The 57286-nt window shown below is 64.8% G+C and carries 47 protein-coding genes, 1 tRNA gene and 6 pseudogenes (2 of these 54 cut by a window edge); 22 read left to right on the top strand and 32 right to left on the bottom strand.

Annotation, left to right across the window (positions count from 1 at the left end; translation table 11 throughout):
• The 3 genes from ACVBEQ_RS16225 to ACVBEQ_RS16215 all read right to left on the bottom strand — a co-directional run.
• A protein-coding gene (locus tag ACVBEQ_RS16225; protein ID WP_447154341.1) for a type I restriction endonuclease subunit R crosses the window boundary here: on the bottom strand, positions 1–1354 show its beginning. Its footprint begins 1775 nt before the window's first position; the window shows 1354 of its 3129 coding nt (coding positions 1–1354); it begins with the start codon at positions 1352–1354; the stop codon falls past the left edge of the window.
• Between the two features lie 51 nt (positions 1355–1405).
• Positions 1406–4618 carry a type I restriction-modification system subunit M gene (locus tag ACVBEQ_RS16220; protein ID WP_447154340.1) on the bottom strand — a complete coding sequence of 1071 codons (3213 nt, stop codon included), beginning with the start codon at positions 4616–4618 and terminating at the stop codon, positions 1406–1408.
• 1654 nt (positions 4619–6272) lie between these two features.
• Positions 6273–8114: a type IV secretory system conjugative DNA transfer family protein gene (locus tag ACVBEQ_RS16215; RefSeq protein ID WP_447154339.1), complete on the bottom strand. Its 1842-nt coding sequence runs from the start codon at positions 8112–8114 to the stop codon at positions 6273–6275.
• A gap of 706 nt (positions 8115–8820) precedes the next feature.
• Here ACVBEQ_RS16215 and ACVBEQ_RS16210 point away from each other — a divergent pair.
• The 5 genes from ACVBEQ_RS16210 to ACVBEQ_RS16190 all read left to right on the top strand — a co-directional run bounded on the left by ACVBEQ_RS16210 (position 8821) and on the right by ACVBEQ_RS16190 (position 10676).
• Positions 8821–9060, top strand: a complete 240-nt coding sequence (locus tag ACVBEQ_RS16210) for a hypothetical protein (protein WP_447154338.1) — start codon at positions 8821–8823, stop codon at positions 9058–9060.
• Positions 9060–9539, top strand: coding sequence for a hypothetical protein (locus ACVBEQ_RS16205; RefSeq protein ID WP_447154337.1), 480 nt, complete (start codon positions 9060–9062; stop codon positions 9537–9539). The genes ACVBEQ_RS16210 and ACVBEQ_RS16205 overlap by 1 nt, the downstream gene beginning before the upstream one ends.
• Positions 9540–9637: 98 nt before the next feature.
• Positions 9638–10132: a hypothetical protein gene (locus ACVBEQ_RS16200; protein WP_447154336.1), complete on the top strand. Its 495-nt coding sequence runs from the start codon at positions 9638–9640 to the stop codon at positions 10130–10132.
• Between the two features lie 90 nt (positions 10133–10222).
• Positions 10223–10504: a hypothetical protein gene (locus tag ACVBEQ_RS16195; protein ID WP_447154335.1), complete on the top strand. Its 282-nt coding sequence runs from the start codon at positions 10223–10225 to the stop codon at positions 10502–10504.
• Positions 10485–10676: a hypothetical protein gene (locus ACVBEQ_RS16190; protein WP_447154334.1), complete on the top strand. Its 192-nt coding sequence runs from the start codon at positions 10485–10487 to the stop codon at positions 10674–10676. Before ACVBEQ_RS16195 ends, ACVBEQ_RS16190 begins: the two co-directional genes overlap by 20 nt.
• On the opposite strand, the gene ACVBEQ_RS16185 is transcribed toward ACVBEQ_RS16190, so the two are convergent.
• The 8 genes from ACVBEQ_RS16185 to ACVBEQ_RS16150 are packed head-to-tail and all read right to left on the bottom strand — an operon-like array spanning position 10677 to position 18937.
• Entirely contained in the window at positions 10677–11459 is a 783-nt protein-coding gene (locus ACVBEQ_RS16185; RefSeq protein WP_447154333.1) for a hypothetical protein, read from the bottom strand.
• The gene (locus tag ACVBEQ_RS16180; RefSeq protein ID WP_447154332.1) at positions 11456–12988 is read right to left on the bottom strand and encodes an ATP-binding protein; all 1533 of its coding nucleotides are present in this window, start codon (positions 12986–12988) and stop codon (positions 11456–11458) included. The genes ACVBEQ_RS16185 and ACVBEQ_RS16180 overlap by 4 nt, the downstream gene beginning before the upstream one ends.
• A 1-nt stretch (position 12989) precedes the next feature.
• Complete coding sequence (locus ACVBEQ_RS16175; protein ID WP_447154331.1) at positions 12990–14450, bottom strand: PrgI family protein; 1461 nt, start codon at positions 14448–14450, stop codon at positions 12990–12992.
• A complete protein-coding gene (locus ACVBEQ_RS16170; protein ID WP_447154330.1) occupies positions 14447–15877 on the bottom strand; it encodes a hypothetical protein in 1431 nt (476 codons plus the stop codon). The genes ACVBEQ_RS16175 and ACVBEQ_RS16170 overlap by 4 nt, the downstream gene beginning before the upstream one ends.
• A 25-nt stretch (positions 15878–15902) precedes the next feature.
• Entirely contained in the window at positions 15903–16649 is a 747-nt protein-coding gene (locus tag ACVBEQ_RS16165; protein ID WP_447154329.1) for a DUF6112 family protein, read from the bottom strand.
• Positions 16646–17833 carry a M15 family metallopeptidase gene (locus tag ACVBEQ_RS16160; RefSeq protein ID WP_447154328.1) on the bottom strand — a complete coding sequence of 396 codons (1188 nt, stop codon included), beginning with the start codon at positions 17831–17833 and terminating at the stop codon, positions 16646–16648. The genes ACVBEQ_RS16165 and ACVBEQ_RS16160 overlap by 4 nt, the downstream gene beginning before the upstream one ends.
• Entirely contained in the window at positions 17833–18549 is a 717-nt protein-coding gene (locus ACVBEQ_RS16155; RefSeq protein ID WP_447154327.1) for a hypothetical protein, read from the bottom strand. Before ACVBEQ_RS16155 ends, ACVBEQ_RS16160 begins: the two co-directional genes overlap by 1 nt.
• A gap of 4 nt (positions 18550–18553) precedes the next feature.
• Positions 18554–18937: a DUF6112 family protein gene (locus ACVBEQ_RS16150; RefSeq protein WP_447154326.1), complete on the bottom strand. Its 384-nt coding sequence runs from the start codon at positions 18935–18937 to the stop codon at positions 18554–18556.
• A 221-nt stretch (positions 18938–19158) separates the two neighbouring features.
• Between ACVBEQ_RS16150 and ACVBEQ_RS16145 the strand changes: the two genes are divergently transcribed.
• Genes ACVBEQ_RS16145 through ACVBEQ_RS16130 form a run of 4 tightly spaced genes read left to right on the top strand, consistent with a single transcriptional unit; the run spans position 19159 to position 22022 of the window.
• Complete coding sequence (locus tag ACVBEQ_RS16145) at positions 19159–19629, top strand: helix-turn-helix domain-containing protein (RefSeq protein ID WP_447154325.1); 471 nt, start codon at positions 19159–19161, stop codon at positions 19627–19629.
• Entirely contained in the window at positions 19592–20095 is a 504-nt protein-coding gene (locus ACVBEQ_RS16140; protein WP_447154324.1) for a hypothetical protein, read from the top strand. The genes ACVBEQ_RS16145 and ACVBEQ_RS16140 overlap by 38 nt, the downstream gene beginning before the upstream one ends.
• Positions 20095–21177, top strand: coding sequence for an MAB_1171c family putative transporter (locus tag ACVBEQ_RS16135; RefSeq protein ID WP_447154323.1), 1083 nt, complete (start codon positions 20095–20097; stop codon positions 21175–21177). The genes ACVBEQ_RS16140 and ACVBEQ_RS16135 overlap by 1 nt, the downstream gene beginning before the upstream one ends.
• On the top strand, positions 21174–22022 hold the full coding sequence (locus ACVBEQ_RS16130; RefSeq protein WP_447154322.1) for an oxygenase MpaB family protein: 849 nt from the start codon (positions 21174–21176) through the stop codon (positions 22020–22022). Before ACVBEQ_RS16135 ends, ACVBEQ_RS16130 begins: the two co-directional genes overlap by 4 nt.
• 64 nt (positions 22023–22086) lie before the next feature.
• On the opposite strand, the gene ACVBEQ_RS16125 is transcribed toward ACVBEQ_RS16130, so the two are convergent.
• The 3 genes from ACVBEQ_RS16125 to ACVBEQ_RS16115 all read right to left on the bottom strand — a co-directional run bounded on the left by ACVBEQ_RS16125 (position 22087) and on the right by ACVBEQ_RS16115 (position 24157).
• Positions 22087–23037, bottom strand: coding sequence for a helix-turn-helix domain-containing protein (locus ACVBEQ_RS16125; RefSeq protein ID WP_447154321.1), 951 nt, complete (start codon positions 23035–23037; stop codon positions 22087–22089).
• Positions 23037–23852, bottom strand: coding sequence for a hypothetical protein (locus ACVBEQ_RS16120; RefSeq protein ID WP_447154320.1), 816 nt, complete (start codon positions 23850–23852; stop codon positions 23037–23039). The genes ACVBEQ_RS16125 and ACVBEQ_RS16120 overlap by 1 nt, the downstream gene beginning before the upstream one ends.
• Positions 23853–23965: 113 nt before the next feature.
• On the bottom strand, positions 23966–24157 hold the full coding sequence (locus ACVBEQ_RS16115) for a DNA-binding protein (protein ID WP_447154319.1): 192 nt from the start codon (positions 24155–24157) through the stop codon (positions 23966–23968).
• 227 nt (positions 24158–24384) lie between these two features.
• Here ACVBEQ_RS16115 and ACVBEQ_RS16110 point away from each other — a divergent pair, with 227 nt between their 5' ends.
• On the top strand, positions 24385–25728 hold the full coding sequence (locus tag ACVBEQ_RS16110) for a helix-turn-helix domain-containing protein (protein ID WP_447154318.1): 1344 nt from the start codon (positions 24385–24387) through the stop codon (positions 25726–25728).
• Positions 25725–26444, top strand: a complete 720-nt coding sequence (locus ACVBEQ_RS16105) for an HAD family hydrolase (RefSeq protein ID WP_447154317.1) — start codon at positions 25725–25727, stop codon at positions 26442–26444. The genes ACVBEQ_RS16110 and ACVBEQ_RS16105 overlap by 4 nt, the downstream gene beginning before the upstream one ends.
• 99 nt (positions 26445–26543) lie before the next feature.
• Here ACVBEQ_RS16105 and ACVBEQ_RS16100 read toward each other — a convergent pair whose 3' ends face one another.
• The 4 genes and pseudogenes from ACVBEQ_RS16100 to ACVBEQ_RS16085 form a co-directional block, all read right to left on the bottom strand.
• Positions 26544–26846 (bottom strand): hypothetical protein, encoded by a 303-nt coding sequence (locus ACVBEQ_RS16100; RefSeq protein ID WP_447154316.1) that lies wholly within the window; start codon positions 26844–26846, stop codon positions 26544–26546.
• Positions 26847–27826: 980 nt separating this feature from the next.
• Positions 27827–27955 (bottom strand): hypothetical protein, encoded by a 129-nt coding sequence (locus ACVBEQ_RS16095; protein ID WP_447154373.1) that lies wholly within the window; start codon positions 27953–27955, stop codon positions 27827–27829.
• 15 nt (positions 27956–27970) lie between these two features.
• Positions 27971–28324 (bottom strand): annotated as a pseudogene (locus ACVBEQ_RS16090) (integrase core domain-containing protein); the annotation flags it as partial.
• 46 nt (positions 28325–28370) lie between these two features.
• On the bottom strand, positions 28371–29828 hold the full coding sequence (locus ACVBEQ_RS16085; RefSeq protein WP_447154315.1) for a type I glutamate--ammonia ligase: 1458 nt from the start codon (positions 29826–29828) through the stop codon (positions 28371–28373).
• A 218-nt stretch (positions 29829–30046) separates the two neighbouring features.
• Between ACVBEQ_RS16085 and ACVBEQ_RS16080 the strand changes: the two genes are divergently transcribed.
• Both ACVBEQ_RS16080 and ACVBEQ_RS16075 read left to right on the top strand, forming a co-directional pair.
• Positions 30047–30988 (top strand): hypothetical protein, encoded by a 942-nt coding sequence (locus ACVBEQ_RS16080; RefSeq protein ID WP_447154314.1) that lies wholly within the window; start codon positions 30047–30049, stop codon positions 30986–30988.
• A gap of 64 nt (positions 30989–31052) precedes the next feature.
• Positions 31053–31565 (top strand): GNAT family N-acetyltransferase, encoded by a 513-nt coding sequence (locus ACVBEQ_RS16075; RefSeq protein WP_447154370.1) that lies wholly within the window; start codon positions 31053–31055, stop codon positions 31563–31565.
• On the opposite strand, the gene ACVBEQ_RS16070 is transcribed toward ACVBEQ_RS16075, so the two are convergent.
• The 3 genes from ACVBEQ_RS16070 to ACVBEQ_RS16060 form a co-directional block, all read right to left on the bottom strand.
• Positions 31562–32719: a hypothetical protein gene (locus ACVBEQ_RS16070; RefSeq protein ID WP_447154313.1), complete on the bottom strand. Its 1158-nt coding sequence runs from the start codon at positions 32717–32719 to the stop codon at positions 31562–31564. The genes ACVBEQ_RS16075 and ACVBEQ_RS16070 overlap by 4 nt on opposite strands.
• A 20-nt stretch (positions 32720–32739) precedes the next feature.
• Positions 32740–33330 (bottom strand): hypothetical protein, encoded by a 591-nt coding sequence (locus tag ACVBEQ_RS16065; protein WP_447154312.1) that lies wholly within the window; start codon positions 33328–33330, stop codon positions 32740–32742.
• A 173-nt stretch (positions 33331–33503) separates the two neighbouring features.
• Positions 33504–34073: a hypothetical protein gene (locus tag ACVBEQ_RS16060; protein ID WP_447154311.1), complete on the bottom strand. Its 570-nt coding sequence runs from the start codon at positions 34071–34073 to the stop codon at positions 33504–33506.
• A 456-nt stretch (positions 34074–34529) separates the two neighbouring features.
• Between ACVBEQ_RS16060 and ACVBEQ_RS16055 the strand changes: the two are divergent.
• Together ACVBEQ_RS16055 and ACVBEQ_RS16050 are read left to right on the top strand one after the other, a co-directional pair.
• Positions 34530–34787, top strand: a pseudogene (locus ACVBEQ_RS16055) (ATP-binding protein); the annotation flags it as partial.
• 12 nt (positions 34788–34799) lie between these two features.
• A pseudogene (locus ACVBEQ_RS16050) lies at positions 34800–34979 on the top strand (transposase); the annotation flags it as partial.
• Between the two features lie 41 nt (positions 34980–35020).
• On the opposite strand, the pseudogene ACVBEQ_RS16045 reads toward ACVBEQ_RS16050, so the two are convergent.
• Positions 35021–35493 (bottom strand): annotated as a pseudogene (locus ACVBEQ_RS16045) (IS30 family transposase); the annotation flags it as partial.
• A 280-nt stretch (positions 35494–35773) separates the two neighbouring features.
• On the opposite strand from ACVBEQ_RS16045, the pseudogene ACVBEQ_RS16040 reads away from it, so the two are divergent.
• From ACVBEQ_RS16040 to ACVBEQ_RS16030, 3 genes and pseudogenes are all read left to right on the top strand, one after another.
• Positions 35774–36505: pseudogene (locus ACVBEQ_RS16040) on the top strand (IS110 family transposase).
• Positions 36506–36579: 74 nt separating this feature from the next.
• Entirely contained in the window at positions 36580–37146 is a 567-nt protein-coding gene (locus tag ACVBEQ_RS16035) for a helix-turn-helix domain-containing protein (RefSeq protein WP_447154310.1), read from the top strand.
• A gap of 274 nt (positions 37147–37420) precedes the next feature.
• A complete protein-coding gene (locus tag ACVBEQ_RS16030) occupies positions 37421–38491 on the top strand; it encodes an IS110 family RNA-guided transposase (RefSeq protein WP_447154309.1) in 1071 nt (356 codons plus the stop codon).
• Positions 38492–38717: 226 nt separating this feature from the next.
• Here ACVBEQ_RS16030 and ACVBEQ_RS16025 read toward each other — a convergent pair whose 3' ends face one another.
• Entirely contained in the window at positions 38718–39737 is a 1020-nt protein-coding gene (locus tag ACVBEQ_RS16025) for a serine hydrolase domain-containing protein (RefSeq protein ID WP_447154369.1), read from the bottom strand.
• Positions 39738–41050: 1313 nt separating this feature from the next.
• Here ACVBEQ_RS16025 and ACVBEQ_RS16020 point away from each other — a divergent pair.
• Positions 41051–41529, top strand: a pseudogene (locus ACVBEQ_RS16020) (ATP-binding protein); the annotation flags it as partial.
• A 1188-nt stretch (positions 41530–42717) separates the two neighbouring features.
• Here ACVBEQ_RS16020 and ACVBEQ_RS16015 read toward each other — a convergent pair.
• The 3 genes from ACVBEQ_RS16015 to ACVBEQ_RS16005 all read right to left on the bottom strand — a co-directional run bounded on the left by ACVBEQ_RS16015 (position 42718) and on the right by ACVBEQ_RS16005 (position 45896).
• Positions 42718–44040: a tyrosine-type recombinase/integrase gene (locus tag ACVBEQ_RS16015; RefSeq protein ID WP_447154308.1), complete on the bottom strand. Its 1323-nt coding sequence runs from the start codon at positions 44038–44040 to the stop codon at positions 42718–42720.
• A gap of 210 nt (positions 44041–44250) precedes the next feature.
• A tRNA-Thr gene (locus ACVBEQ_RS16010) sits at positions 44251–44323 on the bottom strand.
• 235 nt (positions 44324–44558) lie between these two features.
• Positions 44559–45896, bottom strand: a complete 1338-nt coding sequence (locus ACVBEQ_RS16005; RefSeq protein WP_447154307.1) for a L,D-transpeptidase — start codon at positions 45894–45896, stop codon at positions 44559–44561.
• Positions 45897–46301: 405 nt separating this feature from the next.
• Here ACVBEQ_RS16005 and ACVBEQ_RS16000 point away from each other — a divergent pair, with 405 nt between their 5' ends.
• A complete protein-coding gene (locus ACVBEQ_RS16000; RefSeq protein WP_447154306.1) occupies positions 46302–46871 on the top strand; it encodes a DUF6529 family protein in 570 nt (189 codons plus the stop codon).
• Between the two features lie 835 nt (positions 46872–47706).
• Positions 47707–48105: a Rieske (2Fe-2S) protein gene (locus ACVBEQ_RS15995; protein WP_447154305.1), complete on the top strand. Its 399-nt coding sequence runs from the start codon at positions 47707–47709 to the stop codon at positions 48103–48105.
• Between the two features lie 137 nt (positions 48106–48242).
• Here ACVBEQ_RS15995 and ACVBEQ_RS15990 read toward each other — a convergent pair whose 3' ends face one another.
• The 3 genes from ACVBEQ_RS15990 to ACVBEQ_RS15980 all read right to left on the bottom strand — a co-directional run bounded on the left by ACVBEQ_RS15990 (position 48243) and on the right by ACVBEQ_RS15980 (position 51259).
• Positions 48243–49070 (bottom strand): PSP1 domain-containing protein, encoded by an 828-nt coding sequence (locus tag ACVBEQ_RS15990; protein ID WP_447154304.1) that lies wholly within the window; start codon positions 49068–49070, stop codon positions 48243–48245.
• A gap of 61 nt (positions 49071–49131) precedes the next feature.
• On the bottom strand, positions 49132–50403 hold the full coding sequence (locus tag ACVBEQ_RS15985; protein ID WP_447154303.1) for a DNA polymerase III subunit delta': 1272 nt from the start codon (positions 50401–50403) through the stop codon (positions 49132–49134).
• A gap of 7 nt (positions 50404–50410) precedes the next feature.
• A complete protein-coding gene (locus ACVBEQ_RS15980) occupies positions 50411–51259 on the bottom strand; it encodes a class I SAM-dependent methyltransferase (protein WP_447154302.1) in 849 nt (282 codons plus the stop codon).
• Positions 51260–51406: 147 nt separating this feature from the next.
• Between ACVBEQ_RS15980 and ACVBEQ_RS15975 the strand changes: the two genes are divergently transcribed.
• Positions 51407–52669 (top strand): NAD(P)/FAD-dependent oxidoreductase, encoded by a 1263-nt coding sequence (locus ACVBEQ_RS15975; protein WP_447154301.1) that lies wholly within the window; start codon positions 51407–51409, stop codon positions 52667–52669.
• 15 nt (positions 52670–52684) lie between these two features.
• Here ACVBEQ_RS15975 and ACVBEQ_RS15970 read toward each other — a convergent pair whose 3' ends face one another.
• The 3 genes in view from ACVBEQ_RS15970 to topA are tightly spaced (at most 40 nt apart) and all read right to left on the bottom strand, a layout consistent with a single transcriptional unit that may run on beyond the window.
• Positions 52685–54859 (bottom strand): bifunctional MFS transporter/dTMP kinase, encoded by a 2175-nt coding sequence (locus tag ACVBEQ_RS15970; RefSeq protein WP_447154300.1) that lies wholly within the window; start codon positions 54857–54859, stop codon positions 52685–52687.
• Positions 54856–55665, bottom strand: a complete 810-nt coding sequence (locus tag ACVBEQ_RS15965; protein WP_447154299.1) for a hypothetical protein — start codon at positions 55663–55665, stop codon at positions 54856–54858. Before ACVBEQ_RS15965 ends, ACVBEQ_RS15970 begins: the two co-directional genes overlap by 4 nt.
• Before the next feature lie 40 nt (positions 55666–55705).
• Positions 55706–57286: the 3' portion of a type I DNA topoisomerase gene (gene topA / locus ACVBEQ_RS15960; protein WP_447154298.1), read on the bottom strand. 1299 nt of this gene lie beyond the right edge of the window; the window shows 1581 of its 2880 coding nt (coding positions 1300–2880); the start codon falls outside the window, past its right edge — the gene reads right to left on this strand; it ends in the stop codon at positions 55706–55708.

Genomic DNA, 57286 nt, shown 5'->3' with positions numbered 1-57286 from the left:
TGCCCGTGTAGCCGATCTTTGCGGCGTTCGGCAAGCCCCTATCAAAATTTGCGCCGAGCAAGTTATACTGCGATCGATGCGCCTCGTCCGTCATTACTAGAATATTGGCGCTTGAGTTCAACTCCGGGAAGGTCTCTTTCAATTCGACCTCTCGAAACTTGTGAATCATCGCCATCACCAGGTCCGAGGTGTCGGAACGAAGGAGTTCCTTTAGCCGATTGATGCTATCGGCGACCTTGATCGTGAAGCCTAAACTCCTGCTAGTATCGGAGAGCTGCTCTTCCAATTGAGTTCTGTCCGTGACGAAGACCACTTTCCAGTTTGACAGCTTCGCATGCTGGTACATTTCCCGAACCATAAACATCATGGTTAGGGACTTGCCAGAACCCTGCGTGTGCCAAATGATGCCGCTGCGCTCGCGGGGATTGCCACCCTCAACTAGTCGCTTTACGGCCAGCTTAACCGCCCTGAACTGCTGATATCGACCGACAATCTTTATGCTTTTACCGTCATCACTTGTGGAGAACAAGATGAATGTTCGAATAAGATCAAGCAAGTTCTGGCGGTCGAGCATCCCTGCAACTAGGCGTTGCTGGTCGTTTGGACCGCTTGCGCCGTGCGCTAGTTCATTGATCGTTCTCGGGTATGGGTCAGCCCACCGGTAAAAGTGCTTCTCCGTGTGGGTCGTGATGGTCCCGAATTTCGCGACCTGTCGAGACGTCACAACCAGGAATTGGTTGAAGTAGAAGAGCGGAGCGCTACCCTCACCCTTTGCACCGCGTTGCTCGCTATAACGCAGAAGCTGGTCGATCGCTTCAGGAATCGCATCCTTAACTTTCGGCGACTTACACTCAACAATGACGATGGGTAATCCGTTAAGGAACAGCACCACGTCCGGAATAATGTGGTGCTCGGTTCCAAGTACACGAACCTTAAACTGGCACACGGCAATGAAGCTGTTTGACGCTAGCCGAGCAAAATCAACGATCTTGACCGTTGGACTTCTTTCTCCTGTCTGGCGGTTCACGCCAACGCTAATGTTTTCCGTGAGAAGCTGGAAGACGTGACGGTTGTTGTCTATCAATGTCGAACTCGAAAAGTCTGCCGTTAGCTGTCTTACCACATCCTCGACCTGATCGTCCTCCAGCCACGGGTTGATCAGCTTGATCTGCTGTCGTACGACTGGAAGCATGACCACCTGCGCGAAGCTTTCGCGTTGGCTGTCGGCAGGACGTTGAGATGCACTGAGGTCGATTACCTCCCAGCCGAGCTCAGCAAGCTGCTCGAGCATTGGCTTCTCGACGTGATTTCGCTCGTCCAGCCTAATGTTGACGCTGGTTTCCTTAACGCTCATAGCCGGCTACTCCCCAATGTTCGGACTAGCTTGGATTCTCGCACAGCACCGTCAAGACGCTCTATCAGCGAGCAGGTGTTGCATTAGGCCGACTGTGATGCATTGTTGCTTAGCGACCAACGCCTCCGTTCCTCCAACGCCTGATTCGGCGGCGGACAGTATTTCGACGATCTTTTTCTGCTCGGGAATCGAGGGCGTTGGAATATCGATCATGTATAGGAGGTCGCGGGATAGACTGGGCACGCCCGTTGCCTCATTGAGGCGATGGAAGTTGATCGTGCTCAGGAAGTAGTAGAGCCATCGCGGTATAGCCTCACGAAAGTCACTCAAGTAGTAGGCGGTGTCAATAACCCAGAACTTGCCTGTTGCGAACTGCACACGACCGATGCTTCCCTTTCTCCCTAGAATAATGGACTCGCCGTCGTAAAGGTAGTCTCTTCCGAGACGTTCAGTTCCGGACGTGCCGTAGACAGGGTACCGGCCGTCAGGAGCGAGAATATTTGCGGGGTTCCGACCATAATTGATGGTCGCTATGTCGTGGAGACGCTTATTCTTCCAAGGACCGGATCCGGCTAACGGAGAGGTGCCGTCGGTGAGCCAGCGCTGTGAGAAGATCTCGGCCAGCCCGCCCATGGTCGTCGCTCTTATCTGTTCGAGCTCTCGGCTCGAGACTGCATACTTGTCCCACAGCCTCTCGAAGACGTGGTTAAGGCCGCGCCGTTCTGTATTCACATAACGATTCAATTCGGCGTCCGCAACATCGTAGATCTTCTTTAGGATGAGTTGCCGTGCTTGATCTTCTGTAAGACAGCCGCCTATCTCGACCAGAATCGCTTGCGTTGTTGATATTCGTTTTTCAAGGGCCGCTTTATCGTTCAGTAGGCGCGCGATGGATCGCTTGTTTGATCCCTCACGCGAGCCGAGGGCTGCCACGCGCGACTCTATTTGCTCCATAAGCTCAAGAGTCTCCGAGTTTAGTTCTTCGGCGCCCAGTCGTTTAAGTTGCAGGCGAAATGCAAGGGCGATTCGCCGTTCCTTTAGGTCTGCCTTGGACTGTTTGATCGCATTTTCGATCGATTTGATCGCGTTAAGGTGTTCGAGCAGATGCTCGCTCTCTTTCGCCGCTGATTGTCCAGTGGCACCCTTCAGGTCATAAATCAGCGCCGCCAGTTCGCGCTTTATCAAAGCAGGGCTGGTCCGCTCGTCACCGTCGTTATCGTATCCCATGAATTCTTCGGCCTGCTCGACCGCTCCTATGAGCGCTGCGTCAGCATCGGCAACTGCAATCCGCAATGATGCGATCGCATCGGCCTCTGCTTGAAAGAACTCGTCAATTAGGTAGTCGTCTGGGATTAGACTGTGGTGCCACCCAATCGAGACTATCGTCTTCAAATCGTAGCGGATTTGCTGCCACCAGTTGACGAAAACTCCAGCACTTTTGAATTCATCGAGGACGAGCAATGGGATTAACTTGTCCTTCAACGTGTCCAGCAATTCCTGTCTGACATCGGGCATCTTCTTGCTATGCTGCAGCCCGGCGAAGTCGTCACGGGCGACCGACCACCATTCCTTCAGTGCCGTGTGGTGGGCGCTTATGGCCTTGCGTACCGCGGGATCATCCTCGAGCGCCGACCCTAACGCAGGCTTTGAGGCGATTCGTGCCTGGAAGGCGAAATAGTCGCTACGCAGCGGGCGAAAGAAATCGTCCGAGTTAACACCGAACCTAGTAAAGTTGCTGAGCTGAGCTGTGACTTCTTGGATGGGAACGCCACCAACTAGGTGGGCTAGGACGTCATGCGCTTCAGGGTCGGGAGTGTTGTCCACATAGCGGCTGACGTTAAGATTGTAGTCCTGAGCGTCGGCGATCTCCGCTCTATCGACAAGTCGCGAATACCGCGGGATTTCTCGCTTGGTCGTGAATGCGAAATCAATCTTCTCGATGTCTTCAGGTCGGAGCTTGTTTTGGTTCTTACCTTCCGCATACTCGCGGTCTGCGTTGACGAAGAAGACCTTGTTGCGCAACTCGTCAGGTTTGTTCTTATTGCAGACCAGGACGCACGCCGTTATGCCGGTGCCATAGAAAAGTGCCTGCGGTAGGCTAATTACAGCTTCCAATACATCGTCTTCGATCAATCGCTCGCGGACTACTTTTTCTTTGCCACCTCTAAACAGCACACCGTGGGGCATCACGGTAGCCATGTGGCCCGTCGTCTTGAGGCTGGCGAGCATATGCTGGACGAACATCAGGTCAGCCTTCTTTCCCGTCTCCGGGCACCATTCGAAGAATCTTTCGGGAAACGTTAGGTTACTCCGGCTATAATTTTGCGAGAAAGGTGGATTAGCGAGAACTGTGTCGAATTTTCGGATCTCCCCTTTGTCTAATATAAGCGGATCCTCCAGAGTATCCCCGTTCTCTATCGTGAACCGTGTGATGTTGTGCAGGATCATATTCATGTTGCAAATCGACCAGACGGTGCCATTCGAGTCTTGTCCATACAAGGCAAGGTTATCGGCGTCTTGGCCCTGCTCTTCGACATACTGGTGCGCCTGGATTAGAAAGCCGCCGGATCCCGCTGTGGGATCGTAGATTTCGTGGCCGCTTTGGGGCTTTGTTATTTGTACTAGGAGCCTAACAACCTCGGCCGGCGTGTAGAACTCGCCACCCTTCTTTCCGGCACTGTCGGCAAAGTACTTAATTAGATACTCGTATGCCGCACCTAACAAGTCGGGGAACTCGAAGTTATCATTGATCAAGACAAACTTGGGTTGGTTAAAATGATCTAGTAGGTCTTTCCACTTCTGATCTGCGATCCTGGTCTTTCCCTTGACTGCGTTAAAGTCAATATTGTTCTTAAGAACACCGGACAGCGAATCATTCTCATCTTCGATGGCGGCAATCGCCTTATTCAACATGCTACCGATGTCGTGCTTCAGGTCCTTAAGTGCGGGGACTGCCTCGCCGTTCTCGTCGGTCCAGCTCTGATGCCAACGGGCCCGGACCGGGACGAAGAAAGTCTCGCCGTAGGAGGTTCGATCTTCCAGCAACTCGTCTACGAGTTCACGCCTCCCCTTTAGGTGAGCGAACTCTCGTGTTCGCAATTGCTCTCGTTTGCGGTCAAACTCATCGGACAGCCTTTTTAGAAAGAGCATCCCGAAGATAAATTCCTTAAACTCTGACGCATCCATCTTTCCACGTAGCATGTCTGCGGCCTTGAACAAGAAGGCCTCAAGCTCGCTCAGTGTGATCTTTCGAGTGTCGTTCATCTACACCCTTCGTGGGTTCCCGTCGCTAGGTCGCCGTGACAGCCTTGCCGTCCGTACAGAAGTCGTAAGCTGACGGCGCGACCTCGTTCGCTGCCAACCGGTCGAGTCTGTCCAGCGTACGTTGTTGATGGTTCAGCTCCAGGACGAGGATGGTGGTTTGACCTGTCCACTAGTCTCCCAAAACGATCCCGGGGTCGGTGTGAGGCATGCCAATAGGTTAAGCAGGACTCAGCAGGTACGAGGGGTGTCCTGCGACCCGGGCCTGTCGGAGCCCTTTCGATACCTGTCGTCATTTCGGTTCTGTCCGTGAGGTGCACGCTGAACTGTGTCAGAAGGACGATGCTTGTCACCTGGCTGAGCACAGCATCCGGTCGCTAACCGCAGGCGGTTGACCCCCGGAAGTACTAGCGGCCGCCTGCGCCGGCCTGGCGCTGTCAGGAGTGGCCGGATCCGACGGTGTGGGCGGGATGCGCGTCTCGTGGTCGGGGCACGGTGCGGGTGAACGGAGCGGTTTGGACGTGACACCCCTGCATAGACCGAGATGCGCCGGAGCCCGCCGCGTGGTGATCGCCAGTAGTAGCCGGTCGGTCGGGCGACACCCAAGCGGCGACAGGCCTCACCGGTCCGACCCCATCTGCGATCAACGCCCAGTAGCCGTCCTCAAGGACCAGTCGCCGCTTCCGCCCAGGTCTACCCGTGTCCACGCACCCTTCTACCAGGAGCGTTGCGACAAATACTCGAACCCAAGGCCGCGCGGTGGTCAGTATTCAGTTGCCGTCGACAACCGCCATGCGTCCGGCGATCGCATCGTGAGAAGGGCGCGAGCGGCGTGGTCACTGCCGCAGTTTGCTGAACGGACCGTCCTTGACCAGTACGGAGGCAACGGTGACTCCTCGTCACACCGAAAAGGTCAGCCGTCCCGAGGGCGAATCCGCTACAACGGCGGACAAATGACCCGGCTTGGCGTCGAGTCTCAGTTCCAGTCTCAGTTGCCTGTGTTCGCCAATGCTCGCGGGCGTTCACCGCTTGATATTTTGCCTGGTGAGACGCCATGGCGGCCGTAGGCGAACACGCATTGGCCGACTTGGAAAGTGTGGTGGTCTTCCTTGAGCCGGTCCAGGTCGTCAGGCCCACAAAGGCGACCAAGGACGCGGATCGATAGGGCACTCGGGAGGTTCGACCAGGTGGCGCTCCATGACTGCAGTCAGCTACGACGCGCAGCTGAGACCTCAAGGTGTTCCGAAATGGAACACCTGAACGCTCGCGGATCACGGTTCAAAGGTTCCCGAGTCAGCGGCCCAGTTGCTTCTGCATTTCAGCGATGATGGCCAGCGTCGCAGTCCGACGACCAAGTCGACGGACATGCTCTGTCGCCTCCCACGCCTCATGGATCCGATCGTGATGGCGCCTGCATACCGGTAGGAGCTGGTCGTAATCCTCGTCGCCCAGGTTGCCGTAGTCCGTGTGATGAAGGTCGACCGGCCGCCTTCCGCAGACGACGCAGATGGCTGGCTCGTGGTTGCGTTCCCAATGTTCCTGGAACCACCGCCGCCTGCGCTCGGCCCAGGCCTTGCTGTTGACGTAGTCCGCGTACCGGCCACGCCGCGCCCAGCGACTGGGCGTCCATGCCGATCCTGGGCGAGGCGAGCGCACCTCAACCTTCCTCGGCGGTTTCGACGACGCACGACGGGGCGGCTGACGATCGCGTGATGGTGGACTCGACGTTCTCACGGCCAGCAAGCAGCGCCCTCCGATCCTTGCGCCGGTAGTAGGCGGTCATCCGGACCAGCATCGGGTCGACCCCCTTGTAGAACATCAGCATCGTGCCCTCGGGCAGCCCGCGAATCTCCCCGGTGGTCAACACTGCCCGGGTGCGCGTCTGCTCCGAGTAGGACCGGCCCGATCCAAGGCCGAGAAGTCCCTCGCCTTTGCCGGTTGATGCCTGCCAGGATGTCTCGTCGCGGTCGCCGGCGATGGCGGCGAAGTCGCGGAGGTTCTCGGCATCGGTGACGCCGCCGAGGATGCCGGTGATAGTCGCGGAGTCCCAGATCGCCTTCGCCGCATCATTCCCCCAGGATCGGGCCATCTGCGCCCTGGACTGGATCACCGCGATTGTCACCACCCCGGAGCCGCCGTACGCCGATACATAGGTGGGTAGCGCCGGCAAGGGCGCCCAGTTGGCGATCTCGTCCAACACAAGGGTCAGCGGCGGATCCAGCCGAGAGCGGGCAGAGTGGTCGGCCAGGTCCTTCGCGGTACGGGTGATGTCCGCGACCAGGCACTGCAGAAGCCGGGAGGCAGGGTCGTCGGCCTCGGCGAGCAGGTAAAGGGTGCCGTTGGTGGCCAGGAACCTGCGGGGGTCGAAATTCTCCCTCGGGCGGGGATCGAAGCGGCGGCGCACCGAGTACAGGTCGAGCCCGGCGAGGGCCTTGCCGACGCCGGCCCAGACGTTGCCGCGGAACTTGTCATCCCCGTCGACGACTTGGGCCAGGGTGTCGGCCCAACCCGGTTCGATCCGTCCCCCGCCCCCGGTGTCGCGGCCTTCCAGGTCGTACAGGACCGCCAGGGCGGAGCGGGCGGCCACCGCGGATTGGGACCACCGCCACAGGTCGTCGATGCCCGTGTTGGACCAAGCCGCAGCATGCAGCAGGGTCTTGATGACCTTCTCGGTCCAGCCCTGCCAGAACGACACATCCTCTACACCGGACGACGACCCGGCCGCGAGGACCTGCGCGCGAGCGGCGGCGATCCGGCCGTCCCGACAGCCGTGGATCGGAGACCAGCGAACGACCTCCGGCAGGCCGTCCACCGACCCGTCGGTCGCCATCACGGCAACGGGCCCAATCGCTCGACGCTGGGTGATCGTCACGCTCAGGACGTCGGGGCGGGTGGAGGTCGCGACCACGGCGCCCGGGGCGTCCAAGATTCGGTTGTTGACGACGTACACACCCTTGCCGGCGCCGGAAGGGCCGAGCAGCACGACCGAGTCGCGGACGCTGGTCCACACCGCGACGCCGCGTGCGGTGCCCCAGCACCAACCCAGATCCCCAGGCACGACTCGGCCCGTCAGAGTGGGCCGCAGCTCAGAAGCGCCGCGTCGCAACCGCCCGGCACCGACGGCCGCTCTGATCTCCCGCGGTGCCGCCATCCCCGGCCGACTCCCCAACTCGGCCAACAACCCTCTTCGCCGGGCTCGTCCGCGCACCTTGACCACCACGACGACCGTCACCGAGACGACACTCCCGATCGCAACAAGGGTGATCCACCAGTACGCCGGCGCGGCCGGCATCACCGAATCCCAGGCCGCTTCGGGGTTCTCACGGTGGGCCAGCATGGCCAGGGCGCCGGCGGTCACCGGGCCAGAGGCAAAACCGTTGCCCGTCAGCAAGCTAGCGGCCTGCCCGCCCAACCAGAGCAACAAACCGCCGGCGCCCACGACCAGGACAGCACCGATCACCGCCCAGTCGAGATCTGCGGAACGCTTCTGAGTCTTCATCTTCGGAGTCACCACAACCCTCTGTGGCGACAGGTGATTTGACGAATCGGCAGGCGAGTCCGTCGTCCGCGGTGTGGGTCTTGGGCAGAACCGCGATCCACCACAACACGGCCGGGGCCGAGGTTGACCGAGAGACGAATTCGAAGGGAGCGAATCGGCCACGCACTCAGGCGACGACAAACCGTCCGAGAGGCGTGATTTCCGAACCCCTTTGATGGACAGGCCGCACAGCGGCCTGGCTGCCAGGGTCGCTCAAGGGCTCCCCGCCCTTCCGGCGGGCCGACCCAGCGGTCGATCGTACGGGGCCGACTCAAGGGCTGCGGCGACGCCGTTCACCACCGATCCGCCCGGGTGAATCCACTCCCCCGCTTCGCTCCTCCGCGCATTCACCCCGGCCGGACCAGTCGCGCCCCTCGTCGCGCCTTCGGCCCCTTGCCTCGACCCCCGATCACATCCGTGATCGGCCCGCCGGAAGAACGGCTGGCCCCGACAATCCGATGCGTGCAGACCAAGTCAGGCAGGACGCAAGCATGAGCAACTCCGCACGCGACGACCGCCGCGACGAGGCCCGCACTGTCCAAGTCGCAGCTGCCCCAACGCCAACCGGAGGCCCAGCGCGGCCGCGACACACCCACGACCGCAACAGCTCCTAGGAACCGGCGGCACAACTGAGCGGCCAACTCCAACGACCTGAAAGGACCGCATGATGGGCTACGAAGTCCGCACCATCGCCGCCATGCAGCTGCAACTGGGGGACGTCGTCATCCCTGACAAGGGACCGCGGCAGCACGTGACCCTCCACCGCATCCAGGGCGCCCACCCTGTCGTCGCCGTTCAGTACGCAGAGACACCCGGCGCCACGACCTACTATCCGCCGACGATGCCGTTGCTCATCGAGATCCCGGACACCCCGACCAGCGTGTCCGCCACCGGGCGGAGCCTGTGATGGACCGCGGCGCCGTACAGGAGCACCACGACCGGCTGCGGTCCTGGGCCAAGGGCATCAATGGGCTCGAAGCCGCCACCGAATTGCTGATCCGCGGCTTCGACGGCCGCTTCACCAATCCCAGCTGCCCGTGGGTCCATCCGACCGCGTCCGGTCACTGGATCGACTTTCACTCAATCCCCGCGCAGATCAATGCGCTTTCCGGTGGCGAACAGCGGTTCCTGCAGATCGCCGCCGCCCTCGACGACGGCAACGTTGAGGTCAACCTCGGCCGCTGCCTCGCCGGCATGGACCGCAAGCACGTCCACCTCGTGCTGGCCGCGGTCTCCCACGCTGCAGGCACCCACCAGCACTCTCAACTCATTTCAGGACCCGACGGAATCATCAGCATCGACCGACTGGGATCCATCTACGGGTGGGAGCAGACGTCCGAATCAGCGCCCGAGGTACCTGTCCGGGGAGCCGGTATCAGCCGATGAGCCATCATTCGGGTCGGAACCCCATGGCCGAAGCAGTCCGTCGAGCCGTCCACACCACAGCCGAAAAGCCGCCCAGCGCAGGGCAACACATTCAGGCGATGGTGAGCATCGCCGGCGAGCAGGAGCTGCGCCTGGACACGCACGGCTCGGGTAACCGCCGCGACTGGGGTGGACACATCGCCCTGTCCAGCGACAACCTGCTGATCTATCTCCACGACCAGACTGCGGCACGGATGTACGCTGCCGCCTGGATTGACCCCTGGTATATCGCGTCCAAGCTGCCAGAAACCGTCGAAACAGGACCTACGGCACGGGGTCCGGTCACGATGGTTCGCGCCCACGGCTCCGACTCCGTCGACCAAGTGCACGATGTGGCCCGCAACATCGCACTGATCCGGATTGGCGGCCTGACTTGGCGCATCCATGACCAGGCCGCCTGGGCCAGCACCGAACACAAATGGCGGGAGATCTCGGCTCTCGCGCCGATGGTGTTACCGATCCGCAGGTACCAGCCAACCCGTAGGCCATCGTCGAAGGCCGATAGCGACGTGCCGGCCTGGCCCGGGATCCAAGGCCCAACGCCGAGTCTGTGACCCCGTTCCTTTGCGCACTTGTCCGAATTAAATCCCCAATCTGACGCCACCCGTTGGCGGCTCGTCGAGATGGAGCCAACAGTGACTTGCATGTACGCCATCACCGTCAGAGTCCTCGGCACCGAGGCGGAGACCTCGCTCCGGCCGGACCTGGAGTCGACGCTGCAGTCAGTGGAGAAGGGGCTGGTCGACTGGGTGGAGCCGGGCCGTGCGGTTGGGTGGGAGGTCCGCTGCCCGAGCGGCCGCACGGCCGTCGGCAGCATCACTGTCAATGGGTTCGACCGCAACAGGCAGCACGAGATTGCCGAGCACATCGAGCTTGTCCGCGACGTCTTGACCGAGGAAGCGCGAGATGAATGGCCTCGAGCCTGATACCTGGGATGAACCGTCAACCGCACGGTGCCTGCTCAACATGGGAATGGTCGTCGTCGGCGCAGTCCTTCTCGCTGTCGTCATCTACGTTCTGCTGGTTCTGGGCGCAATCATTCTGGGCATAGCCGCGTTCATCGTTCTCGGCCGGATCACCGCGCGGATGATGCTGTGATCAGTCGTCGGCCAACGATGCGGGGCCAGTGCTCCAGAGTTCCATCAGCTCGCTCACACGGGCGCTGAGCCGGGTGTCCGGCAGATGGGTTCGTCCGAGAGTGACGGGGCCGTGCATCTTGTCGTTGCGACCGATGCCGACGCGACCGTCGTCGCAGCGGTAGAGCGTGACGGTCTCACCCCAGCTGAGTTTGTGTGTCTCATAGTCGGCGGCGCAGGTGATCTCGGCGCCGTCGCCGATCACGGTCGGCCCCCCGATGCGTAGCGATCCGGTGATCGCCGCCGAACCACAGACGATGGCGTGGCCGCCGACCTGTGCTCGTCCACTCACCCAGGCCTCGTCGGTCACCTGCGCGCTGCCGTGGATCCAGGCATTGCCGTCGATGACGGCGCCCCCCGAAACGGTCGCATCGCCGAATACCTGGGCACGGCCGACGATCGAAGCCTGGCCGCGGATGACAGCCCGGCCGAACACCCAGGCGTCCCCATCGACGGTGGCCTGTTCGATGACGGCGCACCAGCCGGACAGGACGGCGCGGCCACGGACGATCGCCGTGCCGCCGAGCATGGCATGCTCGGTCAGAACCGCATGGTCGCCTACGGTCACAGCGCCGAGGGCCACAGCCTCCCGGCCCACAGTCGCCTCGTCGCGGACCTGGGCCCCGACCATAATCCTTGCGGCAGAGGAGATGCGCGTCCGGTCGGGAGCAATGTCGTCGCGAACCGTCGTCGTGGGCCGGCGAATGGTGAGCGGCCGGCTCAGCCGATGCTTCCTGCCTGTCATCTCGTCTTCCTGTTCGGGGTGACCATCCGCTGGTCGGTGTCGAACATGGCCCTCTCGCGTGGGGACAGAACCGTCTGGACCCGGAACGACTTGGTCGGCAGTTTCCACAGGGCCTCGCCGACGCCTGCGCCGGCGATGACTTCTCGTTCGGCCTCGGTCAGGGCGAGATCTCTGGAGGCACGGTCGAGTTCGCCAGGTGCCTGACGGAAGACCACCCGGGTGTCGCACAGCGAGAGCAGACCCTGGGCCTTCTTGACGGCGGCCGAGTCGGCGTTGCCGATCTTGTCCGGGTCCGATAATGCATGCATGGCCAGGATGTTGGCAATGCCGTAGAAACGGGACAGTCGCAGGTCTGCGTTCATGCGGTCGAGTTGGGCTTCGCCGCTGATGATGCGCCAGGCCTCGTCGTAGACGAAGATCCGCTGCCCGTAGCTGGGATCCGCCATGGTGGAGCCGACCCACGCCGACGCACACAGCATGACCAGCGACTGCAGGAGGTCGTCCTCGCCCAAGGCGGCGGAGCCGAGGGCGATCATCGGTGCCTGCGGGTCGAAGCGGATGGTGGATGGGCCGTCGAACAGGCCGCCGAGGTGTCCGTTGATCAGCGACGAGAGCACCGCGTACACGGGTTGGCCGTTGTGGCGCAGGAGTTCGACGTCGTAGCCGGCCGCACGCGCCCCTTTCTGGTCGGGGTTCGCCAAATGATGCGCAACGTGCGGAAGGGTCGGGGTGCCGACCGCGGTGACCGCGGCAGCGAGAGCGACGTCGAGCGCGGCGACGGCGAGCGGGTTCAGCGGCGCGATGGCCGGCGACGCGGTAGCCACCAGGGCGAGAAGCAGCTTCTGCCGGCGGGACCAGACCTCGGTGTCCCACAACTGCTGGTCCTTGGCTGGCGGCTTGACGCCGCCGTCGAGCGGGTTGAGTCGAGCCGAGAGGCCGCGGCCCAGCCGGATCCCCTGCCCGCCGAGCGCCAGAGCCAACCGCAGCCAGTCGTCCTTCGGATCGCCAGGGACGATGACCCGCCGGCCGAACGGCAAGTTCCGGACCGCGAGAGCCATCGCCGTATTCGTCTTCCCCCAGCCGATCCCGCCGACCATCATGATGTTGGTGTTCGACACCAGCCGGGGCCGACGGTTGTAGAGGTCAAATCCGCAGTAGCAAAAGGATGCGCCGGAGTACGAGTCGCGGCCGATGTAGATGCCGGATGCGCCCAGGCCGCCGTCTGCCAGAAACGGGTAGACGTGGGAGAGGTTGGCGGTGGTAGCGCGGTGCTGACGCAGCTTCAGCCCGCGGCCGTTCCGGCCTGCCCACGGCCGCCTCTCCCCCGATTTCGGCGTACGGGAACGGTATTCGGCCTTGCGGGCTTTGATCTCTGCCTCACGTGCGGCGGCCGCGGCGGCGACGTCTGCGGCGACAAGCTGGTCGGCCGCCTCCCGCCACTTCCTTCGGTTGGCGCGTAGGTCGCGTCGGCCGGTGCCGTCTGCGAGATAGCCGCCGCTGTAAGCAGTCCGGTTCGAGTTCTCGGCCATCTCAGAACCCCCGGGTGAGCGGCAACGCGCCGGCCGCGAACGCCTGCATCTGTTGACCGGCGAGCACACGGGCTTCGCAGCCGGCTTGAATCGCCGCCTGCCGCACGGCACCCACCGCCAGGGTCAGATCGTCCACAGTCGGACCGCTCACGACAAGGATTCCGGCGTAACCGATGTCACCGTGGCCAGCGTTGATCTCCGCCTCGCGCTGCAGAGTGTCGGCCAGCTCGTCGGCGTCAGCGAGGTTCTCCACCTGACCCATGCGGTGCCGGTCATGAGCGTTCGAGATCAGTTCGGTCTTGTCGTGCTGGACCTGCTTCATGGCCTTGGCCGTGGGCACGGGTTCGTACAGCAGGCTCAACCTGCGGTCGATGCCCGGGGTCAGCACCAGCGGGGCGAGGAAGGTCGGGTAAACCAGGCTGCGGGGCCACTCGATCAGCCAGAGCACGCAGTGGAACGCGGTGTCGGTTCGTAGGTAGTCCCAATGCTCCTGGACGGCGATGGGACCGGCGCTGGCCAGGTCCCGGCCGGCGGTGGGCCGGTAGTCAAGGATCGGCCGGATGGCGGGATCGTACGCGCAGCGCAGATCGTAGGCCAGTTCCTCCGCGGACAGCCATCCTTCGACGGCAAGGCTCGAGGCAGCCAGGGCGGCCTCGACGACTCTGCGTTGCCCGGTGAGCACCTTGAGCGCACCGACGTGTCCGCCACCGGACTTGCGGACCAGCGAGCGGCACCGCTTGACGTCCAGAGTCAGGGCAATCAAGACCTCGCTACGCGACGACGCGGGGCCGGCGACATCCGTCAGGTCCCGGTAGTTTTCGCTGGCCCAGGTCGAGAGATCCTGCCCGCCGGCGTGCATCGCGTAATAGTCACGCAGGCCATCACCGGAGTCCGGGACACACTGTTCGAGCACCTGGACGCGGCTGATCAGGTTGGACTGGCAGATGCCGGCCAGCACACGCCCCCACCCCCCGACCTGCGCATCTTGGGTCTCGGGATCCAGCAGGAGGAAGGCGGGCGCCCGTACGCGCAGCACAGCGGTATACCCGGCGGTCCAGGGATCGTGCACTGCGACCGATCCATCGGCCGCGGTCAGCGTGACGAGCCGAGCCTCCTCACCGGGAAGGGCCAGCCGGCCACTGGGCCGGCGGGCCGCCGTTACCCGAAACCCGTTCTGCCGGGTGCGCTGTCGCCGCCAGAAGTGCCAGAGGATTGGCACCCACTCGATCAGTGGGAAACCGTCGTATCGGACCAGGGCCACCGCGGTCAGCGGACCGCCGACGAGCAGCGCCACCCAGAACGCCGCGCCGAGGCCGAACAGCGGGACACACGAGGCGACCATAACGATGACGGCGAAAACCATGATGGCCTGCGGTGCCGACAGGTTCATGATGAGACCGCGACGTGACCGCCGGGCCAGCCGGGCGGTGCGTGGAACGGTCGCCCGTTCGGTGCTCGTCATACGCGGGTACCTCCGGAGGTCGGTGCGGGCAGTCGGTCATTGATCAGAATTCGCCGGGACCCGTCCACCTGCTGAGGCCCGAGACGTCCCTGCGTCTCGGCGTACAGGAACATGCGGTCCGCCTGGGATCGGGGAATCGACAGCGCGGTGGCGGCGGCTGCGGGATGGACGGTGGGGTGCCGCGACTCCTGCGCCTCCTGGCTGAAGAGTTCGTTCATCCGCGGCCACTGAGCCGCGTCGGGCGATTCACCCGACGCCGGGGTACCGATGGCCGCTGCGGGTGTCACTGAGCCGCTGTCGGGGCTCGGCGCCGATTCGACAGCCGGAACGGCATCCCCGGCCGCCGCGCCGGCGGTGGTGGACCTTCCGTCCGCTGGGCCAGGCGCCTTCCCGCCTGCAGGCGTCGTGGAGCTCGCGGGACCGGTTCGCCCGCCGACCGCCGCTGCCGGACCAGTCGGTGCTTGCTTGGACGCGGCGCCGGCCCGGCCGGCGATCCAGCCGCCGACCGCACCCGCGGCGCCGCCGGCAAGGGCGGCACCCCGGCGTCCCACGGTGATGCCGCGGCTCGCAGTGCCGAGGGCGGCGGCCGCGCCTGTCGTGTTGGCGGCCGTGATCTGCTCTGAGGCGAAGTGCACGAACCGCAGCACCGCCAGCGGGGACAGGGCGGCGAGGATCACCCACACGGAACCCAATAGGGCGTCGCTGATGTCACCGGTGATCGAGGAGGCGACCGCGCTGTAGGCGAGGGTCAGGATTGCGCAGATCACGAACTTCGAGAGTGCGAGAGCGAAGACGACCTCGAACCATTTGACCGCCCAGACTGTTGTTTTCCCGGACGTGAGGCCGGCCATCGCGAACGGTGCGAACACCAGCGTCCCGATGATCATCGCCTTGCGGAGGAACAGAACGATGATGATCGCTCCCCATGCCAGGATCCCCAGAGCCGCAATCACGGTGACCACCAGCCATCCGGAGCCCTCGATCGCGCCCTGCATGGCGAACGCCTTCTTGATGCCGTCCTGTGCGGCTTCCTGGGCACCGCCGAGCAGGTAGTTGGAGAACTGGTCGACGATCAGCAGCAGGCCGGCGGTCAGCACCGCGCAGCCCGAGCCGAGGACCAATCCCAGCGCGCTGCCCCAGACGGCCCGCCACATCTGCGACGGTGATCGGGCCAGCATCGCCGTCACGACCTGGAACACGAACAGCAGCCCGACGACCGGCAGCACCAGATACCGCATCATGACCAGGACGTCCTGCAGCCATGTCGCACCCAGGTTGATCCGCAGGCCCGAGTTGATCTGGTCAATGGCCTTGAGCATCATCCACTGGTTCGCCTCGACGGCGCCGGCCGCGATGCGCTTGAGGACGTCGTCGGACGTGTCCGACAGCCAGTCGCCGATCCCGTCGGCGCGCAGCATCGTTGTCATCGGGTCTCCGTTCGTCCTTTCTTGCTCATGCCAGCTGTCCGCAGCCGTTCCAGACGGCCAGGCCCGCAGCGTTTTCCAGCAGCGCAACCACGACGGCGCGTTTGTTGGAGTTGTCCCGGAACGCGACCCAGGCCGAGCGCATGTCGGCTGATCGGTCCAGGGTGACCGGCGTGCTGAACCCGCCCCAGGGGTTCGGGTTGCGGATGAATTCGGCGGTCAGGTCGCCGTCGAGCTTGTCCAGGTCGGCTGGCCCGTATTCCCAGGCACCGAACACCATGCCTGAGCCCTCCTGGCAGGACAGCTCGTTCGTCGGGCAGTCGCCGCCCAATCCCGCTCGGCTGCTTGCACAGGACTTGGCCCTGCTGGCCAAGGAAGCATCGGTGGTGAACGGCGGCAGTCCGTCGCCGGCCCGTACGTCGTTGATGTCCGTGGTCCACCGTTCTGAGACGTCGATGTATTCCCAGGCACCGGGCAGCTGGGGTGCGTCGTTGATTCCGTACTCCTTGGGGTCGCCGGCGAACGCGACCGCTTGCGTGGTGGACGTCCGTCGCAGATAGGTGACGCCCGCACCCAGGAGTAGTGCGGCGGCCAGCCCGACCGCGATGCCGGTGCGGGCCCGGCTCACGATCGACCCGTTGGCCGACATCGACCCGATGGCCCACAGGACCGCGCAGCCGACGACCATGGCAACGGCCAGCACGAGTGCGAACAGGACACCCTGGTTGATCCAGCCGCTGATCGCCTCGGTACCCGGTTGCGGTTCCCAGTTCATGAGATCGCCCCGTATTCCCAGTGCCAGGGCTCGGGTTTCGACCCGCCGGGTCGCGCCCACGCGGGGTGCACCCAACCGAACCGACCCGCGTTCGCAGTGAGCCAGTGGAAGGCGGGACCGGTGCCGGAGTTGACGCCGCAACAGGCGCCGATGTCGACGGCCTTGGCCCAGCCGTGGTTGCTGGTACCGGGGACCGCACACAGGCTGCCCTTCTCAGCCCGGCAGGCGACCTGCCCGGCGTAGTCCCGGTACCCGTCGGTGATCCCGATGTCCTGCCCGACAGCAGCACGGAACGCCCTGTTCATCTGGTCGAAGGCGGCGGCCGCATGGCATTCCAGGAGCAACCGCGGCGCGGTCGGGACCGGGCAGAGCGCCGACGCGGGGATCTGTCCGTTGGAGTAGCCGCCCCACGCGGCGGACCCACCGCCTTCCGGAGCGACGGCGCCGGCCGCTCCCAGACACCACTCGTCGTCCGCGCTGGCCTCGGGAACGGCCCGCACAGCCGTCGGGCTATCCACGGTGGTGGTGTCGGCAGTCAGCTCGTTGACGATGGTGACGGCCTGCTCGTACATCTCGCGGTAGATTCCGCCGTTCGACGACGGCGATCCCTGCACCGCTTGCGCGGCGTTCCAAGGCGGGAGCGCCTGCCAGGCAGGCACCTTTGCGAGGCGGTCGTAGAAGAGGCCGGCGGAGGTGGTCGGGTCGATCAGCTGCTCCGGGGAGCCCCACCCCGTCATCGGCCGCTGTTGGAACAGTCCGATCGAGTCCAGGTTGTTCCCGACGCGATCATGGGGGTACTGCAGGGATTCCCGAGCGACGGCCCGCTCGGCGTCATTCAGCTGGCGACCCTCGGCCAACCCGATCAGGTTGGAGCTCCCGTCGTTGGCGTAGTTGTAGAGCGTCGATTCGGCCTGGGCGACGGCGACACCAATTGCGGCGCCGGTGTTGCCGAAATTTCGACCCAGGGCGACCGCGACGATCAACTTGGCGTTGCGTTCCTGCGTCGTGTCGAGGTTGCCGTGCGTGGTGCCAGTGACGGCGCCGCAGTCGAGCGCGCCCGGCAGGACCCGCGGCTGGCGTTTGCCATTGGTACCGACGGCGGCGACGGTGACGACGACAGTGATGCCGATCAGCAGGCCGACGGCCGTCGGGCCTGCGAGGTGAAGTGTTCGGAGGGGTCGCATCAGCCAGGTCCCAGTGCGTCCCGCAAGTGTTGCGGCAAGACGCGGTCGAGCGTGCAGTATGTCGTGGCCGGCGGGCACGCGACGGTGATGCCCAGCAGCACATTGACCTGAGTGGGGCTTCCGGAATCCGTGACGATCATCTGGTTGCCGGTCACGTCGATTCCGTAGACGCCCGGCGAGACGCCAATACCCTTCAATCGGTCAGCTGCCCATTCGGACACTGCGACGTCGGTGAGGTCGACGGTGACGATCGTTTCGTTTTCCCGCAGCAGGTCCAGCGCCGGGCCCGCCGGTGTGAAGGCGGTCAGGTCCTGGGCCAGCTGTTCGGGATCGCCGTACGGCGAGGGGGCGGCCGCGCGGAGCAGATCGCCGTTGCGAGCCTGGAAGTCCGTGTCGGAGTCATAGGCGAGGACGGCCCGGGCGACAAGGCGGCCGAATTCGAGGTGATCGGTTTGCCCGCCGACCAACCTGGAATCGGCCGGGCTGCTCCCGGGCAGGATCACCGCAGCGCTCGGGCCGGCCTTTGCCGACGCGATGGTCGTGGGTGCATCGGTACTGACCGAACGTGAGTCGGCCGGCGCGGTTGCACTTCCCGGTTCCTCGCCGGGCTGGACGAGGGCGAGCACCACGACCGACATCAGTGCCACGACAACGATTGCGGCGCCGATGACGATGACCCGACGGCGGCCGACGGGAGAACTGGAACCGGTCCGCATCGGCTCACACTGACCGCTCGGATTCGGCCGACACAACGATCTCGATGAACGACGCCGGAGCGGACACCGTCCTGCCGACGGAGTTGAACCAGCCCACCAGATACCCGGCGCCGCCGACCAGCAGTGCGGCGGCCAAAGCCACGATCAGGGTGGTCTTCCCCCGGGACGAGTGCTGCGGATTGTTGCCGAAGGCCCCGACCGCCCAGAGGATCGCGCCAATCAGGAACGCCGCAACACAGGCGACCAGCGCGTACGGAATCAGGCCCAGCACCAGGCCCTTGAAGGTGGCAAGACCTGGCAGGGCGGTCTCGGTTGCCCCGGTCAACGGGTTGCCCCCGGCCGGCGCCGGTGCGGGCGTGACGTCCGGGGCGGCCAGCGCTTGAATCATGGATCTTCTCCCAACGGTTGTGCCGGGCGGGCCGGCGGTGGAGGTGGTCGACACCCAGTGCGGGTCGCCCACGCGAGCTAGGGTCCTTGCTACAGTTACGGTCAGATTGGAGAAGGTAGCGAGCTAGTTATGGGCGGTCAAGAGGCGCGGACCCCTGCCAACCGTTCGGACGCACCCCAGTAGGCTGCCTACAGAACGTGACAGGGCAGAGAGGGACCGACGTGGCCGACAGCGACGCCGGAATGCCCGACCTCGCAGAACGGCTGGACTACTTGTTCAGGACCGTCCCGCGGCCCGGTGGTCGCGGCCTTTGGTCGAACGAGCAGGCGTCGATGGAACTCGCCCGACAGGGAACGTCAATGTCAGCGGCGTACCTGAGTCAGCTGCGCAACGGCAAGCGCGACAACCCCTCGGCCCGTCATCTCAACGCGCTGGCCGGGCTCTTCGCGGTCCCGATCAGCTACTTCTTCGATGCCGACACCGCGGAAAAGATCAACAACGATCTCCGGCTGCTCTCGGCCATTCGAGACAGCGACGTCGAGGCGATTGCTCTGCGTGCGCACGGACTCTCGCCTGAGGGACTTGCCAGCGTCAAGGGGATAATCGACCACATCAGAAAGGTCGAACAGCTACCCGACGAGGAGAATCCCGCCGATGACATGGAGCAGGGCCCGACCTCGCGACCCGAATGAGCGCGCGTATCAGGCACTGGTTGCACTGCTGCCCGACCCATGGTCCGTCGACGAGTTCGTCGACCTGGTGGCCGCCGACAGGCGTCGATCCATCCGTCTTCTGCCCCATGATCTGAGCACCGGTGACGCCACCGGGTACGCGCTGCGCCGGCGCAACGAAGACGTCATCGTAGTGCCGGCCAAGGCGACCGGCGCCCGTCGGGACGCCATCGTGTGCCACGAACTGGCACACATCATTCTCGATCACGCGCCCCACGTCACCGATGACCTCGAGTTCCTTTCCATGCTCGCCCCGCACTGCCCACCCGAACTGCTTGAACGATTCTTGGCCCGAGACGGATACGACACCGACGACGAACGCGCCGCAGAGACACTGGCCACCCGACTCATCTCCCGAGCGCAGACCCGCAGCCATCAGCGCACCGCCAGCGGTGAACTCGACCGCCTGACCACCCGGTTGCGCTGATGGGCCTGGTGATCGCGGCGGCGGTGCTGTGGGTGGCAACCATCATTCGGCTCGTCGTCACCATTCGGCGACCGGATCCGGCACGCGTCACCATGACTACCGCGGCCGTCTGCGTCTCGCTGGCGTTCACCCTCAGCGCCCTCGCACCGACGTTTGACTCCGTTTTCGGCTGGCCGAACGGCGCAGAACTCGTCTCGCATCTGCTCTTCGCCGCCGGCGCCTATTTCGCCCTGCTGTTCCTGTACGCCGTCCGTCATGGGCGGCTCACCGGCGCCGTCGTGGTATGGCAAGCGGTGCTGTTCGCGGCGGTTGCACTCGCGATGATCCTCCTGTTCATCGCGGCCGAGGTTCACGACCAATCGGCCGGGAGCCGCTTCACCACGGTGTATGCCAGCGACGGACCGGCTGTTCTTTGTCGGATCACCTTCTCGACCTACTTTGTGTACTGCCTTATCAGCGTCGCCCGCACCTGCCGGCGCTACGCCTTCACCGACGGTGATCGGGCAAGGTCGCTGAGCCTGATCGGCATCGGCGTCGGTGCCGGACTGGCCGCGGTCGCGGCTATAGCGTCCGCCCTGCAGATGGCCGTCAGCTACCTCACCGGGCAACCGGCGCCCGTCCTAGCCGCCATCAATGTCGTCGGTGTCGCGGCCGCCGGGATCATCGCGGGCATCGGTGTGCTGGTCCCGATCCCGCTCGATACCTGGCTGCGCTGGCGGAAGGCTCGTCGGATCAGCGATCACCTCGAGCCGCTCTGGGCCGACCTCACCGGGGCCAGGCCGGAAGTCGTACTACCCGTCCCGCCAGGACCCAACCCGGTCGAGCACGCGGAGTTGGTCAGCACGCGGCGACGGATCGAGATCGCTGACGCGCTCTACCGCATTCACATCGTCGAGCCGGCAGCGTCGGATATCCGACGAAGCCCGAACCCTCCGGAGGCACTGGGCCTGGCACTGCGTGACGGGAAGGTATGGCACGCCAACGATTGCACGGGTGTGCCCGCCGCTGAACTGCTGCCGTCTGCCGACGACGACCTGGGCCAGCTCCTGGCCCTCGCCGGCGCCTACGGAGCGGCCCGATGAAGCGCGCCTACCGCAACCGCGACCTGATCATGACCCTCGACACGGAAATGGATTACCTGCGGATCTATCAGCTGACCACGCTCTATGACTTCCCCACCGACATGCGCGTGGGCTTGAACCTCGCGTTCTACCGGATCTTCGCCATCCCGCACATGGCTCGGCTGCTAGTCGAGTCCGGCGAGATCCTCAACCGGCCGAAGAAGCGGGCCTACGACACTGGCCTGATCATGTACGAGATCATCGCGAACGGCTTCGACCATCCCCGCGGCCGCGAAATGGTTCGGCTGCTGAATCGCGTTCATAAATCCTGGTCGATCAGCAACGACGACTACCGCTTCGTACTAGCAGCTCTGATGGTGGTGCCCCTCCGCTGGCTCGACCGGCGGGGCTGGCGGCCTGTCCTCAACAAGGAGCGCGATGCGAGTGTGAACTTCTACCTGCGCCTCGCCGAGTTGATGGCCATCAACGACCCGCCGACCAGCTATTCGCAGGCAGAGAGCATGTTCGACGCGTTCGAGGAACAGCACCTACAGACCAGTGACGCAGGCCGCCAACTGATGGCATCAACCCAGCAGATCATCGTCCGGCACCTGCCCAAGCCTTTGAAACGATTCGGACCCTCGATCACCAGCGCGCTGTTCGACCAACCCGACCTGACTGGCGCGTTGGACCTGCCCTCGCCGAATCGCACACTGGTGCGCACGATCGACGCTGCCTATTCCGTTCGCAACCTCGCCACCAGACAGAAAGCAGCGCGCACCAACTCGTGGTTCGTACCTGGAAGGCCGGCAGGCTCGGTCTATGCGCATGGCTATAGCCTGGATGAGCTGGGACCCGCAAGCTGAGTCGCCACGCTCGAGCCACAATGAAAGGGGTTGGTGGAGGGTGCATCTCGCTATCATTTGCTCACTACGCGCTCCGCTTCACGGCGATGCGTTCAAGCCTGTTAGCGAGTTCAGCTATCGCGCCGGCCTGAATCCTCAACAGCTCGATAAGCTCGCGGACTCTCACCGCCAGCTCCGATTCGAACCCGATCGTCCCTCGCGGTCGACCAGCGAACTCGATCTCCTCGATCAACTCCGGCAGGCCGCCCAGCTCGTCGACCATACAAACAGCACGGGTTACGGCCTCCGCGATCGTCTCAACAGCCGGCGATTCGACGGGGCCCTCCCCCGTAACGTCGTCCGAAGGCACATCCGAGGCGGAAGGAATGCTCACCTCCTCCTGTAGCTCCCCCCTTTCGGACCGTGACCCGACCGGACTCGAAACGGCACCTCCAACAGCCGGTGTTGGTCGCGACCCGAGCCCCTGTGCGAACAAGTCCCACGGACACTCGTCGCACCCAGCCGGATGCGACTCGCCGCAGATCGAGCACGCCGCTGACAATGGCTTCCGCCGCCGATAGTGCTTACCGTCGCGGCCCTCCACTTCGCTTGGAATGACATCGTCCGCACCCGAGCCTTTCTCGCCAATTCCGGCCGATAGGTCGCGGTGGATCGTGCCCAGGCCAACCCCTAGGACCTTCGCGATCGCCCGGAGCGACATCCGCGAATTCGTCAAAGCGGCTACCGCATGGGGACGCTGCTGCCGCGGCACAGTCAGCCGGAGATCACCAAGTCGGTCATCGACATACTCGTCCCAGGACCGGTAACCGAGAGCCGCATAGGCGCGACCCTGATAAGCGATCGCGATGTACTCCCAGGTGCGATCGACCATCATGCGGATCTGCTGTGTGACCTGCTCGGCACTGGCCGGCGACAGCTCGAAAACCGCGGAATCCTCGTCCACATTCGTGTCCGATGGTGCGGTTACCTTCCTGGTGGCGCCGACAAGCCCTTCGACCGAGAGAGACTCGCCCATCACGCTGCCCTCGTGCGACCAGTGCGGACAGAGCGACCCTTGACCGCCGCCAGGACGATCCGCATCAACTCCGGATTGGACCGAATGCCAGCGGGACCGAACATGTCGATCTGTACCGCTGACCCCGTGGTCCTTGACTCAGGACGACACCCCGGCCCCGATCCAAGGGTGAGCAGGTCCAGCGCCGACCAGGTCGCGGCCGGCACCCCGGTCTCATGGGCGGCCATTGCTGACCGGCAACGCCTTGACGAACTCGCGGCGCCCGCAGCCGACGCCATCACCGCATGCAGCGCCGGCACCGGCCAGGACCAACCCTCCATCGCCAAAACGGTAGCCAGGGTTCGCATCCAAGCCGGAGCGCCTATCCGCCCGGCATGCGGGTCAGGTTCCGTAGCCACAGCGTCGTCGGCAAGTTCGCTGACCGGGCCGACGACCGCATCGCGAACGGCACCGATGAGGCCTCGGGTGGATGCCGAGCCCATGCAGGTCTGCGCGGCGGCAGCCTCAGCGGCGTAGGCGCGACGAACTGCGACCTTCAACAGGCCGGGAGCGTCGGCGAACCGTCCCAATCGCACCAGCCGGTCGATCTGCTCCCAGACGACAGCCAGGCCCTCGTCGGTCAGCCAGCCGGCGCGACGGGTCCACTGGGCTGCCTCTCGCCGGCACGCCGATTGCATAATGCCGACGGCCTGGCGCCCCGCGTCGCTCCCCCACCCTTCATCCGCCACGACGGCGAGCAGCGAGATGAGCCGATCGTTGACCCCGGCCCCGATGGGCGACAATGACTCTGCGGGCTGCCGTTCCTCCGTGGCCACGACAGCTCCGGCCGCCGCTTCGGATCTCGGCGCCGGCCGAACGGAGCAAGCCAGCTGATCTACGTCCTCAAGGCCAGGTTCGGGTTCGGGTTCGGGTTCGGTGTATCTGGTCATCATGATGCATCCAAGGTGCTGATGCGGCAGCTGGATTCGAAGACCTCAACGTCGCGAAGGCGGTACCGCACGGCACCGCCGATCTTGACGTAAGGAACGCCCCGGCCGGCGGATCGATCGTTGGCCAGACTTCCAGCGTTGACCTGCCAACGCTGCGCCAGATCTCTGGTTGTCAAGAGGGTCTCGCTCACCGTCACCGCTCCTTCCTCCGATTTCACACCCGCGATCAGCAGAACTCCAGCCTCTGGACCGGCGCACGCAATTTGGGGCTGCGTTCCAGCGAACCCGTTTTCGCCACCCGCGGGTACTAGCCACGGCTAGTCCCGACGTAGTCTTTAGGGCTCATTCGTTGCTACAGTTAGGCAGCAAGGTTGACGCTCGATAGGCTCCGCTCAGCAGGAGTCATGGGAGGTTGCCGGTGACCACGAGCGCGTGCGAGATCCGGTCGCAACGCATGCGCCGGGGCTGGACGCAGCATGACGTCGCACAGAACATCGACCGGCTCGCGTGGACCCAGACTGCCAAGCACGTCGGGATCAACGCGGACATGGTTGCGAAGTGGGAGCGAGGGGTCAAAGTACCCAGCCGTCGGTATCAGGAACTACTCGACTGCTTGTTCGGTGGCGATCGAGGTAGCGCGCTCGTCACCGGGGCCGCCCGTCACGCCGACGACCGGAGCACCGATCCGATCGATGCGCTGATTGCCCAGACCGGGTTGCTGCTAGACCAACTCGGGAGGGATGCTCTCATCCTCAGGCCTCGAGTGCTTGAGGTCTGGGAGGCGGAGACATTGCGGCGGAGATCGTTGCTGAAACTGGTGACCTTGGCTCCTGCCCTGGCCGCCGTCAGCCAGCAGGATCAAGGCGTCCGCGTAGGCACCGAGATAACCGGTTCTCTCGCGAACCTCGCCGATGGCTATCAACGCCTGTATCACGTCACCGGCCCGACAGTGCTGATCACACCGGTTGTGGCGCACCTGGACGTGACCCGTGAACTCCTGCGCGACACCACCTCCGCCTGCCTCCGACGATCTCTACTGAGAAACCAAGCGCAGGTGGCCCTCCTGGCCGGACGCATCTCCTTCTTCGACCTCAGCGACTCAATTGCCGCCCGCGGTTACTACAGTCTCGCAATCGAATCCTCGTTCGAGTCCGGCGCCCACCACCTCGCTACCTCGGCTCTCGGTCACACTGCTTTCATCTCAGCGGCCGAACGACGCTTCGGGACTGCGGTCCACTACCTGGACCAGGCCAGTAGGTTGCTGGACTCGGAGCCGCACCACCGGCTGTCGTCGTGGCTCTCGGCGGTCGGCTCGGAAATCACCGCCAATGCCGGTGCCGCCGACGACAGTCTTCGCTACATCGACCAAGCCCGGGATTCACTCGCCCGACCAAATCTTGCTCCTGAGCTTCCCTGGTTCGACTTCTTCGACCAAACGCGTCTCGATGGCTTCGCTGGCTACGCATATCTTCGCGCCCGTCGCTACAACCAGGCAATGACGTCCCTGTGTCAGACATTGACCGGGCTGCCCGACAACGCGGTCAAGCAAAGAGCAGTCGTGCTCGTTGATCTCGCGGCGGCGCACCTTGCCAATGGAGACCTCGACCAGTCGTGTGCGATCGCGTCGGACGCGGTGGATCGGCTGCGCCAAGCCGGCTACGCCACCGGCCTTGATCGATTGCGCGCACTCCGCTCCAGCATGACGCCATGGGCAACCAGCGCCCCGGTCCGGAACCTCGATCAGCACCTGGCAGCCGCATGACGGCGGTCCACGAGCGCCTGCGGGGCATCAAGGCCGTCTGGTTCGACGTCGGCGAAGTGCTCATCGACGAGTCCCGCGAATACGGCACCTGGGCGGACTGGCTCGGTGTACCGCGGCACACGTTCTCTGCAGTGTTCGGAGCCGTCATTGCCTCCGGCCGCGACTACCGCGAGGTCTTCCAGCACTTCCGCCCCGGCTTCGACTTGGAGACCGAGCGACAGGCGCGCATCGACGCCGGCTTGGGCGAATATTTGAACGCCGACGACCTCTACTCCGACGTCCGGCCGTGCCTGGGCGAGCTTCGCGAGCGCGGCTACTTCGTCGGCATCGCCGGCAACCAGACAGCTCGGGCCGGCCGGTTCATCCACGAACTGAACCTCCCGGCAGACGTCATTGCCACCTCTGACGACTGGGGCGTCAGCAAGCCTTCGGTCGGCTTCTTCCACCGGCTCGTCGAGGTGTCTGGGCATACGCCGAGCGAAATCCTCTACGTCGGTGATCGTCTCGACAACGACATCTCGCCGGCCATCGACGCTGGTCTCTCCACTGCTTGGCTACGCCGTGGTCCCTGGGGGTTCATTCTTGACCAGCTCCTCCTCCAGGCAAACACGGGAGCGGAGGTGGAACCCAGCCTCGAGATCAACAGGCTCTCACTCTTGCCCGCCGAACTCCCCCCGCGTGTCGACGGCGACGTTCGATACGGCGTTGTGAGATAGACAGGTGTTCATCCCTCTCGCCGCATCACATAGAGACCGCTGCACCGGCCAAAAACCGTCATATCCGCCGGACCTCCTTTCCCTCGACCAGCATCAACTTCAAGCCATTTCCTTGACCGTCTCCGAGAGTCGAGCGATTTCCGCTTTCGCCGCGCCCAATTCCACATCCCGCGCGCCGGGCTTGATGCCCGGCCGGGACTCGGCCAGCGCCGACAACGCTCCGTCCTTCGCGACCTGCCGGATCCGCAGCACTGTCGACCGATCGACCTGAGCGGCGGCCGCCGCCCCGGCCATCGTGACCTCGCGGACCAGCTGGAGATAGATCTCGTACTGCTGCATCGGCGCCAAGAACCGCTTCCCACGCCGCCCGGCCCGGTCCCTTGCCCCAGCCTTCCTGTCCATCAACAGATCCTCCTCGATCGGTCAACGACCCCACGAGGTACTGCCTGATACCAAGATCAATCTGTATCGCTAACTCAGACACAAACCAGAGATGGTTCAGGAGTTGCTCCAACTGACTCGGGTCGGGGTCGCGACGGCGCGGGTTGTGCGCCGCCGTCGCGGAGTTGTTGCCGGTCGACGGTGCGGCGTTGTCGATTGCCAGCAAGGGGAAGGCCGTCCGGTTTGTGGGTGCCGCCGGCGTGCTGACCGACGAAGTCGGTGAGCTGCAGCTCACCGGGGGTGAGGGTCCGTGTGCGGACGTGGTGCGTTCGGCCGCACCTTTGCTGGCCCTGGATCGAACGGTCCGGGCAGCGGTGGCCCGTGCTCGCCGACCCTGCGCTGCGGTTGGGGTTGCGGGCGGTGTTCGCGTTCGGGGTTCTGGTGGCAGGACCCGGCGGGTGTGCCGGGTCCTGTCGGCCGGTGATTTGGGTGAACGCGTCATTGCTGCAGATCAGGGGCAGCTTGGGGGCGTAGGTGGCGATGGTCAAACGTGCTGCGGTGAGCAACGGCCACCGGGGTAAAGTTGCGGGGGCTTGCCGAAGTGCTTGCCCGTCCTAAGCGTTGGGACGCAAATAAGACAGGTGGTGCAAAACAAATGCGGTATGATGCAGAAAGCTACCAAGACTTGCACACATTTACGGCGATGCGAGCAGAGGTGGCCAAGGAGCTGAATCGAGGCGGAATAGATGCGCTGGAAGCCATCGATCTCCAAGAGGCAATTACGACTATCGATGCCGCAATTACGCGTATTCGTCAGCGGAGCACTACCGCAGCGCCGTTGTAAAGCCTTTACGACCCTCTCGGAGCTAGGTTTGAGACCTTCGGGTGATGGGTGACGGTTCTACTCGGGGTGAGTGGTGACACTCGTTCTGTCAATGTAACGACCGCCGGGGTGCTTACTCTTTCTTGCGGAGCTCTGTGGGTTGTCCTTCCCGATGCTGTCATTGCTGGGTGCGTAGGAGCTGGTCGCCGTCGTACAACCGCAAAAGGTCCTCGGTCAGCCACACGTCGTTGTTGCGGCTGGCGGCGGCCGCGCCGATGCAGACCTGCTGCCAGTTGACGCAGACCACGCCGACGGCGGTTGCCCGGCGGGCGACCCAGCACCCGTCGCCCCGCCGGCCTTTCGGGCGAGAACCGGACGCCGACGGCGAGCAGCCGGGCGACAGTGGCTGGCCGGTCGCGCCAGAACCGCTCGGCTGGGGTGGCCATGTTCAGCGCCTGATGCAGCCGTTGCCTGGTTGTAAGCGCTGACCCACTCGTCGAGCGCGACCTGCGCTGCAGCCAGCGACGCGAACACCCGATCAGTGCGGAAATCGGTCCGGCAGATCCGATCGAACAACACCTCCACCGGCGGGGTGTTGAACCGCCCGGTGAACACCTTTGCCGTTATCGGTCAGGCTCTGGCCCGGCACCCCGGGTCGATGATCGCCAGCGCGAAGTATTAGTCGACACGCCCTCGCCGCCACATAACACGACACACGATCGCTACATCGACCAAGACAGACTGAACTTTGCAGCAATTTCTGCGTAGTCCGCTTTCGCGTGGTGCGTCTGTTCGTGCCTTCGAACAGCCACAACAAGATCCACTATTTCATCCCCCACAAGAGCCCGAGCTAGCGAGGAACTGGACAGCTTTTCAATAATAAGCGGAATCGAATTCGGTAGTGTGTCCACTCCGGCGTCACGGAGGTCATTGGCAGACAGCTGATTGGGATCTCCAAGCATTTCCGCTGGCAATGGCGCTCCAGACAACACGCCCCACAACGCGGCCGAAAGAATCGCCGCCGACGCAATATAGACGTTCGCCGACGGGTCAATCGTCTTGACCTCGAGATTTGCACGATTTGCGCAGTTCACCTCTTCTTCGATAAACCGAAGTGCCATCTCCCTGTTCTGCAGTCCCCAGCCAACGTAAAGGCCAGAACACATTCCTGGGCGGAGTCGTTCACCGGAAAGAATAGACCCAGTCAACAAACCCTGGATATCACGCAGTGACCGCAAGACGCCGGCTATAGCCGACTGACCCTCGTCTGAGATTCCATGCGGGCCCTGCCCGCCACTAAACAATGGTATTCCGCCACGGGTTATGGAAACATGCTGATGCGCACCGTTACCCGCACTCCCTAAGAAGGGCATGGGAGAAAAAGAGGCGCGGAGTCCGTAGCGCCGCGCGACGCGTCCGATGATCAACCGAGCAAGAACCAAGCCATCCGCCGCCGCGACAGGATCACGTGGTTCCAAGGAGACCTCGTACTGCGAGTGAGTGTATTCCGAGTGAATCTGCTGAAACTCAACGCCCGCATAGCGGGCATTGTCAAGTAACTCCAACAAGAAACCTTCTTGATCCAGGAGGCCAGTTGCCCCGAACGGAATCCAGGACGCTCCGTCACACAGCGCTTCGCCCTTAGGCCCGACCAGCACGAACTCAAGCTCGTGACCTATTCGGGCTTCAAGTCCCGCCTTTGCAAGTTCACGTTGTACAGTGCCAAGGAGTCCTCGCCCGCAGGCCGGGCTTGGATCGCCAGGCTCCAATTCGATACTTATTGGCGCCCATGCCAACCCTCCACCCAAAATATGTGCCGCGTCCCAGTCCAAATCGAGCCGTAATTCACCAACTGGTCCAACCTGCTCTGACGTGGCCACACACGCATCAACGCAGAAGCCATTCCAGACCGTCGACGCGCGAATACCCGATCTCTTCACCGCTTCTATCATCCCCACCGGAATCGTTTTAGATAGTGCGATCCCAGCCGGATTGATCAGCGTGGCCAGGACGGCTTTTACGCCGTACCGAGCCAATGCATCAGCTGTCGTTACAGGAACCGGGCCGTCATTGCCGTGAGGAGTCTGTGAGTCGGATGCGCAACAGATGTGCATAACGCCGTCTGCATTCCCTCCATGTGTCGCAAGATCACTTCCGTCCTTGGCGGCACCAGAATCCATCACTGTCGCTAGGCACCGTCAAGCGACTCGAGCTTCATCTTTGTGAACGACCGTCGGTTGGGCTGAGAGGTAACCTAGAGTCGGTGTGACCTAAGGGTACCGCTCCGGCTACTGGCCTGTAGTGTAAGAGCATGCCAGGTGTGTTCATAAGTCATGCGTGGGCGGACCGGCCGCTAACGGATCCCTTCGTTGACATAGTGATTCGATTGGGTTGTGAGGTGCCGACCAACTTGATCTTCTACTCGTCAGGCGAAGACACGGGTGTGCCATCCGGTGCCACGCTAAATTCGTACGTTCGGGACCAAGCCAGCCAGACCAAGATGGTAGTGGCCATTATAACGCCGATGTTTCAATCCAGGCCCTTCTGTGTCGCCGAATTGGGTGCCGCTTGGGCGCGTGTCGGCACCCTATTACCCTTGGCAACGCCCGGGTTCAATCGCAATGACTTAGACGGTGTGTTGGACGGACTGCTGGTGCGTCATCTTGACGATCCCGCGGCACTTGATGAGTTGCATGATCGTGTATGCGACGCTACACAAACGCGGCCAAAAGCCAGTACGTGGGGCCGTTACAAGAACCAATGGATCAGCAGCGTCTCTGAATACGCCTCAAGGTTGAAGAATCCAAATGTGGTGGATCGAGCGGACCATGAGCGCCTATTAGTGGAACTGGCGTCAGTTAAGCAGAGGCTCGACGAGACCACTCAGCTGCTTGACACGGTCAATTCTCATCTTTTGCATCGGCCGACCTCGCCCATTACCCCGGTAAATGAATCGGTGACCACCTGGCCCCTGACAGCAGTATTAACTCATGCAAGGGCTGCGATCCGAAAAGTACCCCCGGTCGGGCAAGAGCTGCTCTGGAGCGAACTTTTTGGGCATGGATCGGTACCTGTGGTCGAAGCAGTCGAAAGGTTCGGCATCGACGAAGTTCGAGCACTCATCGCAAGCGGCTTCGCGGAGCTTAGCAATGGGCAACTGCTGCTCACCGGCCACCCCATTATTATTGCTGCCCGACAGGCGAGCGTGACACTACAGGCGTCACTAACTGATTTGTCAGAGGATCGGTCCTTTAAAGCCTGGTTTCAAACGAAATACCAAACTAACCCGACTCTTTCAAACCAGGATACCTGGCATGCTGTGTTATCAGACGACGCCTGACTAGCACAGTTCCGGCAGTTGTTCTCTACGGAGGTAGGCATTGGCGCTCTCTCAGCCAGCGGTGATGATCCAAGTCGCGCGACCGGACCAGCTTGACGAGCTCTACGAGGTAGAACTGGACGCCGACCGTCGCTACCTGGATGTCGGCCACGCCGAAATCAGTAACGGTTCAGTTGTCGCGGCGAGCACTATGCTGTCGGCAATTCAAAGGAGGGAGCTGTTAGTGGCTTCAACGGCCGGTGAAGTCGCCGGATGGGTACTACTCGGCCAAATAGGCGGTGAACGAACTATCGAGCAACTGTGCGTCGCTAGGAGACATCAATCGAAGGGTATAGGAGGAATGCTCCTCGATGCCGCGATAGAACTAGCACGTGCAAACGGTATAGCATCACTGTTGCTGAACACACAGTCCGACGTCAGTTGGAATCGACCATGGTACGAGCGGCATGGCTTCCGGGTGGTGCCAGAGAACGAATGGTCGCCAGGCATGCGTGAAGTGGCGGATTCCCAGGAGGCGCACGGATTTAATTGGTCCAGTCGCGTGCATATGAGGCTCTCGCTCGGCAGGCACATCTAGATAGAGTGTGAAGTGGAATAGTCCTTTCGATCTCGCCAAGTTAACACCGCTCCTTGACCCGCCACTAACCAGGTATTAACATCAATCTCGATGCGTGACGCCGTCTCCTGGACTCTGGGTGATCGGCCCCTGTTCGTGTAAAACGCACTTACGTTGAACAACAGATTCGCTCGATCCGACACTCCACTCCAATCGAAGGTTACCTGGCGGATGTAAGCTGGGCGATCCTCCTGGTAGGAGCATCGCCCAGCCCTACGATCCAAAACGCCTACAGTTCGAAGTATTACACGCCTGCGGGTGTTCTGGGGTGTGGGCCTTAGTCGAGCAGACATTAGAGTGAGAAGAGCCGGCTCAATAACGGCGGCGACCAGGCCATAATCGGGGTGGCGCGCCGGGTCTACTGTCCGCAGTTGGAGGAACTCGGGGGCGGCAAATTCACCAGTCTGGTTGGCGGTAGCCACCTGTACGCCATCAGGTGTTACCAAGAATTCCGCTGCAGCCGCTCGCATACCGGCGACTGTATCGAAATGCTGAACATGAAGAACGGACGGGATAGTGTTATAAACCGCATGCGTGTTCTCCTGACCAATGCACAGTGCGATGAGAATCTCGTCGATACCAGTCACTTCAAATTGGTACTTATTCTCAATGAGCCAGTCGTTGGGAAACTCCGGTTTCGAATCAGAAAATCGGAATATACAGTAGACGTTTTCGAAGACGGGCCTGTCGGGTAGTGTGAGAGCGATAAGTTCGCTCATCTGTATACGTGGTCCCAGAGCGGAGGTGAGACCCTGTCGTACCTGTTCCCCAGGGCTTAGTTCTGACTGCTGCTGTTTTATCCTGGCATTGAGGGCGTCCAAATCATTCAGTAGGACCACATTTCTGGAAGCGATCGCTTCCAGCGCAGTCACGACATCCTCGATACGCTTGCCGAGAACTATGTCGCGAACGCGCTCATATGTCAGGCTTATAATGAGGGCTACAACAATTGCGGGTACTGTATCGCGCAAGCTCTTGAAAAAGGTCTGACTGTTATCAATGCCGAATAACGCACTGGCGAGGTACTCAGGTAGTGGACTGACGAGTAAAGCAATTAATACGACGATAGCTGCAACAAAGAGCACAGTTGGAACCCAGTGGCGCTTCGAGCTCATTTGCCTGGCCCTTCAAGAGGTTACGAATGAATAGTCAGATTGAGGTAGTATATCGGTGCGTAACATGCGACGTAGCTCCATTGGAAGACATTCAAGCCCATAATCATCGCTATGCTGATATGCATCAGGCCACCCAATGCGAGAATTATCAGACCAAAAGACGGAGGTAGAGCGATGGCGAGAAAAAACGTGCATTCAAGGGTGGTGACAATCCATTCGATGGGCTTAGCCGCACGAGCGAAGGCTCGGGTTAGCGCGATCCGCGGCATTCCGAAAGTGTCAGCACCAAGGATAGACTTCAAGGCTTTGCCACTGCCCCACACCGGTGAGAATGCTTTTGCGAGGCCTGCAATCTCGTAACTCATCAACGCGCCTATGGCAATAAGAATGGTGGTACGACGTAAATCGAACAGAGCGGGGGCAAGTGTTCCTAGACTAAGAGCACTGATGGTGAACAATTGGAGGAAGTCGCTGGCTTCGTATGCAGCACGGACCACCGTGTAGTGAAAGATCGAGGAGAGGAACCAGATCGCAATGGCGGTCTTGGCCAGTGGGCCACTCAGTACTGTGTCAAACGATAGGGTTCCGGCGAGCGCCAGTGCTGCCGCCAAAAACCTCGTTACAGACAGGGACACGGCTAATCGCCGTTTTGTGCCGACAGTTGCGCGAAGGTAGGCTCCGCCGCGTGTGCGTCTGCTAGTCAGTAAGTAGATCCATTCAGCTGCCGCAAGCATGCTAGCGACAGCGGTCAGAATTACACACCAGCGAAGGGCAGAAGCGGATGTCACTGAGCGAGCGTCCGGTTGCCGCGTGTATTCATAGTACTTGTGACAACAACTTCAAATTGTGCGGCCGCTTGTTCGGCATATAGGCGGGTTTCAGCGGGGAAATGGGAATGGTCCAGGACCGCGAATTGGTAGGCCATGACCGCGGGTGAGCATTGGCTCTGCGCGAATCGGTCCAGCGCCTTGAAAAATTCGCTTCCCGCTGGAGGGGCGCCTTGTATGTTTAACTTTACTAGTTCATTCTCGCCTTGAAACAGCGCGGTTGCTGCACGTCGCTCCGGATTCCAAAGAAAATGCAGCGGAATTCGTTCAGCAGGGGCGAGGATGGTCGACCATCGTTCAGGGCCCTTGCCGAAGTCTTTGCGCAAAAGCACTATTCTGTCACCATGTACAGGATAGGGCGCAAAGAGGCGCCAATCCGGTGCCAATGCAATGGGCCAGCTAGGCTTGAGCTTGTGGTTGACGCAGCAAAGTACAGAGTAGAGCTGCGCATAGAGCAGTATCGTCAGTACGAGGGCGGCGAGCGCAGCGACGCCGTATTCGAGCCAGAGTACATATTTCTCATCCACCGCCCAGGCCCACATTGGAGCTAGAGCCGCTGCAGCAGTTCGTCTGCATGGTTATGCGTTTGCCGATGTAAGGCTCGTCCAGATCATCGGTAACGAGGGCATCACACGCGGCTTCAGCGGTGTCCCACGATTCGTGTGTTTCCGATGGGTTCGGCGTTAGGCCGTCACTAGGACGCGAATCGTGCTCACTCAACCACTTGAACATTACAACCCCCTGTTTCAACTTAGAGTGTAGATGGGCACCATTGCTGCGGCTGGTTGATCGGTCGGTCCGTCAGGACTGACAGGATATCGCGCCGCTAGCGCGGAGGCGACAGGGACTCCTTGGGGTGCCCAGGTGAACGCTCTTTCCGCTTCCAAACGGCTGAGACGGTCGAGGGCGGCGGCGGTGTTGTGTCCTATACGGGCGGTTCCGGGCAGGCGTTTGCTTGGTCGCGAACTCCTGTGGGCTCGACCTTTCCCGTGCTGAAGACGATCGACGGGTTCGACGTCACCGCGTCGTCGATCCCGCAGGCCACCTTCGACTACCTCGCCGGCCTGGAATGGCTCCGCAGCAAAGCCAACCTCGCCCTCGTGGGCCCGCCCGGCACCGGGGGATCACATACCCTGATCGCTCGGACACGCAACAGCGGCCGGATACCGGGTGAAGTTCTTCATCGCAGCCGATCTCGTCGATACCCTTTATGCAGGCTGGCCGACACTTCCGTTGGAAGATCATCGACACGCAGCGCCTGGACCGAGTTCATCCCGTGCCTGCACTACCACCTGGAGTCCGCCGGGTGCTCTGCAGGAAAAACCCCATCGAACGCCTGAACGCCCGCTACCGCTGCGCGGTCCGGGCCCGCGGCCACTTCCCCATCGAGCAATCGGCGGCGAAAATGCCTGTACCTGGTCACCCTGTCAGTGCCGACCCAATACTGACCCCCTGGCGCTGAGGCGGATTCCAGTCAACGTCGCAGCATCAACGGTTTGGGTGAGGCTAGCAGCGCCGCGAACAGCTCTGCTGGCGTGCGGTTTCGAGTACCTGTCGAGGGCGGCAGTTCAGTTCAACTTCGACTGCTCGGGGGTGCTCAAGGCGGTAGATGCTGAGATCGGTGCCCTTCGGGAAGTAGTCTCGTAGCAGCCCGTTGGCGTTCTCTTTCGAGCCGCGTTGCCAGGGCGAGTGTGAATCGCAGAAGTAGATCGGCGCGCCAAGCGATGAGGTGATGGTCCGGCGGTGCCTGGCCATTTCGGTTCCGTGGTCCCAGGTGATCGATCTGAGCAGCATGCGCGGTAGGTCGACCAGCCGGGTGATCAGGGCGGCGTGCAGCGACTCGCTGTATCGGCGCGCGAGGTGTAGCAGCCGGACCGTCCGGGTTTGCCGTTCGACAAGTGTTCCGATCACCGACGTCCGGTTCTTGCCCACTATGAGATCGCCCTCCTTACGTTCCTGGAGGGGTGGATCAGGCCCGGTCGTAGGGTCTTGATCGCTCTCCTTGGGACAGGTGGGTATGGCTTCAGGTCTCCCTGCCGGGCTGATCGTTGGTCGGTGACGGCTCACTGGGAATGGCCGCCCGCCTGTCCTGTTGGTAGCTCGACCGCTCATTGAGACTCGCGCGACGATCGTTGGGTAAGGACGTGCCAGCGTGGTAGCCACTCGAGGAGAACCCCAATGATGACGGCAACGTGAGGATGGCAGATGACAGCGGTTCTGGGTAGGAATGGACTCGGGGAAATGGGGGCACCACTGCGTCGTCATCGATGCGGCCGGTCGGGTGCTGCTGTGGCGGCGGGTGGCCAACGATGAGGCCGCTCTGGGCGGGTTGATCACTGCCGTGCTGTCTTTGGCCGAGGGTGACGAGGCCGTGTGAGCCACCGACCTGAACGCCGGCGGCGCGGCGCTGCTGTTGGCGATGCCAGCCGATCGGGACCAGCGGGTGCTCTACCTTCCGGGCCGACTCGTTCACCACGCTGCGGCGAACTACCGCGGTGACGGCAAGACCGACGCGAAGGACGCCCGGATCATCGCCGACCAGGCCCGGATGCGGACCGATCTGCAACCGGTCCGGGCCGCCGGCCGGATCAGCGTCGATCTGCGGCTGTTGACCTCCCAGCGCACGGACATGATCTTTGACCGGGTCCGGCACTTCAACCGGCTACGAGCCACGATGCTGGACTACTTCCCCGCCCTGGAAGCAGCTTTCGACTACTCGAAGAAGGCGCCGCTGATCCTGGTCGGCGGGTATCAAACGCCGGACGGGATCCGCCGCATCGGCGTCGCACGGCTCGCCGCGTGGCTCAAGAGCCGAGGCGCCCGCGGCGCCGAGGCCGTCGCCGCCAAGGCGGTTCACGCCGCAGCGACCCAACGCATCGTGTTGCCCAGTCAGGCCTGGCCGCGCAGATCGTCGCGAAGCCGGCCCACCAGATCATGGCATTGGACAGCTGATGTGTGACGGCTCAAGACATGTTTGACGGATTGTCACCGGGACATGCTTAATAGGACTCGTTGGTTCTCGATGATCTTTCTGTGGACGTTGAGGACAAGAGACGCGAGCGGGCGAAGGTCCTCGCCGAGCAGCGATACCGGGCTGTGTTGGAGGTTCGAGACGGTCAGCCTGTCGGCGAGGTCGCGGCGCGCTATGGGGTGTCTCGGCAGTCGGTCTCCACGTGGCGGAAGCGCTACCAGTCCGAGGGCCTGGACGGTCTACAGGAACGGTCCCGTCGACCACACACATCTCCGGCGAGAGTGGCGGTCGAGGTAGAGCCGCAGATCTGCGAGATGCGTCGTCAGCATAGTCGTTGGGGTGCGCGCCGGATCGTGTTCGATCTGGCGCGTGTTGGCGTGCAGGCCGTTCCGTCCCGCGCTAAGGCGCACCGGGTCCTGGTGCGGAATGGTCTGGTTCGTCCGCAGGAACAGCGGCATCCGCGCAAGTACAAACGATGGCAACGGGAAACCCCGATGCAGTTGTGGCAGCTCGACCTCGTCGGAGGGATCCACCTCGCCGACGACTGCAAGCTGTTGTCCGGCCTCGATGACCACTGCTACGTCTCCCGCGAGCTCTACCCGCTGATCGTCGCCAGCCTGACCGGTTGACGAACTGTGAGACTTCGCTGGCGGCCTGGTGGTCGCTGGCAGGCTGTGCCCTGCGGGGCGGAATGACTCGTTGACAAACTGGCCGTTGCTGTTCCGGACGTGCCTTGCCTATGACACGTCTTCCAATCCGTGGGGCCGGCCCTGCCCCACCCGTTGGCTTGATAAGCAGCTTGTCCGGCCCTGCAAAGGGGGTCGTGACCGATCACAGTTCTGCCACATGGTGGATCCACCAAGGCCCGGTGTCGACCACTGCAGCACGAGGAAAGGATCCACGTTGAGCGTTCTGGCCGAGATTGTCGACGCCGTCATAGGTGTCGACACGCACCGCGACACGCTATCCGCAGCAGCCGTTACCGCGATCGGCGCCGTCCTCGGCGAAACCAAGGTGAACGCCGACGGCGCCGGCTACCGGCAGCTGTTGGACTTCGGGCGCACCCAGGTCTCAGGCATCCGGTGCTGGGCCATCGAGGGCGTCGGCAGCTACGGCGCCGGTCTGAGCGCCTACCTCATCGAGCATGGCGAACGAGTCGTCGAGGTCGCCCGACCAAAACGGCCGCCGCGCAGCGGTGGTCGCAAGAGCGACAGCATCGACGCCGTCCGCGCGGCTCGGGAGGCATTGAGTCGCGAGCACCTCATCGACCCCCGCCGTCGCGGGCAGCGCGAAGCTCTCCGAGTGCTGGTCAGCACCCGGGCCAGCGCGGTTGTTGCCCGGACCCGGGCGATCAACCACCTCAAGGCACTGATCGTGTCCGCGCCAGAAACGTTGCGGGCAGAACTGCGGGGCATGACCAGCGACAACCAGATCACCTATTGCGCGGCGCTGCGTCCGCGTCCGTCCCGCGATCTGGAGCACCGCACCACGGTCCGGGTCCTGCGATCGACGGCCGTGCGGATCCTGGCGCTGCGGCAGGAAGCCAACGACCTCGAGGCCGAGATCGAACCGCTCGTCGCGCTGATGCAACCGCAACTGCTCACCCTGACCGGGGTCGGACCGATCAGCGCCGCCCAGGTCCTGATCAGCTGGTCGCATCCCGGCCGGTTCCGGTCCGAGGCCGCGTTCGCCGCCTTCGCTGGAGCGTCACCGATACCGGCGTCCTCCGGGCTGACCACCCGGCATCGCTTGAACCGCAGCGGTGATCGACAACTCAACAGGGCGCTGCACACCATCGTCCTGACCAGGGCCCGGCTCGACCCGACGACCCAGGCCTACATCGACCGCCGCACCACCGAGGGCAAGAGCACCCGCGACGCCAAACGATGCCTCAAACGAGCCGTTGCGCGTCAGCTCTACCGCCTGCTCCAACCACCGGTGAAAGCCCGCGACTCTATCGAAATTGCCGCTTGACGAGACATAGCAGCGTCATAGAAGCATCCGTTAATGCGAAACTCCCCCAGCTGGGACTTTTTCATGGCCGTGCACAGAAGGCGTGGGGTTCGAGGTGTGCACTCCTGCGGTTGAGGTGGCGCTGGGCTGTTCGTGGAGATCGGGAAGTGGGCCGGCGATGACGAGATTTCGCGTTACGGTGCGGCGGACAGCAGCCAGTCGCGCCGAAGTAGCGGGAGCGAACCTCTTAGTAGGTGAAGGCCTTGAGGATGGCACGGATTACTGCAGTTCCAGCATCACCATTAGTTAAGATTGAGATCCCGAAGCCTGTGACCGGCGAGATCGAAAAATAGGCCCTATACCCTTGATTGATGCCTATGTGTGCCAAGAGAAGATCGCTCGCGGAGCGGTGAACCTGCAGTCCCAGACCATACGTCCCGCCCGTGCCTTTTGCAGCCTTCGCCATCAATCGAGACCTCGAACTGCCATCCGTCAAGGATAGAACGAATAGGGCAAGGTCATCTGCCGTAGAGCAAAGTCCAGCGGCTGCAGTCTCGGCGAATTTATGGGCTGGTATCAGCGAGCCGGTTTTGTCGTGTCCGCCTGCCATACCGGGGGTCGACCATGTAGCCCTCGTAGAGTAGCGGCTGCGGGTCATTCTAAGTGGCAAAAGCACGTGTTCGTGCGCTACGTCCGAAAACGGGCGACCAGTCACGGTCTCGACTGCCAGTTGACAGACTGTGTAGCCGCCACCCGAATACGACCATTGCCCGACCTCAGATACTTTGCTGACTGATTGGCCAGCGCTCGACTCGTCACCTTCGAGCGACTCTATCGTGGATGAGAAAGGCGCAGTTTGGAGGATGCCCTTATAGCCGTGTACCGACAAGCCGGCCGTATGACTTAAGAGCCTTCTAAGGCTGACCTCACTAGTAGCCCCCGGAAGAGTCCAACTTCCAAGGTAGCGAGTGACGGGGGCGTCGAGGTCCAGGTTACCGCGATCACATAATGCAAGAATGGTGGCCGCGGCGATAGGCTTTGATATTGAACCTACTTGAAATAGCGTGGACGGCGCAATAGTCAGACCGTGCTGATGTGCGAATCCAAACCCACTACTCCATAGCAATCGACCGGCATCGATTACTGCAAGGCTGAGGCCGGGCACATTCGAGTCGCGCATTGTGGTCGGCAGAGTTTCCTCGACGTGAGCTATAGCGGCCACGACGTTATCTGGCCGGACGAGTGGTGGTAAGACTGGCAGCGACATATGGGCGGCCATGTTAGTGCACTGTCTTGGGGAACACCCAGTCGGTGCCTGGCCCTACAACGCTCCGACTGTGCGTATGGGTCGTGCACAACCCGATGACGTCCCCCCTGCTGGACATGTCTCTCTGTCGGATGCCGGTGGCCGCCGGCAGGTCCAAGCGTTGGACGGCGGGGGATGAGGGACTCGTGGACGGGTAGGGCTAACTGAGGCCCGCCAGCCTTGGGAAGAGCCGGATCGTCCTGCTTGCGTGCCCCGAGAGAGTGAGTGGGAGGCGCGGGCACCGCACTCGCTGAGAGCGAGAAATCGTGGGCACTTCAAAGTCGTGGTGGAAGAAGTTGTGGACGGTGACGCCGAACGCGGCGCGGGGATGTGCCCTGATGGCGGCTCGCGCCGTGTCGGGATCGGGGTAAGGCAACTGCTCATCCGCGTCGAGCGACAGGATCCATCGCATTCGTGTGCCACCTCGAGGTACTGGTTGCGGGCGGCAGCATAGTTTCCGTCCACGGAGCGGCCACTACTTTGGCGGCGAACTTGCGAGCGATGCGGGCAATCGGCCAGGGTCGTCGCGCCATCCCGGACGATCATGCAAAAGCTGACCCGGAGCCGGTTAGAACCCCCTGGCCCACGCCCGATTGTGGGCACGCGGCTTGCCTCGAGTCGCGTTGATCGCGAGCGCTGAACGGCGCCTACTCCTGGCATCGAGCGCGGCGCTCCCCGCGAATCCGGCCGCGAACAGTCCGGATGCCGCGAGGGCGGCCGTGGACCACTTCAAACGGTTGGCCTTCAATTGAGCGCCGGCCGGCGGGCCGCCCGGCACCAAGCCCTCAGCAACCGCCGGTGCCAGGAACTTCCGCACCGTCTTCCGGTCCAGACCCAGGCTCTCGCCGATCTGCACCTGCGACCTCCCGGCTCCCAGTGCACGAACAACTCGGTCAGATCCACCACGTCGAAAGTCCTCCTGCCCATCACCGCTCCCGTCCGGGCCACCAAGCGGCCGGAGGTCAGCGTGACCCGCGAGCAGGACCCACCAACGACGGCACCGCCGTCGTCCCCATGGGGAATTACGTGACGAACCAGGGTGAGGAATTACGTGACGGACACCCGCCCCAACCTGGGGAATTACTCGACCGCTGACACCCGATTGCTACTAGCGAGGCGGCGCGTGTCACGTCCAGCGACGTTGACCCCTTCAACACCGACGATTTGACTACTGCCGCCGACTGGTGGCATTAGATGTCCGAAATCACGTTGAACTGATCGCCCAGGCCGCGCCGCGGCTCGGCGCCGCGCTGATCTCCGATTCCCTGGGCATCGCCGGCGAGTCCGTCATCCTTTACGGGCCCGTCGGAGTGGGCAAAACCCATATGGCCCAGGCCGTCGGGCACCTCGTCGCCCGCCGCGGCGGTGAAGTCCGGTTCGCCAAGACCAGCCGGGTCTTGCCCGACCTTGCCGGCGGCCACGCGGACCGCACCTGGGGCGGCAGAGTCCGCGAATACACCCGCCCCGCCGTCCTCATCCTGGACGACTTCGGGTTGCGGGAACACACCGCCGCCCAAGCAGACGACCTCTACGAACTGATCTCCGACCGGGCCGTGAACCACCGCCCGCTGATCCTGACCTCGAACCGCAGCCGATTGACTGGTATCCGCTGTTCCCGAACCCCGTCGTCGCCGAATCACTGCTCGACCGGCTCATCAACACCAGCCACCAAGTCCTCATGGACGGCCCGTCCTACCGACCCCGCAAACGGCCCGGACGCGCCGACTCGACACCAACCCCGATCGCCGGGTAGACCTAACCACGCGGGCCTACCTGGGGAATTACGTGACGAACACCCCTGGGGAATTACGTGACCGTCGACAATCGGGCAATCGCATCTATCCGTCGAAGCGACCCTAGTGGGTCAGGCCTGGGCTGTACAGTGTCCAGCGCCGCGCCACCGGACGCCGCTGGGGCGGGTTACCGCGCACCGGGGACCGGCAAAGGAACTTGGCCATCCACCTCGTGTTGGTCAATAAGACTGCGCTAGCACCCGGGCCACCCGCACTTTCGTTCAGCAGCTCACTGCCGGGGGACATAGGAAGCAGGGCAGCCCGCACCGCGACGCTCGGTAGAGCCTCAATGTTAAGCAGCAGTCTGATCGCTATCAATCGGCTCGGCCGCCTCACCCCACGTCCACCTCGATCGCGTGCATGTCCGTTGACCAGACTCGGGCGACACATCCCCGGCTCGTCAAAGGCTCAGGCCCAAGAAGCCAGTTGCCCAGCCATTCTGTTTCGTGCACCAGATTGTTGTTTATGACACATTTAGAGTCGACCACAAAAACGTTCAGTACTCTTGGCTGTTGTGTCACCGAGACAGGCGTCAGGAATGGATTAAGGCGAGTTCTTGAATTGCTGATAAGTGACGATCCTTCGTTCCAACTCGGCTACTTGGTTCTCAAGTCCTGTAGGTGACCAGTGTGGTCGAGCTTAAAAACGTCGATCAGATCGGACCGGGACACAATGGCCGGGCCAGCCACCTTAATGGCTATCGGTGCGCCTCTCCTCCCCAGGCGAACGGGGGCTGCCCAGTTCGTGCCTAAGGTCCAGCAATGGAGTAGAGCGCCGAGTCGACGCCGACATACACAGCCGTAAGATGTGCGGGGTGAGCAGCAACGACCGCACAACTAGAAGGGGCGTTGACAGACACGGGGGTCCCACCGACCGCTTTGGCTGAGGTTGCCCAGCCGGTTAGCGCCAGCCATTCGACGAACATAAAGCAATCCCTCCGTGCCGATGAAGCATACTTAACCAACCCGAACATCGTCACCCACGTGACCGGCGCGAGACACGTCAACAGAGCTGGCCCGTGATCAACACTTCTAAGCGAGTGCAGGTGCAATCGCATCCCCGGAAACCAGCGATGCAAATCTCCCGAGTGCGAGCCCACAAAATGCATTGATCGTCGGCTCCTTCGTCGACATCATGGAAGTTGACGGTCAGACGTACAGGGCCACGTCACCACTGACGGCCGAACGGCCGATGTAGTTGTCGAGCGTCGTTCGGATGCTTTTGTGGCCGGCGTAGTCGGCCACCGCGCGGATCGGCAGATGATCGGCAAGAGCCGTCACAGCCGCCCGGCGCAGACCGTGGTAGCTCAGCCACGTAAATCCTGCGGCGTCGAACTCCGCCCGCAGGGCGGCGGCCGTGTTGGAACGATCCCGCCACCCGCTGCCCATTCCCCACCTGCCGGGGTTGGCGAAGACGGGCCGTTCGTCGGTGGTCATGTCAACCACCCCACCGGCGACGGCGCGGCGCGCCAGTAGTGCGACTACCCGTCGCGGCACAGGAACCGTGCGGACACTCGCCGCAGTCTTCGGTTCGTGCCTGACGATCCCTCGCCCGGCCTCCCGGTCGACCGTCGCGGCCAGCGTGACCGAACCCGTGAGGGTCAAGCGACCGTCCGAGTCGCGTGTCCGATGGATCGAGACATCGGCCCAGCGGATGGCGCAGACCTCACCAATGCGACCGCCGATGGCCATACCCGCGAGTACCAAATCGCGGACGTCGAGCCGGACGGCCCGCTCGCTGCGGGCCACCGACCACGCAAGGGCAACCTTCTCCGCCCGAGTCAATGCGCGATCATGGTCGAGGCGTTGCTCGACGACCTGCGAGCGGTCAGTCCCTCCGCGCCCCTTCGGCGTTCGGATCGCGCCGGCATCCCGCACCGGAGACGAGTCGAGCCACCCCACGGTCACTGCGTGGCCAAACACGCGGTTCAGCAAGGCTCGGGCGGTCTTGGCCGCGCCGGTGCCCCCTTTGGCGGCACGACCGTTCACGGCGGCGGCCGCAGCAATGAGCGCCAGCGCGGTGGCCACGTCGGTTGGGCGGACGTCGGAGATGCCCATGTCCGCCAGCTCGGTGGTCCGGAGGTGGCCAAGGGCCACCCGGTAGGACGCTAGGGACGACGGCGCCAGCTCGCCGGAGCGCTCGGCGGCGCGAAGCAAGGTCTCCGCTACTGCGTCCACCTTTCGCGCCTCAGTCACGGCCCGCTGGGTCGTGTTGGCCTTGGCCCTCTCCGCGATCAGTCGGGCCTGTGCCGCCTTGCGGCAGGCCGCCACGGCTTCCTTCTCGGTCGGCCCGTGCCCGGTGATGTCGACGCGCCGGCCGGGCAGGTAGGCGCCGGTCCGTGGGTCGGTCCGGCTGTGGTCGATCAACCGCATCCGGCCGCGTGCACGCCAGCGAACGGCATCCGTGTTGTCGGGCCGGAAAAGCGTGGCGATCTCGCCCATCTCGCCCGGTGGAAGTGTCGGTCTGGCCATCTTCTACCCCGCCCATCCATGGGACCACGAATAGGCCCCGGCCCCGGCCATGGTGGTCGGAAGGTCACCCTACCGAGTTCGTGGGGTCGTATACCGGGGTTCGGCACGGGTTGATGGGGTGGTTTGTGGGGTTCCCGATGCACACGTTGAGAGACGATGATGGCCCCATCTGCGTTTCCGCTGGTGGGGCCATCGTTACATACGTCCTCGAGCCGCTGTGGGGAATCGAACCCCAGACCTTCTCATTACGAGTGAGACGCTCTGCCGACTGAGCTACAGCGGCGGCGGTGAAGAGTCTAACTGCTCCGCCACGGCCGGCTGGACACTCCGCTGACAATCACTGTCCTGCGCACGGCGAACGGCCGTTCCCGCCGGGCATCGAAGGGCCGACACGGGCTCCCGGGGGTTGTCGTCTGCCCAGTGTCGCGTCAGCAGGGAAATCGGTTGCCCCAGCGCCCGTTTTCCCTGCTGAGGCGGCAGTGGGCGGCCCCAGGAGGTACGGGCCGGGGCTCCCAGCGTCAGCGACCGGCGGCGGAGCCAGCGGCGGACATCGTCAGCCACTCGCTCCACGGGATCGCCCAGTCGTAGAAGTCGCCGTCGGCCTCGGACAGCTCGACGCTCGTGCCCGTCACCTCCACCGGGTCGCCGTAGATCGCGCTCCCGAAGTACGCCTCGGCGCTCTCCGCAGACAGGTTGATACAGCCATGGCTGACGTTGACCACGCCCTGATCGTCGACCGTGTCCTGGTTCTGGTGGATGAACTCGCCGTTGTTGCTGATCCGCACGGCCCAGTACTCGGTGATGTTCCGGTAGCCGTAGGCCGGGTTGCTCATCTTGGTGACTTCCTGCTTGTCCATCACCACGTGCACGCCGGACCGGGTGACCCGGTTCGGGTCGCCGATGTCGTCGCCGCTGCCGTAGGACGCGGGGTAGGTGGCGACGGTCTTGCCGTTCTGCTGCACGACGATGTTGTGCGCGTTCGCGTCGGCCTTGACGACCTGGTTGCGGCCGATGGTGAAGTCACTGGTCGCGTTGTCGCCGCCGTAGTACCCGCCGCCGAAGTCCAGGCCGTAGATGTCGGATTCCACGTGCACCTTGGTGCCGGCCGGCCAGTACTTCTTCGGCCGCCAGTCCAGGGACGGCCACACGTCACCGTCGTGGGTGATCCAGGCCCACGCGCCCTCGACCTTCGGCGTGGTGGTGATGGTGATGTGCTTCTCGATGGCGGCACGGTCGGCCGGGTCGTAGCCGAGCCGGACGATGACCGGCGCCGCGACCCCGACCACCGCGTCGTCGCCCGGGGAGATGGAGGTGGTGATCTCGTCGACGGGTGTCACCGTCGTGTAGGCCCCGCTGATCGGGACCGTCTTGCCGTCGGTGCCCGTGGCGACGCCGGAGACGGTGTAGGTCCGGCCGTACCCCAGCGGCTCGCCGAGCGTCCAGGAATGCTTGTCCTTGGACAGGGTGCCCTGCACTTCGTTGCCCTCGGGGTTGGTGACGGTGAGATCGGTGATGGCGCCCTGGCTGACGGAGATCGTCACGGGTGCGGTCGGTGAAATCTCATCGGCGCCGAAGGCCGGGCTTGCGGCGACCTTCGCCACGGGTGGAGGCGGCGCTGTCGTGGTGGCGACCGTGGTGGAGGGAGCCGGCGTCGCGCCGTCGGTCGACGGACCCGCCGGCACGGTCACGCTTCCCGAGCCCGCCGGCGGAACTGCTGCCGCACCGGCCGGGCTGACCCCGGTGGACTGCACGTCGGCGAGTCCACCGGTGGAGCCGGAACAGGCGGCAGTGAGGGCCAGCACACCGACGATCAAGCCGGCGATGAGCCGCGAGCGGCCGGATCGGTGCAACGGCATGCTGTCCTCCGAAATCACATCCGGTCGTCTGGCGGGCGTGGCCCCCGCGGTACCGATGCCGGATGCTGCTGTTGTCGCAGGATGCGACGTGTTGTTGGGACGCACAGAACGTCGGCGCGTTGACAACCGCGATCATGATTCCGCGCTCCGCGGTCGTTCCACCGCATTGTTGCGGCGTTTTGCCCGGCGGACCCGGACGACTGGCACCCACCCCAACCGACGTCATGCAGACGTCGTGCCGTCCCGTCACAGAGCGTACTTCAGCACTCACGCCACGACCGCATCGCCGACAGAACCCGGGCGCGTCCCCGCAGAAAAGCAGCAGCGCACATCACGCCGAAATGGGACGATCAGCATGCGACGTCGCCAACCGGCAGGCTCGCCACTTCCCCTCGCGGAGGTCATATGGCCACCACCGGACCTCCGGAGGTGCGGCAGGAGCCCCGCTGGGGGCTGGCCGCGGCAGCCGGGCTGGGCATCGTGGTCGCAGCTGTGCTGGCCGCCTACTCGAGGGTGCACCCCGGCAACGGCGCGGCCATCTGGACCTTCGGGTTCTCTGCGCTGCTGGCGATGAAGACGTGGTTCGCCACCGCCGCCCTGGTTTTCGTCCTCGTGCAGATCGGTTCGGCGCTGGCCATGTGGGGCCGACTCCCGGGAGTCACCGGCTCGCCGGCCTGGGCATCGCCGGTACACCGGTGGTCGGGAGTCGTCGCCTTCGTGCTGACACTGCCCGTCGCATTCCAATGCGTCTGGTCGCTCGGCTTCTCCGACGCGTCCGGTCGAGCACTGGTGCACACGATCGCCGGATGCCTGTTCTACGGAGTCTTCGCCGCCAAGATGCTCGCGCTGCGGATGCGCGGGCTCCCCGGCTGGGCACTTCCCGTGCTGGGCGGACTGCTCGCCGGGCTGCTCGTCGTCGTCTGGTTCAGCTCCGGGTTCTGGTACTTCACCCAGTCAGGGGTGCCGCTGTGGTGACTGCCCTCTCGCACCCCACGGCAGCCCGCTGGATCGTGGTTCCCGACGATGCCGGAGGCATGCCGTGACGTCCCCCGCCGAGCAGGCCGGTCCGCCGCCCGACGGCCGGACCGAGCAGATCCGATCCCCGTACGCCGATCGACCCGCGGAGGCCGCGCAGCCCGGCGCAGCCGCGCCCGGCGCCCCGTCTGCGGTCCCGCCGGCTCCACCCCCTGCCGGACGGGAGCCGGCTGACGGGCCGGAGACCGTCATCGAGCCACCCGATTGGCAACCCCCGCCGCCGCCTGTCGTGCCGCCGGTGTGGCAACCTCCGCCGGGTATGCAGCCTCCACCACCGGGATGGCAGGCACCCGCATCCGGCGGGCAGCGTCCGCCACCGGGTTGGCGGCCGCCTCCCGCCATGCAGCCGCCTCCCGCCATGCAGCCGCCTCAAGGTACGCAGCCGCCTCAAGGTGCGCGGCCGCCTCAAGGTGCGCAGCCGCAGAACTGGCAGGGACCCGCCGGCCCACAGCAAGGGCCGCCGACGTGGCAATCACCGCCGCAGAACCAGCCACCCCCGGGCTGGCAGCAGCCGCCACCCTGGCCACAGCAGCAAGGGGCACCGCCAAACCAGCAAGCGCCCTATCAACCGCCGCCGTACCAACAAACGCCGAACCAACAAGCGCCGAACCAACAAACGCCCTACCAGCAATCGCCCTATCAACCGCCGCCGAACCATCAAGCCCGGTACCAACAGCCCGCCCCGCAGCCGTCGGCCCAGTCACCGGCTGCCGAGTCCCCCGCGACGGCGGGCGACGCCCAGGCCTCCCGGCGCGCCCTGCTGGCCGGCACCGGGGTGGCCGTCGTCGCGGGCGCCGCCGGGGTCGGGTGGTACCTGACGGCCGGACCGACTCCCCGGGCGACGGCGCCGGTTGCGGGGTACGCCCCGCCGCCCCCGCCGGGGACTCAGACGGCCCTGACGCCGGTCGACGCGATCCCGGACGGCGGCGGAGTTGTCCTCACCGACCAGTCGATCGTCGTGACCAGGGAGGGCGCCGACACCGTGCGGGCCTTCTCGGCGGTCTGCACGCATCAGGGATGCCTGGTCTCCGGCGTCAGCGGCGGGAAGATCACCTGCCCCTGCCACGGGAGCACCTTCGACGCCGCCACCGGCGCGGTCCTCGGGGGACCCGCCCCGTCGCCGTTGCCGGCGGTCCCGGTCAAGGTCACCGACGGTCAGGTCTACCGGGCATGAGGAGACAGCGATGAAGAGGCAGCGATGAAGCATCTACCGACCTGGATCTGGATCGCGGCGGCGGCATTCGCGGGCGGAGCACTGCTCGCGTCGCTGTTCTGACACCGACCAACGGAAGCGAGCCGACCGAGAGCGGTTCAACGGTCCGGGTGGTGTTCCTCGTACGCCTTGCGTGACCCGCACACCGAGGCCTTGGGACACACCTGACGGGAGCCGTCCGCCGCCAGCTTGATCACCACGGATTCGCCCGGCACGGAATGGCCGACGACGCGACCGGGGCCGGCCGGCGAATCGACGTCCTCGCCGATCGCCGGTGTCGTCGCCTTGAAGTCCTGGTACAGCGGGTGCTCGTACTTCAGGCAGCACATCAAACGGCCGCAGGCGCCCGAGATCCGCATCGGGTTGGCCGGCAGCTCCTGGTCGCGGGCCATCGCCAGGGTGATCGGCTCGTAGTCCTTGAGGAACGTCGAGCAGCAGGTGTCCCGGCCGCAAGAGCCGATCGCCCCGGTCACCCGGACGGCATCCCGGGCCGCCAGCTGACGCAGCTCGATGCGGGTGCCCAGCGTCGCCGACAGGTCACGCAGCAGCGAGCGGAAGTCGACGGTCTCCGGCGACGAGTAGTAGATGACCGTCTTACCGGCGTCTGCCTGCGGATCGACGGCGAGCACCTTCATCGGCAGACCGTGTTCGCGGATCAGCTTGCGGCTGGCGACCATGGTGCGTGCCTTGGCCCGGCGCAGTTGCTCGGTGGCTGCCAGGTCGCGTTCGCCGGCCATGCCGAGCAGCACCGGAAAGCCGTCGGTGTCTTCGGGTGAGTACTCCGACGCCCACATGACCTTGGCGGCCACAGCACCGTGATCGGTGGGGAGCAGCACCATGTCGCCCACCTCGGGGCGGAGGTCGCCGGGGTTGGCGTAGTGCAGCTGGCCGTTGGCCGAGAACGTCACGGCACACAACATCCCCATGGACCGTCACCGTACGCGGTCGATGACCTGCCGCAATGCCGTTGCCCGCCCGACGGCCGGGTCAGGCGTTCACCGGCCCGGCGAACAGCGCCATCATCATCGACTCCACGGCGATCTGCGGCTTGACGTTCGCCTCGATCGCCTCCCGGCAGGCGAGCACGGCGTCGAGCCGTTGCAGGGCGCCGACCGACCCGAGACGTGATGCCGCCACGTCGATGTCCGCGGCGACGTCCGGGTTCATCAACGTAGCGGTCGACCCCAAACTGCGCGCGATGACGTCGCGGTAGAACCCGGACAGATCGATCAGCGCCCGATCCAGCACGTCACGCTCGGTCCGGGTGGCCCGCGACTTCTGCCGCCGCTCCATCTCCTTGACGACGCCGGCCGTTCCGCGGGCCGCCCCCACGGCACCCTTGCCCGTCCCGCCCGCGCCGAGCGCCGTCTTGAGCTCCTCGAGCTCGACGGCGTCCCGCCGCTCCGACATCGAGCTGGCCTCCCCCTTCGCCGCCGCCAGCAGGTCGCCCGCCTCGGCGAACACGTCCGCGATGGTGCGCAGCGCGCCCGGGACGGCCAGGATCCGGCGCCGCTGTTCGCGGGCCTCCTCGTCGGTCGCCAGCCGTCGTGCCCGGCCGACATGACCGGCCGATACCGACGCCGCCCATTCCGCGCTCGCCGGCTCGATGTGATCGCGGCGGACCAGCACCTCCGCGATGGAATCGGCGGACGGCGTCCGCAATGCGAGCACCCGGCACCGCGACCGGATGGTGACGGACACGTCGTCGGGGTGAGTCGACGGGGCGCAGAGCAGGAAGACGGTGTGCGGGGGCGGCTCCTCGACGGCTTTCAGCAGCGCGTTGGAGGCGCCCTCGGTCAACCGGTCTGCGTCCTCGATCAGCACGATCTGGAACCGGCCGCTGGCCGGCCGGCGGGCGGCCAGCTGGACCACCGCGCGCATCTCTTTGACCGAGATCGTCAGGCCCTCGGGCGTGACCGTGCGGACGTCGCCGTGGGTGGCGGCCAGCACGGTGCGGCAGTGCGAGCACTGCCCGCAGCCGCTGTACTCGCACTCCAGAGCGGCGGCGAACGCCCGTGCCGCGACCGATCGACCCGACCCCGGGGGGCCGGTGAAGAGCCAGGCGTGCGTCATGGCGGCAGAGGGGACGCCGGGTTCGCCGCGGGACGCCGCGACGGCCAGGGTGAGCACGTCGATGGCCGCCTGCTGGCCGATCACGTCGTCGAAAACGGCGGCGTGCGGCCGATCCAGCACGTTCGACAGTGCGTCGCCTGGCCGACCGTGAGCGGTATCGGAAGCGTTCGTCGCAACGGTGTTCATGACCACATCACTCCCCCGGCTCCGCGGCCGCATGCCCCAGCGCGAACAAGGAGTCGGTCCGTCCCGCGTTGGGCCGCCGCAGCGGGGAGGTGACGACCGTGCTGATCTCCAACCCTGCGCGGGCGGCCAGCAGCCGGAGCGTTGCCGGCGACAGGTGCCAGATGTGCTGCTCCGGCTTCAGCGTCCACCACCGGGAACGGGTGACCCGGGCCGGCAGCGACGCCACGTTGGGCACCGACAGCGCGAAGATCCCGCCCGGAGCGAGCCGGGCACGGACCTCGCCGAGGAACTCGAGCGGGTCGGGAACGTGTTCGAGGGTGTCCCAGAAGCAGATGACGTCCGCGACGGCCCGCGGCGAGTCGGCGAGTTGTCCCTGGAACACGTCCAACCCGTACTGCGCGACGGCGTGCTGGGTCCCGGGGCGGGACAGCTCGACACCGCTGACCCGGTAGCCGGTGCCGCGGGCGGCGTCGAGAAAGAGCCCGTAGCCGCTGCCGATCTCCAGCAGCCGCGCCGGTGCGGGCGTAAGCCGGCTGATGGCCCTGAGCCGCCCCGCCATCCACGTCCGCTGCAGCACCATCGCCGGCGACCACCGCGACTGCGCCCCGTAGACACCGCCCTCGAAGTAGGCGGGCTCGTCGTACAGCCGCTGCAGCGCCTGTGAGGTCAGCCGGGGGGAGACGAACACCAGCCCGCATTCGGGACACCGGACGACACCGAACGGATCGCGCCGGTACAACGGTGACCCCGCGACGCCGCACATCGCGCAGCTGACCGGCTCGGTGTCGGCGGCCGTCCACACCGGCGGACCGGCCGTGGGCGCGGGCGGGCCCGACGCCGCTGCTGCTGCACTCATGCCCCCACCCCTCCCTGTTCGCCATCCCTGATCGCCGGTCCGGGCCACGGTAACCGAACCCTCCGACAGCGTGTTCGACACTCTGTCCGACGCTCGGGCGGGGCCCTGGCGTTGTCCACACGACCGGCGGCAGGGGACGCTGTCCTCATGAGCGAACAGACCTACGTCATCGTCGGTGCGTCACTGGCCGGTGCAAAGGCGGCCGAGACGCTCCGCGAAGAGGGCTTCGACGGCCGCATCGTGCTGATCGGTGAAGAGACCGAGCCGCCCTACGAGCGCCCGCCGCTGTCCAAGGGCTACCTGCTCGGCGCCGAACCGCGCGAGAAGGCGTTCCTGCACGAACCCGGCTGGTACGCCGAGCACAGCATCGAGTGGCGGCCCGGGACCACGGCCGTCGCCCTCGACCTGGCCGCCCGCACGGTCACCGTCGAGCCCACCGACACCGTGGCCTACGACAAGCTGCTGCTCGCAACGGGTTCCAGGGTCCGCAGACTGACCACCCCGGGCGCGGACCTGGCCGGTGTGCGGTACCTCCGCACGGTCGAACAGGCCGACGCCCTGGTCGCCGCTTTCGACACCGCGACCCATGTGGTGGTCGTCGGGGCCGGCTGGATCGGCCTCGAGACCGCCGCCGCGGCCGCCCAGCGCGGGTGCGAGGTGACGGTGGTCGAACGGGGCACGCTCCCGCTGCAGCGGGTCCTCGGAGACGAGGTGGCGACCGTCTACCGCGACCTGCACGCTGCCCACGGGGTGAACTTCCGGTTCGGCGCCGGCGTGCGGGAGATCGTCGGGACCGACGGTGCGGTGACCGGCGTCGTGCTCGACGACGGCTGGGAGGTCGTCGCCGATCTGGTGATCGCCGGCATCGGGATCACGCCCGCCGTCGAACTGGCGGAAGCGGCCGGTCTCGAGGTGGACAACGGTGTCGTCACCGACGCACTGCTGCGCACCAGCGACCCCGCGGTCTACGCGTGCGGTGACGTCGCCTCGATCGACAACCCGCTGCTGGGCCGGCGGATCAGGGTCGAGCACTGGGCGAACGCGCTCAACGGCGGCCCGGCCGCCGCCCGGTCGATGCTCGGCAGCGACACGCCGTACGCACCGTTGCCGTACTTCTTCTCCGACCAGTACGACCTCGGCATGGAATACACCGGCTGGGTCGAACCGGGCGGGTACGACCAGGTGGTGTTCCGCGGAAACCCGGCAGTCGACCCCGACCCGGACTGCGCGGCACCGGAATTCGTCGCGTTCTGGGTGCGCGACGGCCGGGTGCTGGCGGGCATGAACGCGAACGTCTGGGACGTCACCGAGTCGATCGCCGACCTTGTTCGGGCCGGGCTGGCCGGTCGAACCGTGGACCTGGTGGCGCTCGCGGACCCGGAGCACCCGCTCGACGAGCTCCTTCGCTGAGCCGCCCGGGGATCGTCAGCCCGTGGGCTGCGGCTCGGCCAATGACGGCGTCCGCTGCCGGATCACCGAGCTGATCCGCTCGGCGACCTCCGGATTGATCCGGCCGCCCTCCTCGGACAGCGGCCGGACGATCAGGTAGCGCTCCGGGGCGTACGACGCCCGGTCGCGGTAGCCCTGCACGGGGTCGACGAGTTCCTCGTCGGGATCACCTGCCTTTGTCTCGACGGCCCCGTCGGCCGCCGGGGTCGCGTCGTCCATCGCGGCCTCGGCCGCCTCCATGGCGCCCAGCGCAACCGCGGCCTCGACGGCGTCGCCGGGTGCACCGCCGACCCCGCCCATCTCCAGCTCGGCGGCCTCGTTCCGGTCTTCGGTCGCCTTCTCCGACGTCCGGTCGGCGACGAGCTTCGCCGGCCCGTCGACCAGCACCGTCAGGTCGGGCTTGAGCCCGTTCACCGCCCACTGCGCGACCCTGGCCAGCCGCTGTTCCTCGACGCCCACGGCCCGGTGGGCGACGATCGTCGCGTCGATGAATCCCTCGGAGACCACGACGGCGCCGTTCTCCAACGCGGGCAACACCCGCCGAATGGTGAGGTCGGCGAGGTCCGCGGAGGCGCGGAGTGCCTCCGCCAGGCTCTCCGGCGCGGCCTCGGTGTGCACCGGCGGCTGCGGCGCCTTGACCCGGACGGTCAGCCAACCGTTGCTGCGCAGGTGTTCCCCGACGGTGTCCGCATACTCGCCGACGGCCAGCGGGTCGGCGCCCTCGACGGCGATCAGTACCCCGGCGTGGTCGTCACGCTCGTCCCAGATGTTGACCCCGCGCCTGCCGAAGATCCGCCGGGTGAGGCCCGAGGTCAATCCGCCGATGCTGCGGCCGATCAGCAGGCTGACCCCGAAGGCGATCAGGCCGCCGACGGCGAGCACCACGGCCGGGCCGGTGACGTCGAACCGGAAGTCGCCGAGGGTCACCTGGTACGAGCCGATCGCACCTGCCAGGATCGGCCCGGCCGCGATGGTCGCCAGCAGCACGATCCGCACCGAAGACATGACGAACGCGAACACCCGGCCACGGAGCTGGTCGGACACCTCGTGGCCGATCATGGTGAAACCGTTGATCCAGGCGATGCCGGCGAAGATGCCCATCACGGCCGCGGTGATGGCGGCCCCGAGGAAGTCCTGCAGCACGGCCATCACGATCAGCGAGATGCCGGCGAACCCGATGGCCGGCGTGAAGATCATCCGTCGCGGGACGTTCGGGAAGACTTTGGGTCCGATCAGCATGCCGAACGCCAGGCCGGTGAACACGGAGCCGAACAGGATGCCGTAGCCGGCGTTGCCGGCCCCCAGCGTGGCGACGTAGGCCTGGGCGACACCGGCCACCAGCCCACCGGCGCCGAACGCGCCGAGGATGCCGATGTAGATGGAACGCATCAGCTTGTTCTGGCGGACGAAGGAGACGCCCTCGACGATCAGCGAGAAGATGTTCCTGGTGGTGCTGCGGTCACCGACGAAGGCGGGAATCAGCCGGCGTGACGCGAACACCATGCCGGCCGAGAAGAAGTAGGTCAGGGCGTCGATGCCGAGCGCGATATTGATCGCCAGGGTGTTGGTGGAGCCGCTGATCAACGCCGATCCGCCATCGCCCGCGACGTCCGGGACGCCGAAGAAGGACGCGACCGTCGACAGCAGCACGAAGATCACCGCCGCGACCGGGACCATGCCGTAGACGGAGACGTAGTTGAGCTGGTTCGCCACGGCGAGCCGCTCCCGCGGCACGATGTTGACCCACATCGCCTGCTTGGCCGGGGTGGAGAACAGCCCGATCGCCTCGACCAGGAACTGCGCGACCAGCAGCCACAACAGGTTGCCGCTGATCAGGATCGACACGTACAGCAGGCCCGCCAACGAATCGCCGACGACGGCCACCACGCGGCGGTCGAAGCGGTCGACCAGCGCCCCGGCGACCGGGGCGAGCAGCAGATCGGGCAGCAACCTCGTGAGCAGGACGCCGGACACGGCGGCGCCCTGGGCCAGGTTCGACGAGTCCTTCGTCAGGTACGCGGCCAGCGCGGTGGTCGCGAGCAGGCCGAGCCAGTCGCCGAGGCTGGAGATGGCGATCGCCGACCACAAACGCCGGAAGACGGGGATGCGGAGCAGCACACCGACGGAATTGGGTTCGCGCTTCCGGTTCACCGGTTGAACAGCTCGTTGAACAGGTCGATCGCCTTCTGCCCCAGCCCGGACGCGAAGACGATGACGACGAGGAACACCAGCACGGCCCAAACGCTCGAGCCCTTGCGCGGGGCGGCGCTGCTCGTCCGCCGGCGCTCTTGCGCCTGGTCGCGCGCGGTATTGCGGACCTGGCCGCGTGGCGAATACTGCGAGGCCATCGGCGCCGCCGGCGCGACGGCCGAGGGTGCGGTAGACCCCATCGACTGCGGGTGGGTCGCCTGGTAGGACAGCCGGTCCAACTGCTCCGACTGGCCCGACCGCAGATTGCGGAACATCGCGCTGACGTCCGACGCGGTCATCGCGCGACCCTGTGCCGCCGGCGGGTTCGCCGGCCGCGACTGGGTGGGCCGGGTCGGGGAGGCGGGACCGGCCCGGCCTGGAGCCGGCCGCTGCGGCTGCTGAGGGCGTGCGGGCTGAGTGCGAGCGGCCCGTTGGCGTGCGGGCTGATTCCGCCCGGCTTGCGGCTGGGCGGGTCGGCCGCCGGACGGTCGGCCCGCCGTCGCTGCCCGAACCGTGGTCCGCGCGGCGGGCCCGGCGACCGGGATGGCCCGAACTCCGGACGACGCTTCGAGCTGCTGCGGCGACGGGGGCAGCACCGGCACCAGGTCGACCGGCATGGGTGCTGACAGGGCATCGGGATAGACGTCGAGGACGGGCATCAGCACGGACGGATCCCCGGTGCCGTCGGCCCCACTGAGCGCGTCGGAGAACCGCTGATCCGCCCCGCCCGTGTGCACTGCGCCCGTGGCGTCGAATGCCGCCGTCATGCCTGCATCGTAGGCGTGCCGAACCCGGAAAAGGGGAACATTACGCAGGTTGAGCGCCTCGCGTACTGCCCGTCCCGGCCCGTGCGGTGGCCGCCTTCTTGGCCGGCGCCTTCTTCACGGGTGCCTTCTTCGCCGGTGCTTTCTTCGCGGCCGCCCGCTTCGGCGCCGGACCGCGCGCCCGCCGATCGGCGAGCAACTCTGCCGCCCGCTCCACGGTCAGGGTGTCGATCTCGTCGCCCTTGCGGAGGGAGGCGTTCGTCTCGCCGTCGGTGACGTACGGACCGAACCGACCGTCCTTGATCACCATCGGTTTGCCGCCCACCGGATCGACGCCGACCTCGCGCAGCGGCGGCGCGGCGGCGGCGGACCGGCCCCTTGCCTTGGGCTGCGCGTAGAGCGCGAGCGCCTCCTCCAGGGTGACGTCGAACAGTGACTCCTCGGTGGTCAGCGAACGGGAGTCGGTGCCCTTCTTCAGGTAGGGCCCGTACCGGCCGTTCTGCGCGGTGATCTGCACCCCGTCGGCCGGATCGACGCCGACCACCCGCGGCAGCGAGAGCAGCCGCAGCGCGGTGGGCAGGTCGACGGTGTCCAGCGACATCGACTTGAACAGTGACGCGGTGCGCGGCTTGACCGCCTTCGGCGCCTTCTTCGCGGTGCCGTTGACCTCTTCCGGGGCGGGGATGACCTCGGTCACGTACGGCCCGTACCGGCCGTCCCTCGCGACGATCAGGTGGCCACTGTCCGGGTCGACGCCCAGCTCGTTCTCGGCGGAATCGCCGGACTGCGCGAAGAGCTCCTCGGCGACCTCGGCGGTGACCTCGTCTGGCGGCAGGTCCTCGGGCAGGTTTGCCCGCTGCACGCTGGTGCTGTCACCGTCCCCGTCGTCCTTGCCCCCGTCGTCCTTGCCCCCGTCGCCCTTGCCACTGCCCGTGCCGGCCACGTTGCGCTCCAGGTACGGCCCGTACCGGCCGACCCGGACGGTGACCTGGCGGCCCTCGGAGTCGGTCAGCAGTGGCAGCGAGTTGACCTCGCGGGCGTCGATGTCCTCGAGTCGGTCGCCGACCAGTTTCTTCAGCCCGCCGGTCCGGCCGACCGAGCCCTCGGGGCCGAGGTCGCCGCCGAAGTAAAACGCGCCGAGCCAGTCCGTACGGCCGATCCGCCCGTCGGCGATGGCGTCGAGCTCGTCCTCCATGGCGGCGGTGAAGTCGTAGTCCACCAGCCTGGCGAAGTGGGTCTCGAGCAGCCCGATCACCGCGAAGGCGATCCAGGAGGGGACCAGCGCCTGGCCCTTCTTCCACACGTAGCCGCGGTCGATGATCGTCCGGATGATCGAGGTGTAGGTCGAGGGCCGGCCGATGCCGAGGTCCTGCAGGGCGCCGATCAGCGAGGGCTCGGTGTACCGGGCGGGGGGTGTGGTGACGTGGCCCGCCGGGATGAGCTCCCTGATGTCCAACTGCTGACCGACGGTCAGGTTCGGCAGCCGGCGTTCGGCGTCATCGGCCTCGCCGCCCGCTTCCGCGTCCACGGTCTCGACGTAGGCGCGCAGGAACCCGGGGAAGGTGATCGTCCGGCCGGAGGCACTGAAGACGCATTCCTGGCCGTCGGCGCTCGCGGTGATCCG

The sequence above is a fragment of the Nakamurella sp. GG22 genome (assembly GCF_052976845.2).
This window is presented reverse-complemented; position numbering and strand designations above follow the sequence as displayed.

What these genes read in the sequence shown, in the direction of transcription:
- ACVBEQ_RS16220 (WP_447154340.1), bottom strand. Translation starts at nt 4,618, where the DNA reads ATGAACGACACTCGAAAGATCACACTGAGCGAGCTTGAGGCCTTCTTG.
- ACVBEQ_RS16215 (WP_447154339.1), bottom strand. Translation starts at nt 8,114, where the DNA reads ATGAAGACTCAGAAGCGTTCCGCAGATCTCGACTGGGCGGTGATCGGT.
- ACVBEQ_RS16210 (WP_447154338.1), top strand. Translation starts at nt 8,821, where the DNA reads ATGGGCTACGAAGTCCGCACCATCGCCGCCATGCAGCTGCAACTGGGG.
- ACVBEQ_RS16205 (WP_447154337.1), top strand. Translation starts at nt 9,060, where the DNA reads ATGGACCGCGGCGCCGTACAGGAGCACCACGACCGGCTGCGGTCCTGG.
- ACVBEQ_RS16200 (WP_447154336.1), top strand. Translation starts at nt 9,638, where the DNA reads ATGGTGAGCATCGCCGGCGAGCAGGAGCTGCGCCTGGACACGCACGGC.
- ACVBEQ_RS16195 (WP_447154335.1), top strand. Translation starts at nt 10,223, where the DNA reads ATGTACGCCATCACCGTCAGAGTCCTCGGCACCGAGGCGGAGACCTCG.
- ACVBEQ_RS16190 (WP_447154334.1), top strand. Translation starts at nt 10,485, where the DNA reads ATGAATGGCCTCGAGCCTGATACCTGGGATGAACCGTCAACCGCACGG.
- ACVBEQ_RS16185 (WP_447154333.1), bottom strand. Translation starts at nt 11,459, where the DNA reads ATGACAGGCAGGAAGCATCGGCTGAGCCGGCCGCTCACCATTCGCCGG.
- ACVBEQ_RS16180 (WP_447154332.1), bottom strand. Translation starts at nt 12,988, where the DNA reads ATGGCCGAGAACTCGAACCGGACTGCTTACAGCGGCGGCTATCTCGCA.
- ACVBEQ_RS16175 (WP_447154331.1), bottom strand. Translation starts at nt 14,450, where the DNA reads ATGACGAGCACCGAACGGGCGACCGTTCCACGCACCGCCCGGCTGGCC.
- ACVBEQ_RS16170 (WP_447154330.1), bottom strand. Translation starts at nt 15,877, where the DNA reads ATGACAACGATGCTGCGCGCCGACGGGATCGGCGACTGGCTGTCGGAC.
- ACVBEQ_RS16165 (WP_447154329.1), bottom strand. Translation starts at nt 16,649, where the DNA reads ATGAACTGGGAACCGCAACCGGGTACCGAGGCGATCAGCGGCTGGATC.
- ACVBEQ_RS16160 (WP_447154328.1), bottom strand. Translation starts at nt 17,833, where the DNA reads ATGCGACCCCTCCGAACACTTCACCTCGCAGGCCCGACGGCCGTCGGC.
- ACVBEQ_RS16155 (WP_447154327.1), bottom strand. Translation starts at nt 18,549, where the DNA reads ATGCGGACCGGTTCCAGTTCTCCCGTCGGCCGCCGTCGGGTCATCGTC.
- ACVBEQ_RS16150 (WP_447154326.1), bottom strand. Translation starts at nt 18,937, where the DNA reads ATGATTCAAGCGCTGGCCGCCCCGGACGTCACGCCCGCACCGGCGCCG.
- ACVBEQ_RS16140 (WP_447154324.1), top strand. Translation starts at nt 19,592, where the DNA reads ATGACATGGAGCAGGGCCCGACCTCGCGACCCGAATGAGCGCGCGTAT.
- ACVBEQ_RS16135 (WP_447154323.1), top strand. Translation starts at nt 20,095, where the DNA reads ATGGGCCTGGTGATCGCGGCGGCGGTGCTGTGGGTGGCAACCATCATT.
- ACVBEQ_RS16130 (WP_447154322.1), top strand. Translation starts at nt 21,174, where the DNA reads ATGAAGCGCGCCTACCGCAACCGCGACCTGATCATGACCCTCGACACG.
- ACVBEQ_RS16125 (WP_447154321.1), bottom strand. Translation starts at nt 23,037, where the DNA reads ATGGGCGAGTCTCTCTCGGTCGAAGGGCTTGTCGGCGCCACCAGGAAG.
- ACVBEQ_RS16105 (WP_447154317.1), top strand. Translation starts at nt 25,725, where the DNA reads ATGACGGCGGTCCACGAGCGCCTGCGGGGCATCAAGGCCGTCTGGTTC.
- ACVBEQ_RS16100 (WP_447154316.1), bottom strand. Translation starts at nt 26,846, where the DNA reads ATGGACAGGAAGGCTGGGGCAAGGGACCGGGCCGGGCGGCGTGGGAAG.
- ACVBEQ_RS16085 (WP_447154315.1), bottom strand. Translation starts at nt 29,828, where the DNA reads ATGGATTCTGGTGCCGCCAAGGACGGAAGTGATCTTGCGACACATGGA.
- ACVBEQ_RS16075 (WP_447154370.1), top strand. Translation starts at nt 31,053, where the DNA reads ATGATCCAAGTCGCGCGACCGGACCAGCTTGACGAGCTCTACGAGGTA.
- ACVBEQ_RS16070 (WP_447154313.1), bottom strand. Translation starts at nt 32,719, where the DNA reads ATGAGCTCGAAGCGCCACTGGGTTCCAACTGTGCTCTTTGTTGCAGCT.
- ACVBEQ_RS16025 (WP_447154369.1), bottom strand. Translation starts at nt 39,737, where the DNA reads ATGTCGCTGCCAGTCTTACCACCACTCGTCCGGCCAGATAACGTCGTG.
- ACVBEQ_RS16015 (WP_447154308.1), bottom strand. Translation starts at nt 44,040, where the DNA reads ATGGCCAGACCGACACTTCCACCGGGCGAGATGGGCGAGATCGCCACG.
- ACVBEQ_RS16005 (WP_447154307.1), bottom strand. Translation starts at nt 45,896, where the DNA reads ATGCCGTTGCACCGATCCGGCCGCTCGCGGCTCATCGCCGGCTTGATC.
- ACVBEQ_RS16000 (WP_447154306.1), top strand. Translation starts at nt 46,302, where the DNA reads ATGGCCACCACCGGACCTCCGGAGGTGCGGCAGGAGCCCCGCTGGGGG.
- ACVBEQ_RS15990 (WP_447154304.1), bottom strand. Translation starts at nt 49,070, where the DNA reads ATGGGGATGTTGTGTGCCGTGACGTTCTCGGCCAACGGCCAGCTGCAC.
- ACVBEQ_RS15985 (WP_447154303.1), bottom strand. Translation starts at nt 50,403, where the DNA reads ATGAACACCGTTGCGACGAACGCTTCCGATACCGCTCACGGTCGGCCA.
- ACVBEQ_RS15980 (WP_447154302.1), bottom strand. Translation starts at nt 51,259, where the DNA reads ATGAGTGCAGCAGCAGCGGCGTCGGGCCCGCCCGCGCCCACGGCCGGT.
- ACVBEQ_RS15975 (WP_447154301.1), top strand. Translation starts at nt 51,407, where the DNA reads ATGAGCGAACAGACCTACGTCATCGTCGGTGCGTCACTGGCCGGTGCA.
- ACVBEQ_RS15965 (WP_447154299.1), bottom strand. Translation starts at nt 55,665, where the DNA reads ATGACGGCGGCATTCGACGCCACGGGCGCAGTGCACACGGGCGGGGCG.